Source organism: Anaeroglomus insulsum (assembly GCF_050689095.1).
Taxonomy (GTDB): Bacteria; Planctomycetota; Phycisphaerae; order Sedimentisphaerales; family Anaerohalosphaeraceae; genus Anaeroglomus; species Anaeroglomus insulsum.
This window is the reverse complement of the sequence record NZ_JBOGCL010000010.1, coordinates 115,343-169,568: the sequence shown is the minus strand read 5'-3', so window position 1 is coordinate 169,568 and position 54,226 is coordinate 115,343. Positions and strand designations below refer to the sequence as shown.

The 54,226-nt window shown below is 50.8% G+C and carries 48 protein-coding genes (1 of these 48 only partly in view); 29 read left to right on the top strand and 19 right to left on the bottom strand.

The genetic code is table 11. From position 1 onward, the window contains the following. Positions 1 to 94: 94 nt before the first annotated feature. The 3 genes from ACQ9LF_RS10320 (at position 95) to ACQ9LF_RS10310 (ending at position 8,980) form a co-directional block, all read left to right on the top strand. A complete protein-coding gene (locus ACQ9LF_RS10320; RefSeq protein WP_462489320.1) occupies positions 95 to 7,954 on the top strand; it encodes an RHS repeat-associated core domain-containing protein in 7,860 nt (2,619 codons plus the stop codon). Between the two features lie 15 nt (positions 7,955 to 7,969). Continuing rightward, positions 7,970 to 8,434, top strand: coding sequence for an ankyrin repeat domain-containing protein (locus ACQ9LF_RS10315; RefSeq protein ID WP_462489319.1), 465 nt, complete (start codon positions 7,970 to 7,972; stop codon positions 8,432 to 8,434). A 204-nt stretch (positions 8,435 to 8,638) separates the two neighbouring features. After that, positions 8,639 to 8,980 carry a hypothetical protein gene (locus ACQ9LF_RS10310; protein WP_462489318.1) on the top strand — a complete coding sequence of 114 codons (342 nt, stop codon included), beginning with the start codon at positions 8,639 to 8,641 and terminating at the stop codon, positions 8,978 to 8,980. A 6-nt stretch (positions 8,981 to 8,986) separates the two neighbouring features. On the opposite strand, the gene ACQ9LF_RS10305 is transcribed toward ACQ9LF_RS10310, so the two are convergent. From ACQ9LF_RS10305 to ACQ9LF_RS10270, 8 genes are all read right to left on the bottom strand, one after another. Further along, on the bottom strand, positions 8,987 to 9,244 hold the full coding sequence (locus ACQ9LF_RS10305) for a hypothetical protein (RefSeq protein WP_462489317.1): 258 nt from the start codon (positions 9,242 to 9,244) through the stop codon (positions 8,987 to 8,989). 3 nt (positions 9,245 to 9,247) lie between these two features. Next, entirely contained in the window at positions 9,248 to 9,664 is a 417-nt protein-coding gene (locus ACQ9LF_RS10300) for a hypothetical protein (RefSeq protein ID WP_462489316.1), read from the bottom strand. Further along, positions 9,645 to 10,055, bottom strand: a complete 411-nt coding sequence (locus tag ACQ9LF_RS10295; RefSeq protein WP_462489315.1) for a hypothetical protein — start codon at positions 10,053 to 10,055, stop codon at positions 9,645 to 9,647. The genes ACQ9LF_RS10300 and ACQ9LF_RS10295 overlap by 20 nt, the downstream gene beginning before the upstream one ends. After that, on the bottom strand, positions 10,012 to 10,341 hold the full coding sequence (locus ACQ9LF_RS10290) for a helix-turn-helix transcriptional regulator (RefSeq protein WP_462489314.1): 330 nt from the start codon (positions 10,339 to 10,341) through the stop codon (positions 10,012 to 10,014). The genes ACQ9LF_RS10295 and ACQ9LF_RS10290 overlap by 44 nt, the downstream gene beginning before the upstream one ends. A gap of 418 nt (positions 10,342 to 10,759) precedes the next feature. Further along, positions 10,760 to 11,248: a recombinase family protein gene (locus tag ACQ9LF_RS10285; RefSeq protein ID WP_462489313.1), complete on the bottom strand. Its 489-nt coding sequence runs from the start codon at positions 11,246 to 11,248 to the stop codon at positions 10,760 to 10,762. A 7-nt stretch (positions 11,249 to 11,255) separates the two neighbouring features. Next, complete coding sequence (locus ACQ9LF_RS10280) at positions 11,256 to 11,504, bottom strand: hypothetical protein (RefSeq protein ID WP_462489312.1); 249 nt, start codon at positions 11,502 to 11,504, stop codon at positions 11,256 to 11,258. Then, positions 11,489 to 11,680 (bottom strand): hypothetical protein, encoded by a 192-nt coding sequence (locus ACQ9LF_RS10275; protein ID WP_462489311.1) that lies wholly within the window; start codon positions 11,678 to 11,680, stop codon positions 11,489 to 11,491. Before ACQ9LF_RS10275 ends, ACQ9LF_RS10280 begins: the two co-directional genes overlap by 16 nt. 106 nt (positions 11,681 to 11,786) lie before the next feature. Beyond that, positions 11,787 to 11,984 (bottom strand): hypothetical protein, encoded by a 198-nt coding sequence (locus ACQ9LF_RS10270; RefSeq protein WP_462489310.1) that lies wholly within the window; start codon positions 11,982 to 11,984, stop codon positions 11,787 to 11,789. A gap of 450 nt (positions 11,985 to 12,434) precedes the next feature. Here ACQ9LF_RS10270 and ACQ9LF_RS10265 point away from each other — a divergent pair, with 450 nt between their 5' ends. From ACQ9LF_RS10265 to ACQ9LF_RS10160, 22 genes are all read left to right on the top strand, one after another. Beyond that, on the top strand, positions 12,435 to 12,983 hold the full coding sequence (locus ACQ9LF_RS10265; RefSeq protein ID WP_462489309.1) for a hypothetical protein: 549 nt from the start codon (positions 12,435 to 12,437) through the stop codon (positions 12,981 to 12,983). Next, positions 12,874 to 14,688, top strand: a complete 1,815-nt coding sequence (locus tag ACQ9LF_RS10260; protein ID WP_462489308.1) for a hypothetical protein — start codon at positions 12,874 to 12,876, stop codon at positions 14,686 to 14,688. The genes ACQ9LF_RS10265 and ACQ9LF_RS10260 overlap by 110 nt, the downstream gene beginning before the upstream one ends. A 19-nt stretch (positions 14,689 to 14,707) precedes the next feature. Continuing rightward, positions 14,708 to 15,202 (top strand): hypothetical protein, encoded by a 495-nt coding sequence (locus tag ACQ9LF_RS10255; RefSeq protein ID WP_462489307.1) that lies wholly within the window; start codon positions 14,708 to 14,710, stop codon positions 15,200 to 15,202. Between the two features lie 132 nt (positions 15,203 to 15,334). Continuing rightward, positions 15,335 to 17,107 carry a hypothetical protein gene (locus ACQ9LF_RS10250; protein WP_462489306.1) on the top strand — a complete coding sequence of 591 codons (1,773 nt, stop codon included), beginning with the start codon at positions 15,335 to 15,337 and terminating at the stop codon, positions 17,105 to 17,107. After that, positions 17,104 to 17,364 (top strand): hypothetical protein, encoded by a 261-nt coding sequence (locus ACQ9LF_RS10245; RefSeq protein ID WP_462489305.1) that lies wholly within the window; start codon positions 17,104 to 17,106, stop codon positions 17,362 to 17,364. Before ACQ9LF_RS10250 ends, ACQ9LF_RS10245 begins: the two co-directional genes overlap by 4 nt. Then, complete coding sequence (locus ACQ9LF_RS10240; RefSeq protein WP_462489304.1) at positions 17,364 to 17,711, top strand: hypothetical protein; 348 nt, start codon at positions 17,364 to 17,366, stop codon at positions 17,709 to 17,711. The genes ACQ9LF_RS10245 and ACQ9LF_RS10240 overlap by 1 nt, the downstream gene beginning before the upstream one ends. After that, positions 17,711 to 17,989 (top strand): hypothetical protein, encoded by a 279-nt coding sequence (locus ACQ9LF_RS10235; RefSeq protein WP_462489303.1) that lies wholly within the window; start codon positions 17,711 to 17,713, stop codon positions 17,987 to 17,989. Before ACQ9LF_RS10240 ends, ACQ9LF_RS10235 begins: the two co-directional genes overlap by 1 nt. After that, positions 17,986 to 19,002 (top strand): hypothetical protein, encoded by a 1,017-nt coding sequence (locus ACQ9LF_RS10230; RefSeq protein WP_462489302.1) that lies wholly within the window; start codon positions 17,986 to 17,988, stop codon positions 19,000 to 19,002. The genes ACQ9LF_RS10235 and ACQ9LF_RS10230 overlap by 4 nt, the downstream gene beginning before the upstream one ends. Positions 19,003 to 19,057: 55 nt before the next feature. Further along, positions 19,058 to 20,137 carry a phage major capsid protein gene (locus tag ACQ9LF_RS10225; protein WP_462489301.1) on the top strand — a complete coding sequence of 360 codons (1,080 nt, stop codon included), beginning with the start codon at positions 19,058 to 19,060 and terminating at the stop codon, positions 20,135 to 20,137. Between the two features lie 15 nt (positions 20,138 to 20,152). Further along, the gene (locus ACQ9LF_RS10220) at positions 20,153 to 20,632 is read left to right on the top strand and encodes a hypothetical protein (RefSeq protein ID WP_462489300.1); all 480 of its coding nucleotides are present in this window, start codon (positions 20,153 to 20,155) and stop codon (positions 20,630 to 20,632) included. A gap of 40 nt (positions 20,633 to 20,672) precedes the next feature. Beyond that, positions 20,673 to 20,855 (top strand): hypothetical protein, encoded by a 183-nt coding sequence (locus ACQ9LF_RS10215; protein ID WP_462489299.1) that lies wholly within the window; start codon positions 20,673 to 20,675, stop codon positions 20,853 to 20,855. A gap of 3 nt (positions 20,856 to 20,858) precedes the next feature. Further along, complete coding sequence (locus tag ACQ9LF_RS10210; protein ID WP_462489298.1) at positions 20,859 to 21,635, top strand: phage adaptor protein; 777 nt, start codon at positions 20,859 to 20,861, stop codon at positions 21,633 to 21,635. 14 nt (positions 21,636 to 21,649) lie between these two features. Next, a complete protein-coding gene (locus ACQ9LF_RS10205) occupies positions 21,650 to 21,904 on the top strand; it encodes a hypothetical protein (protein WP_462489297.1) in 255 nt (84 codons plus the stop codon). A 1-nt stretch (position 21,905) separates the two neighbouring features. Further along, the gene (locus ACQ9LF_RS10200) at positions 21,906 to 22,403 is read left to right on the top strand and encodes a hypothetical protein (RefSeq protein WP_462489296.1); all 498 of its coding nucleotides are present in this window, start codon (positions 21,906 to 21,908) and stop codon (positions 22,401 to 22,403) included. Next, positions 22,400 to 23,695 (top strand): hypothetical protein, encoded by a 1,296-nt coding sequence (locus ACQ9LF_RS10195; protein WP_462489295.1) that lies wholly within the window; start codon positions 22,400 to 22,402, stop codon positions 23,693 to 23,695. Before ACQ9LF_RS10200 ends, ACQ9LF_RS10195 begins: the two co-directional genes overlap by 4 nt. Further along, positions 23,692 to 24,093 carry a hypothetical protein gene (locus tag ACQ9LF_RS10190; protein WP_462489294.1) on the top strand — a complete coding sequence of 134 codons (402 nt, stop codon included), beginning with the start codon at positions 23,692 to 23,694 and terminating at the stop codon, positions 24,091 to 24,093. The genes ACQ9LF_RS10195 and ACQ9LF_RS10190 overlap by 4 nt, the downstream gene beginning before the upstream one ends. Before the next feature lies 1 nt (position 24,094). Beyond that, on the top strand, positions 24,095 to 24,325 hold the full coding sequence (locus tag ACQ9LF_RS10185) for a hypothetical protein (protein ID WP_462489293.1): 231 nt from the start codon (positions 24,095 to 24,097) through the stop codon (positions 24,323 to 24,325). After that, entirely contained in the window at positions 24,325 to 26,862 is a 2,538-nt protein-coding gene (locus ACQ9LF_RS10180) for a hypothetical protein (protein ID WP_462489292.1), read from the top strand. Before ACQ9LF_RS10185 ends, ACQ9LF_RS10180 begins: the two co-directional genes overlap by 1 nt. Beyond that, a complete protein-coding gene (locus ACQ9LF_RS10175) occupies positions 26,859 to 27,041 on the top strand; it encodes a hypothetical protein (RefSeq protein WP_462489291.1) in 183 nt (60 codons plus the stop codon). The genes ACQ9LF_RS10180 and ACQ9LF_RS10175 overlap by 4 nt, the downstream gene beginning before the upstream one ends. 2 nt (positions 27,042 to 27,043) lie before the next feature. Next, a complete protein-coding gene (locus ACQ9LF_RS10170; protein ID WP_462489290.1) occupies positions 27,044 to 27,634 on the top strand; it encodes a hypothetical protein in 591 nt (196 codons plus the stop codon). Between the two features lie 21 nt (positions 27,635 to 27,655). Continuing rightward, positions 27,656 to 29,107 carry a hypothetical protein gene (locus ACQ9LF_RS10165; protein WP_462489289.1) on the top strand — a complete coding sequence of 484 codons (1,452 nt, stop codon included), beginning with the start codon at positions 27,656 to 27,658 and terminating at the stop codon, positions 29,105 to 29,107. Beyond that, positions 29,104 to 40,584, top strand: a complete 11,481-nt coding sequence (locus ACQ9LF_RS10160) for a helicase-related protein (protein WP_462489288.1) — start codon at positions 29,104 to 29,106, stop codon at positions 40,582 to 40,584. The genes ACQ9LF_RS10165 and ACQ9LF_RS10160 overlap by 4 nt, the downstream gene beginning before the upstream one ends. Before the next feature lie 111 nt (positions 40,585 to 40,695). On the opposite strand, the gene ACQ9LF_RS10155 is transcribed toward ACQ9LF_RS10160, so the two are convergent. After that, positions 40,696 to 40,983, bottom strand: coding sequence for a hypothetical protein (locus tag ACQ9LF_RS10155; RefSeq protein ID WP_462489287.1), 288 nt, complete (start codon positions 40,981 to 40,983; stop codon positions 40,696 to 40,698). A gap of 710 nt (positions 40,984 to 41,693) precedes the next feature. Between ACQ9LF_RS10155 and ACQ9LF_RS10150 the strand changes: the two genes are divergently transcribed. Continuing rightward, positions 41,694 to 43,394, top strand: coding sequence for a sialate O-acetylesterase (locus ACQ9LF_RS10150; RefSeq protein ID WP_462489286.1), 1,701 nt, complete (start codon positions 41,694 to 41,696; stop codon positions 43,392 to 43,394). A gap of 108 nt (positions 43,395 to 43,502) precedes the next feature. On the opposite strand, the gene ACQ9LF_RS10145 is transcribed toward ACQ9LF_RS10150, so the two are convergent. From ACQ9LF_RS10145 to rpmF, 8 genes are all read right to left on the bottom strand, one after another. Further along, the gene (locus ACQ9LF_RS10145) at positions 43,503 to 44,153 is read right to left on the bottom strand and encodes a 3-keto-disaccharide hydrolase (RefSeq protein WP_462489285.1); all 651 of its coding nucleotides are present in this window, start codon (positions 44,151 to 44,153) and stop codon (positions 43,503 to 43,505) included. A gap of 620 nt (positions 44,154 to 44,773) precedes the next feature. Continuing rightward, positions 44,774 to 46,018 carry a beta-ketoacyl-ACP synthase II gene (gene fabF / locus ACQ9LF_RS10140; protein WP_462489284.1) on the bottom strand — a complete coding sequence of 415 codons (1,245 nt, stop codon included), beginning with the start codon at positions 46,016 to 46,018 and terminating at the stop codon, positions 44,774 to 44,776. A 14-nt stretch (positions 46,019 to 46,032) separates the two neighbouring features. After that, the gene (gene acpP, locus ACQ9LF_RS10135) at positions 46,033 to 46,284 is read right to left on the bottom strand and encodes an acyl carrier protein (protein WP_462489321.1); all 252 of its coding nucleotides are present in this window, start codon (positions 46,282 to 46,284) and stop codon (positions 46,033 to 46,035) included. 154 nt (positions 46,285 to 46,438) lie between these two features. Further along, positions 46,439 to 47,176, bottom strand: a complete 738-nt coding sequence (gene fabG, locus ACQ9LF_RS10130) for a 3-oxoacyl-[acyl-carrier-protein] reductase (RefSeq protein WP_462489283.1) — start codon at positions 47,174 to 47,176, stop codon at positions 46,439 to 46,441. A 54-nt stretch (positions 47,177 to 47,230) separates the two neighbouring features. Continuing rightward, complete coding sequence (gene fabD, locus ACQ9LF_RS10125; protein WP_462489282.1) at positions 47,231 to 48,157, bottom strand: ACP S-malonyltransferase; 927 nt, start codon at positions 48,155 to 48,157, stop codon at positions 47,231 to 47,233. Positions 48,158 to 48,185: 28 nt separating this feature from the next. Then, positions 48,186 to 49,205 (bottom strand): beta-ketoacyl-ACP synthase III, encoded by a 1,020-nt coding sequence (locus tag ACQ9LF_RS10120; protein ID WP_462489281.1) that lies wholly within the window; start codon positions 49,203 to 49,205, stop codon positions 48,186 to 48,188. Next, positions 49,195 to 50,208 carry a phosphate acyltransferase PlsX gene (plsX, locus tag ACQ9LF_RS10115; RefSeq protein ID WP_462489280.1) on the bottom strand — a complete coding sequence of 338 codons (1,014 nt, stop codon included), beginning with the start codon at positions 50,206 to 50,208 and terminating at the stop codon, positions 49,195 to 49,197. The genes ACQ9LF_RS10120 and plsX overlap by 11 nt, the downstream gene beginning before the upstream one ends. 3 nt (positions 50,209 to 50,211) lie before the next feature. Next, a complete protein-coding gene (gene rpmF / locus ACQ9LF_RS10110) occupies positions 50,212 to 50,400 on the bottom strand; it encodes a 50S ribosomal protein L32 (RefSeq protein ID WP_462489279.1) in 189 nt (62 codons plus the stop codon). A gap of 627 nt (positions 50,401 to 51,027) precedes the next feature. Here rpmF and ACQ9LF_RS10105 point away from each other — a divergent pair. The 3 genes from ACQ9LF_RS10105 (at position 51,028) to ACQ9LF_RS10095 (ending at position 53,337) form a co-directional block, all read left to right on the top strand. Continuing rightward, positions 51,028 to 51,735: a hypothetical protein gene (locus tag ACQ9LF_RS10105; protein WP_462489278.1), complete on the top strand. Its 708-nt coding sequence runs from the start codon at positions 51,028 to 51,030 to the stop codon at positions 51,733 to 51,735. 18 nt (positions 51,736 to 51,753) lie between these two features. Beyond that, positions 51,754 to 52,002: a small basic protein gene (locus ACQ9LF_RS10100; protein WP_462489277.1), complete on the top strand. Its 249-nt coding sequence runs from the start codon at positions 51,754 to 51,756 to the stop codon at positions 52,000 to 52,002. A 213-nt stretch (positions 52,003 to 52,215) separates the two neighbouring features. After that, positions 52,216 to 53,337 carry a pyridoxal phosphate-dependent aminotransferase gene (locus ACQ9LF_RS10095; RefSeq protein WP_462489276.1) on the top strand — a complete coding sequence of 374 codons (1,122 nt, stop codon included), beginning with the start codon at positions 52,216 to 52,218 and terminating at the stop codon, positions 53,335 to 53,337. 184 nt (positions 53,338 to 53,521) lie between these two features. Here ACQ9LF_RS10095 and ACQ9LF_RS10090 read toward each other — a convergent pair whose 3' ends face one another. Together ACQ9LF_RS10090 and ACQ9LF_RS10085 are read right to left on the bottom strand one after the other, a co-directional pair. Then, entirely contained in the window at positions 53,522 to 54,019 is a 498-nt protein-coding gene (locus ACQ9LF_RS10090) for a chemotaxis protein CheW (RefSeq protein WP_462489275.1), read from the bottom strand. A 63-nt stretch (positions 54,020 to 54,082) separates the two neighbouring features. Further along, positions 54,083 to 54,226 carry the end of a methyl-accepting chemotaxis protein gene (locus ACQ9LF_RS10085; protein ID WP_462489274.1) on the bottom strand. Its footprint extends 1,830 nt past the window's final position, so the window shows 144 of its 1,974 coding nt (coding positions 1,831-1,974); its start codon lies off the right edge, out of view; its stop codon occupies positions 54,083 to 54,085.

The window sequence follows — 54,226 nt, the reverse complement described above, 5'->3', positions numbered from 1 at the left end:
GTAAAGACGGAATTACCCTTGACGTAGTGTCCGTAAAACCAATATAATATTTTCTTATAGTCAAGATGAGAAGGATAACCATTGGAGGTCTTTTATGAATGGGTGGACAAGACTTTGTCTTTTTGTGTCCCTGATTGCGTTAACTCTTCAAGGCATTGCTGCCGACTGCCCGGACTGTTCGATCAGTTCCAGTGCCTGCCGTCCATGGGGTAAAAGCAGGGCCTATTTCTACTGGGCGGGTACGAATTCTCCGGATTCCTCCATCGTTATAACCGCAGGCCCCTGCGGTCAGGCGGGTGAAGGCGCGACAGGCTATATTCTGTCGGTAGCTGATAGACATCGTTCCGAATGCGATAGTAACGAGAATACCAATCCCTGCAATGGTGATACGACTGACGCTGGAACCTATGCAGTCATTCGTATTCGCGGCAGCCAGAAGGCCTTTGAGCATATTTTCCCGGATGGAATCGTATTCCAGGGAGACTATTCTGTCAATGATTGGTGGCCTTCCGTCTCGGCCAAACAGACCGGCTGTAAATATACCCTGAGACTATCCAATCCCGCCACGTCGAGAATCATCGTCAGGGCCGCTCCCAATCAATGCCTTCCTCAGTACAGCGGCAGTTCGTTTACCATCGATGTCCGAATCTACCAGAAGCGGGACTACAATAATGAAACTTACAGTTTCATCTCCAATACCTCCGGCACGATCTCCGTCAGGAATAATCCCCGGACTTCATTTGACCCTCAGAACTTTATTCCCGATGTCCGCAGCGGCACGGCCAACGGCTATATCGAAAAAGTCCAGGAAACCTATCGCGTTGACGGAGATACTCCATGGATGTTGCCCTTGGCCCGCAATTACAATTGCCAGCAGGGTCAGGAATGGCTGGGAGGAGACATCGGGTATCCCTATGGAATGCTGTGCAATGAACAGGGGACCTGCAAAATCCCTGAAACCGCAACATTCTACCGGGTTAAATATCCCGCATTTCAGGAGGCCGTGTCGGGATGTCCGCCCTATATAGCCGCCGAAGGTTGGGATTATCATATCGGCACAACTCAAGGTGAGACGTATATCAGTTACACTATGGGATCGGATGGAACCCTTTTCTTTGTCTGCAATTCGCCTGCCGACAGCAGCGGTAGCCAAAAATACTACATCTCTAAGGTCATCTATTCTCCCACAGGCAGCTTTACCGGCAGCACCAATCAGGAGAAGTGGCACTGTAGCTATGAGTACAACAGCCCCGCCAAACTCCGTTATATTCATACCGGCAGTGATCCTAACGATCCCAATAATATGTCCACAACGGACAAATACTACCAGTATGACTGGAGTAATGAGAATAAAGATGTGACGGTCGCTTATCATGACAATTCTGATTCTTCCAGGACCCGCCAGTGGTCGGTTAAATTTGACGACCAGCAAAGGGTCATCCAGTACCAGAGCGGGACCTGCTCTTCTGGATGCGGGCTGTCGGAGTTTGAGCATGTGGAATATCACCCGGATTATGATGACCTGATTACCAAACGGTACAATGCCAATAACCAGGTGATCCTTGAAAACACCTATGACCCGATTATCTATGGGGAATGGGTCGATGCGGGATGGATTCCCGTCTATAACTGGAGTTTTGAGTTGCCGGATGTCTCCGGTTGTACTGACCAGACGGAGATTCCGTCCTGGACGATCACCAACACCAACTCCAACGATGTACCGGAGATTTGCGACATCAGCCAGGCCCCCCATGGCAGCCAGATTTTAAGACCCAATGGGGATATGTTGACGGAGATTCTGTCGGATGCAATCGATCTCCGGATGACCTATTCCTTTAAGGCGACGGTTCGTGCCACACCCGGTGACTCTCAAATTGGAGCAGCTCAAATTACCCTTTATTCAAACAATTCTGCTTATTCTGAGCCGCTGATTCCACTTCCTGCTTACTCGGAGCCTTCCGCTCAGGATGATACGGAATGGCATGTTCTTGAAGGGACCTGGGATGCGGATTCTTATCTGGGACCGGACGATACTGACCTATTTAAGATAGAGATCGCCGGCAATCATGTCGAGATTGATAACATCCAATTATCTGCCAAAGTCTATATTGAAAACCAGACCAAACCCATCCTGGTCGAACAGAAGGTCTATGATCCCAATACCAGTTCTATGCAGGTCAGTCTCCGCAGGGACATCTGCAAGACTGAGACCGCACAATCCACCACCTACTGGATTGCAGAAAAGACCTATACCCAACCCAATCAATACCGATTAGTTAAATACGTCTATGAGGATGATTCTTATACCAACATCCTCTCCAAAACAGAATATGACCAACTTAACACCGACCCCAATACCCCTTCCGGAGAAACCTATACCACCTCGTATTCTTACGATTCTGACCCGAACCGGATTATTGAGACTATCACCTATCCCAACGGCATACGACAGGATGTCAAGGTTTATGATCCCAATTCCCAGTTAACCTCTTCGTATCGGCATGATGTCGAAAATAATGCCAACAGTTTTCTGGAGCAGTATGAGTATCAAGCCTTTGCCATTCCGAACCGATATGAGGAATATGAGTATAAGGTTAAAAAGCACATCAATCCGCAGGGGGGAATTACTAATTATACCTATCAGACCAGCTTTCCGTACTTACTGGAAACCCGAACCGACCCTAATTCTGGCACAGACCGTCAGGTAAACCATTACTACTACGACGGCAGCAGACGCATTATTACCGAGACCAAAAAGGCCTCGGAGGGTCAAACTGTTTCCAGTACTTATACATATGATCCGACCACTGGCTTTTTGACATCCACCTGTCAGGGGAATCCCCAAAACTCCGCCACGACCACGTCTTGGTATAATGATTTCGGACAGGTTATCCGCCAGACCAATCCGGATGGAGTGAAAAGCGGTAAATCCTACGGAATCGGTGGAGAATTACTGTCGGACTTTGTGATTGCTGAAAATTGCGACCCCAACCTGCCTGACAGCCAACTTACCCTGCTGTCTCAGGCCAAATATGCCTATACCCAAGAGGGAAAGGTTGAGTTCATTTATAAGGCAAAAGATGATGGGGCATTTGCCTATGATGATCCCAATAGTTGGATTATCACCAAACAGGAGTATGATACCACAGGCCGGAAGAAAAAGACCATTGAAGATTACAACGGTCTGAATCTGACGACGGAGTATTTTTATAATCTTCAGGGGGAGATTGACAAGGTTCTATATCCTTCCGGAAAATGGACGAAGACCATCCGGGACGGACGGGGTCTGACCACCCATGAGATTACCGGCTATACTGACCAGGGACAGGATGCTGATGTCCTGACGACTTCGTATGACTATGATGATAACGGCAATCTGACAGAACAGACTGGGGCCGATGGAACTAAGACCCTTTATACCTATGACAATCTGGACCGGGTTAAACGAGTTTATCGGGACAGTCCGGATGGCCCCTATACTGAGAGTTTTTATAATGCAGCAGGCGATGTGGAACGCCAGATCGCTGTCGAGAATGGAACCCTTTTGAGCGATACCCGCAAGGGGTATGACTATCAGGGCAGGCTGCTCTGGCAGCGGGTCTGTGCTGAACCCAATATCATTGACAATGTCAATGACCTCATCAGCCATACTATTTATGATGTGGTGGGCAATGTCCGGTATTCGGTTAAAAAGGACATTGACCGAACCAACTTTGACCCTGATCCCAATGATATTGTGACAGAATATCGCTATGATATACTGGGCCGGAAATCCAATATGATTGAACCGGATGGGGTTGTCCACACCACCTATTATACACCAGCCGGTTTACCGGAAACAATTATTGATCCCAATGACCCAAGTGATCCCAATGCCTATATCACCCGCAATACCTTTGATGCGGCAGGCAGAACAGAAAAAACCGTCAATCCGGAAGGACATTATGTTGTTAATTGCTATAACAGCCTCAATCAGGTCGTAAAACAGACCGTCTATGACTGCAATGAGACGCCGGAGAATACCGCAGATGACTTTGCCGTTAAACAGATTCGCACAGGGTATGATAACCTGGGCAATGTCCAAAGAACGGTCGTTATGCGGCATCCGGACAGCACCGAAGACCCACTGGAAGGCTATGACCTGATTACGGACTATACCTACTATCCGCAGACAGGCCTGCTCTATCAGCAGACGATGTATTATGGGGATACCCCTTCGGAAGCGGTTACGACCTATTACTACGATTCCATTGGCAGGAAGATTCGCACGGTTGACCCATCCGGCAATGAAGAGATTATCGTCTATTCATCCGCCAATCCTGCCCAGGCGGAAAAGACCGAATTAATCCAGAGGGATGAGGAAGACCCGCAAAATATCTTCTTTGTCGTCACCACGTTCTTTGAGTACGATGATTTTGGCAGAGTGTTTAAGAAGATTCTGGATGTGGATGGAGACGGGGTCAAGGAAAGCACTGACATTACCACGACCTATCTCTATGATGGTCTGGATAGAATCTATCAGGAAATCGCCCCGGACGGGGTCATTACCCAAAGCCTCTATGATGGATTCGGCAATGCAAGACAGGTTATTGAGGATTATGGCAGCACCACCTTCAATAAGACTACCGAGTATGTTTATAATCGACTCAATCAGTTATATCAGGTCAATGCTTACGACCCCAATGACACCACCTCCAATATTGCCATTCAGACAACGGAATATCAGTACGATAAAGTCGGCAATGTTACTCAGATTACCTATCCGGATGATCAATTCGTCGGCTATGAATATACCCTGCTCAATCGGGTTGCCACAGAAACCAAACGGGATGGAACCATCCTTTATTCCTGGTATGACCAACTCGGCAATCTGACCTTAGTCAGCGATGATGAAAACGCCAATGTTGGCGGAGACCCCACCTTTAAAGAACTATTCCGCTATGATGGAGCGGGCAACCTGCTATCCGCGGAAAAACAGGAAGATGGCGACACGACCGCCTATTCTGAATTTACCTATAACGGGTTTGGTCTCCGGGAGTCGGAAACCGCGACATACTATAGCCTGAGTTCCATTACCACCACCTGGGAATATGACGGCAGCGGTAATCCGGTCAACCAGACGCATGGTGATACCACGCTATCCTATACTCACGATGGCCTGGGCAGGATTAAAGCCATTGACCGGGGCAATGACACCATCGTCAATTATACCTATTACGGCAATTCGCCCAAGGCAATTGATTATCCCGAACCGGTTATAACCGAACAGCGGGGTCTTGACGAACTGGGACGGATCGAAGAGATCAAGGCCGTGGATTCCCTGAATGCCTCAATCCTTGACTTTATCTATACCTATGACTCCGTCGGCAACCGGCGGCAGGAGAAATACAATCACCTGTCCGCGCCGGTCTGGGATCGGTATTATTATGATGCTCTTCGCAGGCTGGAGCAGGTGGATTATGCTGCCACATCCGGCTTTGCCCGGCGTATTGACGATTCTCGATTTTCGATTGACGAGTTGGTAATGTTTGCCTCGCAGTGGGTGGATAATGGAACCACAGATTTCACAGATGACACTGATTATTATTCTGCTGCTCCCGCCGAGGCGGCAATCCGGCCTTTACCCTCTAAGGCCTCTGTGTCCTCTGAGGCTAAATTATTAACCCTGTCGGAGTTCGGAACGGCCAACAGCAACCTCAAGGCTGAAACCCTTCGTAATGACGACGGCGTGATTATCGCCCAGATTGTCTATGATGCCTCCGACAGGATTACCCTGTTTACTCTCTATCCGGATTCCGGGGGCAAAGTGGTGGTGTTCAGTACCTATGATGAGGACGGAACATTAATTTCTCAGATATGCTCGACCTATAATGCCGACGGCAACCTGATGAGCCGTGAATCACTGCCGCTGGTCGCTGAAACAGATGTATTGTCAGATTCCCTTGCGGCAGTCAGTGCATTATCGCTGTCCTCAACTCTGGATACCGAAGAGTCCGGTACGATGACGCTGATGATGACTCCGACCTCCCAGAATTCTCGAACGGATGAATTTGACTATGATCATCTTGGAAACCGGTATCAGGTCCGGGAAAACTATGGATTACTGACCAATACCAAGACCTATTCTCACAACAGTCTTAACCAGTATTCCGGGATGAATGAAGGGCTTGCGGGAGCCACGTCGTCTTACACCTATAGCCATGATGAGAATGGGAATCTCTGGATAGATGGTTATGGATACACTTATCACTATGATGCCCACAACCGGCTGATCGACGTTCAGGATGGAACGACCACCCTTGCCGAATATGGGTACGATGCTCTCGGCAGGAGAATCAAAAAGACCGCCGGAGGCAAGACAACCTACTTCTATTACGATACTCATCATCAGGTCATTGCCGAATATGAAGGAGCGACCCCGCAGTTAGTGCGGGAATTCGTCTATGGCAACGGGACCGATGAAATTCTTGCCATGTTCCTGCCGGAATATGAAGGCAGTCAGGATGATTTAGACCAGTTCCTGGCCTTATGTGCGGTGTGGCTGAGTGACCCGAACGACTCCAATTACGATGACAGTCTGGACGTGGTCAATGATAACACGATTGACCTCAAAGACTTCGCTCACTTTGCCGCCGAATGGTCTATTCCTTCCAGCAAGGAATCCCACTACTACTATCTGCATGATGCCCTCGGCTCTGTCCGGGGACTCATCGGCGGCAGATTCAACCGCGAGGAAGACCGGGAGTTCTATAACTACGATGTCTATGGAAAACCCTCTGATTCCTCTGTGCCCTCTGTGGCAGGAAATCCGTTCTTGTTTGCAGGGTATCGGTATGATGCTGAAACATCGCTCTATCATCTGAGATTCAGGGCGTATGATCCGGCCAGCGGGCGGTTTATCCAGATAGACCCCATCGGCTATGCGGATTCGATGAATCTATATGAGTATGTGACCAATAATCCGACCAATTACACTGATCCATACGGCTTATTTGAACGGAATACTGATAGCTGGTGGAAAGAAGGCTTTAGCTGGTCCAATCCTCTGGGATATTTTTCAGAGGAAAATATTGCCAAACGTCAACAGCTTCGTCAATTACAGCAATATTACGAAGCCAAATATCAGGCAGTCAGACAGGAACGAAAACTTCGCGGCATAGACGATAATTGGAAGGAAGAATGCTGCTGTGTAGCCAAAGATACCTGTGTGGGAATTATTGTGGGTATTGGGCAGGGAACGGCAAATACGGCCAATGGCTTGCAGGACGCCGTGATTGGCGTTGTCAATCTTCCTGCCTCTACATGTAATTTATTTGGAGCAGATATATACGAAATCCCCTCTCCTGATTGGTCGAAAGGTCTTCTGATGGATGAAGACCCATTCCAGCATCAGGTCAGTAAATTTGTTGGAGGTGAATCAGCCTATTTTCTCATTACCGTGGGCGCTGGAAATGTTGCCAAAGTGGTGAAAAATTGTAAAAAGCCAGCCAATGCCTTATGCGATGATGCGACTGGATTAGTGGATGATCTTCTTAAGCCCGCAGATGAAGTGGTGGATTTGAGTAAGGGTGCGAAGACCTCCGAAAAAGCAGCAGACGAAGCAGTTAGTGCGGCAAAGAAAGCTGAACAAGCATCGGACAACGCAAAAATGCCGTATTCCAAAAGTCGCCCAAATTATGGGAAAGACCAAGTAGATAATGTGTGGGAGAATGCAAAAAGTTCTGATGGAAATGTTTACGATCCATATACAGGCGAACAGTTATTTTGGGATAAGACTAAACCTCGGAATGGACAATGGGATATGGGACACAAATATGGTGAATCATATAAAAAGTTGCATGACGATTATATGAGTGGAAAAATATCAAAAGATGAATTTTTAAAAAGATATAGAGATCCCCAGAATTATCATCCACAATCTATAAGCGGAAATAGAAGCCAGAAATATGACTAAAGAAAGGAAGTTCTAATGGATATTTTTCAAATTATAAGGTGTGATAGCCCGGCGGATATATTAAGATCGCTTAGCTCGGTCGATGTTAACATTCTCAATGACGATAAAGAGAATTTGTTGCATGAAGCGATAGCACATAATCCCCAAGTGGCACATGAACTCATTGATAGAAACATTAACTTAAATCAACAAACAAGAAAAGGGAGCACCCCTTTGCATTATGCAGCGACACACCAGCAATATGAAATAGCTAAAAAGATTATTGAAAAAGGATGTCAAATCAATTTAGTGGATATACATGGCAATAATCCATTGTGGTATGCTGTCTTTTTTGCAAAGGGTTATTATGATTTAGTTCAGCTTTTAATGAAGCATGGGGCCGATCCACATCATAAAAATAAAGCGGGCAGATCGGCATTGGATTTCGCAACACAGATAAAAGATTCAGAGTTAATACAGATATTAAATCGAGCGGATTAATGAATATTTTTGAACTTAACCCGGATTTTAATCTGAAGCGTTGCGCTTCAAATTAAAATGCGCCACTGCTTATTGTTTCAAGTGTTCCATACAGACCTGTCGGGTTTTTCTCCTAACTCCGACCCCGCCCGGCAGGTCTTTTTTATTGTTCAGACTTTACCCGTGTCTGGTTAATCAATAACAATCTGGTGATAGGGATAATCAATGGATAATGCTCAAAAACCTTTTAAGCTCGTTGTCAAACAGGATGTTATTTATTTGGTGGTGGGGGACCAGATGGTCAAGTTGGACGACTGGAATCAGGAGATTGAAGAAAAAGCCTTCCAATTGATAAGAGACAATGCGGTTATGCAGGCGTTCCTTAATGAATACGCCCATCTATCAAATCAGATCGCCTCAACAGATGAAATGAAAAAAGAGGTAAAATCTGTAGCCAAATTGCTTGGAAAATTCATTCATAAATATAATCATTTATATAAAACCAAAGAATACAAGCAAGCCATTTCCAAATTGAGGAATGAACTTGACAGGGCCTTTGACGTGTAGTTAATGTCATGCCCCTTGTTTTTTTATCTTAAATCGTGACAGCAGGACGACGGCTTTGGGGCCAACACCGTTGCGGAATTCGCTAATTTTGATTTTTCTGGCCCTGGCCCGGTACATAATTTTGCCGGGGGTAAGGCCGGTTTCGCGTTCAATACAGCTAATGGAAAATCCCCAGGCCAGCAGGTCCAGGCATTTTTTGTTGCAGGTGTTTCTCCAGTCCACTCGTCCGTGTTTGTTCAATCCGTATCTGTTTCTCTCTGTCATTGGTTACTCCTGTTCATCCTGAATGATTTGGGGGATTCCTAAGTTGAAGGGTATTCGCAGTGTGATTGGCAATAGAATAAAGCCGTTGTCAACCGTCGGCTGGCCAAACTGCGTTTCAATGCGTTTTTCTGAGTTGGGGCGGTGTTTATAGGGGCGTGTGGGCCGGAAGTATTGGCCCGGCTTTTGTTTGACCCATTGGCCGTCAATCAGCCGGAATTTCCGGGAGCCGTCGTCGTATTTCTGCCAGGCCCGCCAGTTATGCTCAGACTGCTGGGGGGTGGGTTCGGATAGTTTATAGTGTTCCGACTCGACGGCGGGGTGAATCCCATGTGCCCGTCTCAGGTGGGTTTTGATGCCCACGGAGGATTTATTTTTCTTGTTGCAGCCATTGATCAGACATTCATACGCTGGTTTCTTCATCAGCGATCCTTTCAGTTAATGATTCTTTGCGTTTTCGATTCGACGGATTTGCCTCTTTTGCCGTGCGGATATAATCGTTCGGTTCCAGTGGTTTTTTGTGCGCAGAGCGGACGTGGGCGGCAATCGATGCCGCAGACCCGGACACCTTGCCGCAATGGACACACTCGAAATTCGGGGTATTACAGCGAATCTGGGCTTCCTGAATACGCGCATCCCGGCTGCGGGATTTGCCGTACCGGAGAGGCTGGGCCTCTTCGGTGGTCAGCTCAAAATCTCTGTGCCTGAATTTCTTGTTATGGATTTGGTTTACGTGGGAACTGATGCCCCGCAACGTACTATAGACTTTCTTACACCGCACGCACCTGTAATTTAGTTTTGTCTCGACATCCATGTCGTTTCCTTTTCTTGGTCGATTTTCTATCTCGACTGAGGCGCAGATAGTCTTTGCACCCCGAATAGTCGGCTTTTCTGGCTTCAAAATAGGCTTGGCTGGGGCATCCCCATTCAATCCACATCAGAATATCCGACTTTCTCCACCGTACCATGCGACAGCCAATAGAGACTTCTCTGGGGAGCATATTTCTCCTGCGTAGAATCCATATCGAGCGAATGGATATCTTTGCCATTTCCGACACCTGCTGCGCAGTCAGTAACCCTTCAGTCTGTTCGTGTTTCAAAGTTGTCAATCCTACAAGTAATAAAACGGTTTCATACAGTAATGTTTAGAAAATATTTGGAGTATAGTCAATTTTAATATTTTTCTAAGTAATTGTGTTTTAAACAGATAGAGCGTTTTTGTGTGATGCAGTAGAAGGCAGTAGAGCGCACGATTGCGCATGTTAGTGCAGCCGGAAAATGGCATATCGGCTAAAAAATATTTTCTGTTAACCTAAAATTTTATGTTACTGTTCAATTCGAGCAAGGATTTTAGTGATGGTGGCATGATGCCAGCTTTGTCCGCGAGCGGGGATGTGATGGGATTGCAGCAGTCGGCAGATGGCACGGCAACTGAGGTCTCTGTGTTTTAAACGCTGGATGAGGCGGATGGTTTTCTGTTCATGGACATGTAGGATGAGTCTGTCCGGCTGACAGGGGTCAATGGTGAAGCCATAGGGGGGCGATAGAACTGATTTTACGGCAATTGGCCTGGTGACGCTGCATGGCGGCCTTGGTGCGGGCGGCAATGACCTTGCGTTCATATTCGGCCAGGGCCTGAAGGATACGGCGGACTAATTCATCTTCGGGATTATCCTGAAAGGTTCCTTCGCCGCAGATGGAGACGATTTTGGCGTGGCGTTTTTTAACGGCTTGTTCGATGAGGTAGGACAGATACACGCTTCGGGCCAGTCGATCAAGACGATAGACGACCAGCAAATAATCGCGTTTGAGGGATTCAATGGCATTCCAGAGACCGGGCCTGTCCTCTTCGCCGCCGGACAGGGCACGGTCGCTGTGTTCTGCTATGATGTCATAGTTGCGTTTACGGCAATAATCCCGGCACAGGTCGAACTGAATCTCGATGGATTCGCATTGTTCGGCATTACGGCGGGGACTGAAACGGGCGTAGAGAACAACCTTTTCCATCACATCATCACCTGCGGGTTGTCCGTGTTTGTTTTTTTGCCTGCATCTTCTCACGTCTGGCAGCCGCTATTTCCGCCTTGACTGCCAGAGAATAACAGGCATCGGATGTCAGATGATAGACCTTGCGGCAGCCTTTGGCTCGAAACCCAATCAGATTCGGCGGCTGAAGGATAATAATGACCTGTCGGGTCTTGCCTGCCTCTCTGACAAAACCATGACTTTCACGGCTGACGGTTTTGTTTAGCGGGTAAGGCATAAGGCCTCCTGTTGTTGTGTGGCCTTCAGATAAGTTATCACCGCATCATATTCGCCTTGATAGGGATTGGTATCACTGAATACCACAAAGGGGCTGTCCGGTGCGACACCATCCCATTTGCACATCTTGATCCATAATTCAATCGCTCGTTCTTTGGCACGCTGTGTTTCACTCATGGTTTTATCCTTTCATTTTTTGTATTGACCCTTACTTTTTTAATAATATCATTGTGCATGGGAAATATCAAGAATAAAGTTTTCATATTTACTTCTTTTTTTCAAATTAGCCCTTCTCATGCTCGACGCTGCCGTTATAATTTTCATATCCCAACACCCAACAACTCCCATTCAAAGCCCACGATTGATACCCATTGATGCCTTCCACTGCGTTTGTGCGTGTGATTCCACGTGCAATATGCTCGGTGTGTGATTCAGCCCTGCGATGGAATGTCCCGCCGCTCCATTGATTCACAAACGACATCAAAACCCCCGTGACCTAACTCAGAAAAGCCGCTCTCCCGCGCACGCGCGCGAGGCTTACCATGCAAAATCAAACGTCCAACGTTCAATGTCCTGCATCCAACATGGTATGTCAGGGGCAAATCTGGACGTTTTGGCGTCAAGGGTGCGGTTCAATCCGCCTGTTGATGTCCACAATCGCCCCATTTCAAGGTCATATAGGGCTGTTGGACTTGATTTTTGCAGGCTTGACAGACAGGTCAACGCCTCCAGTGAGCAGGAAAAAAACAAAAGCATTCTTTCGTTCCGTCAGGATTGAACCAGACCCCCCAGCCGGTCGTCGATAACATCCCTACTTAGCCCGTCAGCCGCGACAGTGATTTTTGAACGATGTTTTTAGTATCTGAAAAAAAGTAAAGAAAAAATAAAAAAGGGCTTTGTGTGCTCGACGTTTTCATTTTAATGCGAGGATATGGTTGAAACACGAGACGAATTTAAAACCAGATTAAAACGGGAAGGCAAATGGAATGAGTTCCTTGAATTGCGGGAAAAATACAAGCAGGACGGCCACGAAGCCAAGGTCGCGTATGCGATGGCAATGGAGCCGTTTGCCGGTGCGGGGGATAGTCCTGCTGACGATCAGCCTGATGATGCTGACGGCGGCGGGTCTGTTCTGCTGGAGCAATTCGCAGGCAAGGACAAGGCCAGCAGCCTGGTGGTGGTCGAATGGGTCTTCGATAACATCGACATGCTCGATGTTACGCCCGACATGGCTCCCAGTGCCGGAGCATGGAGTTTATTGCTCCGTGTCCGGCGGCATCCTGACCTGCTCAAAGAGTTCTACCGTTCCATCTGGGTACGAATCCTGCCAAGTAAGACAGGCATTGAACAACTACAGAGGTTTGCAGACGATGGCAGAGAGCAACTCGGCCTTATCAGCCGAATCGAGCGGGCGCATGCTGACGCCGTATTATCATCTGGTTCCCAAGGACTTTGCGGCGAATCTGAGGTTTCGCCGTGAGATGATCCGCATGGGGGCTTCCGATGTCAAGGCGGCCCAGGAATTATGGATCATGTGCAAACGTGACCCGCTGTTTTATGTCAATACGTTTGTCTTTACTTATGATCCGCGAAAAGTGCCCTCGGCACTGCCGTTTATCACCTACGATTATCAGGATGATGCAATCCTCCAGATCAATCAGGCGATAGGCAATTACGACCTGTTTATCGAGAAAAGCCGTGATATGGGGGCAAGCTGGCTGTGCCTGCTGGTCCCGCAGTACCGGTTTCAGTTTTTCGATTTGCAGTCGTTTTTGATGGTGTCCCGTGTGGAAAACCTGGTCGATAAGACCGAAGACCCGGACAGCCTGTTCTGGAAGATTGACTTTATCCACAAGAATCAACCGGCGTGGCTGAGGCCTTCCATTAACCGCAACAAGCTGCACATATACAATCAGGACAATGGATCGACTATCGACGGGGCATCAACGACCGGCGATGTCGGGCGTGGCGGACGCAGGACGGCGGTTTTGCTGGATGAGTTTGCCTCGGTGGATGACGGCCATGCGGTGCTTGCCGCAACCCGTGATACCACGCCTTGCCGCCTGTTTAACTCGACACCCAAGGGTGTCGGCAATGCGTTTTACGATATGCGGATGACGGATATCCGAAAGCTGCGAATGCACTGGAGTCAGCATCCGATTAAATCCAAGGGATTATATACCACTGAGAACGGAGCTATTGTCGTTCTGGATGATCGTCATAAGACTATACCTGGCGGGTATGAGTTCATCGCAGACGGCAAACTCCGTTCTCCCTGGTATGATCAGCAGTGCAAGCGTGCTGCCCACCCGATGGAGATTGCCCAGGAACTGGATATTGACTACCTGGGCAGTAATTACCAGTTTTTTGACCCTGCGATTCTGACGAAATTGCAAGCCGACGATGTACGGCCCGCCTATAAGGTGGGCGATTTGGATTATGACCTTCAGACGGCTCAGCCGCTGGAGTTTCTTGCCGCCGACAAAGGCAAGCTGCATCTGTGGGTGAATCTCGATATGCACGGGAAAATCCCAGATACCATGCAGTGTGTGATGGGAATTGACATTGCCGCCGGAACCGGCGCAAGCAATTCCTGCATCAGCATTGCCAACCAGCAGACCCGCGAAAAGATTGCTGAGTTGTCATCGTCGGGGATTGCCCCACACACGCTGGCTAAATATGCCGTTGCCCTGGCTCGCTGGTGTAACGGGGCCTATATGATCTGGGAAGCCAACGGGCCGGGGGCGATATTCGGCCCCTGTGTGCTGGAGTTGGGATACCGCAATATCTATTACCGACGTAACGATAAGGCTCTGGGTGCCCGTATCTCAGATACCCCCGGCTGGTATTCGACCAAGGAAAGCAAGCTGGTTTTGCTGGGAGAGTACCGCAAGGCACTGGCGGCGGGGCATTTTGTCAACCGGTCGTATCATGCCCTGCGGGAATGCAGGGAATATGTATTTCAGTCCAATGGTTCCGTCGAGCATTCGCGGAGTATCAACACCGTCGATCCGACCGGGGCCAGGGATAACCACGGAGACCGGGTAATCGCCGATGCCCTCTGCTGGAAGGGCATGAAGGACTATAAACCGATTGTCAGCCAGACAGCGGATATTCCCCGCAACTGCCTGTGGGCACGTCGCCAGCAGGCCAATGAACGCAAACAAGCAAAAGTATATTGGTAATTTTGAAAGGAACGCAGCGATGACGGACTATTTTCACAAAATCACAAACTGGATTGATCACAACCGGGGGCAGTTCTTCGGGGTGCTTATTCCTATTCTGGCGGTTCTGGTGTTTTTATTGATTGGTTGCAGTACGACTCAATCCATCCATGACCCGAAGGTCAAGGTGGATCGGCAGGCCTTTGTGATTGAGGCCCTGGAAGCTGAACAGCAGTTGAAACAGGAAACCATCGATATTGAAGCGATGCTGGAAAAACACAATGCCAAAATTGCCGCCCATAACGACCGCAAAGAAGCCGGTCTGGAAGACCTTAATCATCAGGACGAACGCAAAAGCCAAATCCTTGAGATCGCCTCCGGGGCCGTTGGAAACTATGCCTCCGGCGGGACGGTCAGCGGTATGGCGGTGCTGATGTCACTGTTGAATCTGGCGGGCATTGGCTGGGGTATCGGCAATAAAGTGGACAATGTACGAAAGGATCAGGTTATCGCTGAGCAGAAACAAGTCGCGTAACCTTGAAAGACAACTAAATACCGGGTTTGTGTGTCGGGTCGGCCAACCTGACAGACAACGCAAGAACAAATAAGGAGAGCAGTACAGTGCTGTACCACTGTGCTGCTCTCTTTTTTGTTGCCCGCAAAAACGATGATGAATTTACCAGAAACCAAATTAAAACGATTGCGAGAGGCGATTTGCTATAGCCGCCGCAAGCTGATGCCGTTCCGACAGCAGCGGTATGATGCGATTCGCCAGTATGTGGGATTCCATTATTCCGATGATGGAACCTCCGACCGCGTACCGGTCAATCTCCTGGAACTGGCGGTCAATATCTACACCCAGCAAATGGCCGCACGAGCGCCGAAGGCGTTGGTGCAGACCCGGTTTGGGGTGTTAAAGCCAATGGCGGCGGATTTTGAGCTGGCGCTCAATCACCTGATTCGGGAAATCCGCCTGGGGCAGACCTTTCGTCTGGCGGTTATTGACGCTTTGTTCAGTATGGGCATTGTCAAGACCGGTCTGGAACGCCGGGCTTCGGTGGAAATCGCGGGCTTTCTCCACGATGTCGGCCAGCCGTTTGCGGAAGTGGTTTCGCTGGACAATTGGGTCCATGATACCACCGCCACCCGGCTGGAACAGTGTCAGTTTATGGGGGATCGATACCGCCTGCCGCTGGAACTGGTCAAGGAATCCAAGGCTTTTAAGAATACCGGCAATTTGCAGGCGACGGTCAAGACCGCTTATAACGAAAGCGGGGATACCAAGGCGGAAAGTCTTTCGCATGGGATGGAGACCGACCCGGACGAATTCAAGGACCATGTGGAACTGTGGGATATATGGCTTCCCTTTGAGAATCTGCTGGTGACAATCCCCGCCGAAGGCGAGGGCAAACCCCTGCGGATAATTGAGTGGGATGGGCCTGAAACCGGGCCGTACAAGATACTGTCGTTTTCCGAAGTGCCGGGCAATATCATGCCGCTGGCCCCCAGTGCGTTATGGATGGATTTGCATGATCTGGCCAACCGTCTGTTCCGAAAACTCGGCAGGCAGGCCGAACGGCAAAAGACCGTGCTTGGCGTACAGACCGGTTCCGAAGACGATGGCGACCGGATTGTCAGGGCCAATGACGGCGAGGCCCTCAAGATGGACAACCCCGACCGGGCCAGAGAATATCGCTTTGGCGGTATTGACCAGCCATCGCTGGCGTTTCTCCTGCAGGTCAAGGATTTGTTTGTCTATCTGGGGGGCAATCTCGATTCACTGGGGGGACTGTCCCCGATGGCCGACACGCTGGGGCAGGATCAACTGCTGGCCCAGAACGCCTCCAAACGGGTGGCGGATATGCAGGACCGGGTCATCGAGTTTTCCAAAGAGGTGATCTGTGACCTGGGATTTTACCTGTGGAACGACCCTCTGATTGAACTGCCGTTGACCAAGACCGTGCCGGGGTTTGACCATCTGTCTGTGCCGGTAACCTTTGATGCCGAATCCAGAGAGGGGGATTTCCTGGACTATAACGTCGAGATCGAACCGTTCTCGATGCAGCACCAGACCCCGCAGATGAAACTTCAGGCCCTGGTTCAGGTCTTTCAGCAGTTTTTAGCTCCCTACGCACCGATGATGGCCGAGCAGGGGATCGGGATTAACTTTGAAGCCCTGTTATCCATCATCGCCAAATATACCAACGTCAGTGAACTGGAAGATATTCTTGAATTTGCCGCGCCGCCTTCGACGTACAAGCCGGGCATGGTGGGCCAGCCGCCGCAGAAAATGCGGGCGCCGGTGACTCGCCACATCTCCGAGCGGGTCAATCGCCCCGGAGCGACCCGGCAGGGCAAGGATGCGGCTCTGATGCAGACATTGCTGGGCGGCAAGGCCCAGGGATCGGAGCTTGCGGCGTTACGGAGGCCGACAGGATGAAACCGGACAGTTTTTTGATGGACCCGATTTTACAGTACGGCTTTGCCGGGATGTGTGCGGTGCTTTTGATGATCCTGGTCTGGCTGATCCGCAACCTCATCAAGCTGCTGGAAACGACCAACCAGATTATCAGTGCCAATACACAGGCGATCTGCCAGGTCGATCAGCATTCGAGAGAGGTGCTGGAACTGCTCAAGGACACGCACAACAGGATTCTTGCCAGTCCCTGTATTGTCAAAAAGGGGAGGGACCGCTGATGCCGCAGTATTGTTTTACAGACGACCAGGACCATACCATCTGCCGATTTTACCCGCTGGGCAAGGCCCCTCGACAGGTCCGGCTCGGCAAGACGGTATTTAAGCGGAATCTCCGTGCCGAACATGCCGGAACCCGGCATACGCCCGGCAACTGGCCCATGAAAAGCGATGCGGCGGGAGTCCATCCCAGCCAGATCAAAGAGGCCTATGACCATTCGGTCCGGATCGGTATTCCCACACAGTTTGCCCCGGATGGGCGTGCCATCTTTACCGGCAGAGAGCATCGGAAAAATTACTGTCGTGCCATTGGTCTGCATGACAGAAACGGCGGATACGGAGACCCATAATGATCACAATTATCAATAAGGCGGATACGGATTTCGATGGCAACGGCGAGTTGTTTTACAAAGTACCGGACGATACCGCATCGATCATCATCCATCCCAAAGGGGGATGTCTGTATCTGATCCCGGCTTCCGGAAGTACGACAATCTGGACTATCGATGACAACGAGAAGTTTGAAATTCGGACACGGGACGCCTCGGCCAAGGGCCTTTATATGAAAAAAGAAACAGGAAAAACAGTGCGAGTGGAAATGCTCAGATTTTCAGGAGTTTTATCATGACAGAAAGTGCGATTGCGGAAGAACCGGATTTTGATCCGCAGGAGATACAGGATGATATCCAGCCCGACGGGGCGGATACCCCATACGATATTGAAGAACCGCAGGATGATGAGGAATATAAAGTTCCGATTATCGACAATCTGGAGTCTGACGATAATCCCGACGATAAGTCTGCTGACCCGGCCAAAGAGAAACGTCCGGCTAAATCCTCCGACAAGACCGACGACAAAACCGATAAACCGGCTGCCAAACAGGACAAAGAAGCGGCCTCGTTGTTATCTGAGGAACTGGTGGCCAAGGCCAAAAAGCTCGGCATCTCGGATGCGGATTTGGCGTTGTATAAAACGCCCCAGCAGCTTGAGCGGCTGTGCAGTCTGCTGGAACCCAAGGCCGCCAAAGAGCCTGCCAAAGAAGACAAACAGGAACCTCGGACACCTGCCGACCCTGCCGGGGAGTTTAAGGTCGAACTGGACCCGGACCTCTATGATCCCGACCTGTGCAAGGCGATCCAATCGACCGCCGACCAGATCAACAGTCTGAAAAATGCCCTCGGCAGTGTCATGCAGATGGTCCATCGGCAGTCGGAACATTCGTTTGAGCGGACCTTTGAGGGGCTGGTTTCCGAACTGGGCGATGGATTTTCTCAGACGCTCGGCAAGGGCGGTCTTGAGGAGATCGGCACGGATTCGGAATTCTTCAAAAACCGCTGCAAGGTGATTGAGGAAATGAATGCCATTGCCGCAGGCTATGACCATACGGGTAAACCCGTCCCGCCCGTCAAACAGCTTTTTCAGCGGGCCGTCAACAGCATCTTCGGCGACACGATTAAAAAGAATACACGAAAAGAGATTGCCGGCCAGCTTCAAAAACGTGCCGAGCAGATTATCTCCCGGCCCTCCAACAGGACGGGCAAAGATACCCTCTCTCCTTCCCAGCGGGCGACCAATGCCGTGCGGGATAAACTCCGTGAGTTTGGGGCCTATGACCAAAATGAAATGGAAGAGGACTTTTGACATACCCAAAGAACAATATCAAGTGGTTTCAATCTAACAACAAAGGAATAGACAAATGAATTTAACAGATGATCAAATCAGGGATTTAGCCCTATCGACGCAGAAAGAGCTTGGCAAGCTGAAATTCAATCAGATTGCCCAGGATCTTCAGCATTACGATGTCATGGGCAAGATCATGAAAAAGGACAAGGTGCAGTTTGATTCCGGCAACGGCATCCAGCGGAACATCATGGTGGATAATTCGCAGGCGGCCAAAAATACCGGCCTGTATGCCAAAGATGCGGTCAATGTTGCCGATGTGATGAAGCAGGTTGCTATCCCCTGGCGGCATACGACCACCAATTACGCCTTTGAGCGGCGTGAGATGGCCATGAACCAGGGAGCAAGCCGGATTGTCAACCTGATGAAGGTGCGGCGAACCGATGCGATGCTGGCTCTGATTGAGCTGATGGAAAAGAACTTCTGGGGTGCGCCGGTCGATTCGCAGGACAATTTAACGCCGTTTGGGGTTAAATACTGGATCAACAAGTTTGCCACCATTGGCGGCAGCGGGGTTGGGTTTGCCGGATTTAACAGTGACCGGCCTGCGTTTGAAGCCAATGGGGCTGGCGGATTGAGCCATCCCAAGTGGCATAATTGGACGGGGCAATATACCTCGGTAACGAAAAACAGCCTCATTGCCCTGATGCGGCGTGCCCATCGGATGATCATGTTTGAATCGCCGGTGGACATCCCCGACTATCGCAAGGGCAAAGGCCAGCAGTACCGTATCTATACCGATCTGGCGACGGTCGAGGCCATCGAAAAGATCGGTGAGGCCCAGAACGAAAACCTGGGACGTGATCTGGCCCCGTATGATGATGCGATGACCTTTCGCAGGCATCCCATTGTCTGGTGTCCGCAGCTTGACCCCGGCAATGAGAACGAAGGGACTCCGGCCAACGTTGAAGGCGATATCTACTTCATCAATTTTGCCTGGTTCTACCCGGTCTTCCTCAAGGGGGAATACCTTCGTGAGGCCGAGCCGGAAAAAGCCCCCAATCAGCATACGGTGTTTGTCAATCATATTGACCTGACCTGGAATATCCTCTGCACCGATCTTCGCAGACAGGCTGTTCTCTGGAAGGCCGCATAAGAAAGGATCATAACAATGGAAGTAACCTATATCGATCAGCAACTGAATCACCCCAAACGGGTCTGCCTGGATAATACCGCAGGCCCGACAGCCGTGACCATCAGCCGGGGCGAATCTCTGGGCTATGACATGACCAAGGACAACCTGGGGTATGTGACCAAAATGAACGCAACGGCGGCCTTAAACCGCCTGTTTGCCGGGATCAGCCGCAAAAGCATGGTGATTGCGGCAGGCCAGAAAGGGTTTTTGGAGATTGACGAACCCGGCAGCATCACCGAGGCCCTGGTGCTGGATGGTGCGGTGGATGGGGTGGCGGAATATTCCACCCTCAAGTGGAAATACCATGCCACCAAAGGCGGTGTCCTGTCGGAATCGGCGGGAGCCGTCGGATGTGGTGCGGCGGTACTACTGGAAGCGGTGGGAGCGGCCAACCCCGCCGTAGTTCAACTGAAACGGGTCTATCTGGATACAGGCAACCGGCAGATTTCGGCCTAACCAGCGGTGTTTTGATCAACCCCAAAAACAAGGATGAAGTATGAATCAGATTAATTTTGAAACGCAGTTTGACCAGCGGCTGGATGCCTTGCTGAACAGCAAGCTGGCCGCCCTGTTTGGAAATGGCTATGCGGCTTTGAAGGTGATACCGACCGTTGATGCCCATGATGGGCGGACGATTTTTTCCGACAATGGTGTCCTGAAACTGTCCAGTGCGACATAAGCCGTGAGTCTTTCGATTACCTACAATGAGTTGCAGCAGGCGATAGGCCGTTATCTGGGCTATGGACGTAATGTCTGTGGCCCGGATGACGGCAGCCAGGAATGGGCAGATATTGAAGACTGCATTAAATCAGGGCTTCGCCAATTCTATGTGCCGCCGCCGGTGCAGGGACAGGCCGGTTCGCACCAGTGGTCGTTTCTGCGTCCGGTGACGGTCTTGCCGCTGGTTGGTGGTCTGGGTGATTACGATCTGCCGGAGGATTTCGGAGGGATCGTCGGGGTATTGACCTATCCGGCAGGGACTGTAACCAGCCCGGTCTGTCTGGTTGGAGAGTCGGCAATCCGAACGCTCCGACAGGGCAGTTTGCAGGGGGGCAAGCCCACGCAGGCGGCAATACGGCCCAAGAGCAGTACCGGCACGGCGATTCAGCGGTTTGAGATTTTGTTCTGGCCGACACCGGATATCAGCCTGGACCTGTCATACCGTTATTACGTGCTGCCGAAGGCCCTGAGCAATGAAAATCCCTATCCCTACGGCGGTCAGCTTCACTGTGAGACAATTCTTGAAAGCTGCCTTTCGATTGCTGAACAGCGGCTTAACGATGAAAAGGCCATTCACTGGGATAAGTTTATGGAGCGGCTGACGGCCAGTATCCAGATCGACCGCAAGACCAGCGGGGCGGATTTTCTGGGATATAACGCCGACCGTTCCGACGGGGCAGGCAATACAGCCAATGACCGCCTGACGTATGTGACCGTGCATGGCCAGATAATTAGCTAAAGAGACCCTACAACATGATTGAAATTGTGAATTTAAGTCTGTCCGGACAGACCGAATATACCATTCCACACGATACGGCGGCGATTGCATTCCATGCGATGGGAGGCAATGTGCAACTGCGTCATCTGCCCGCAGGTTCCCCCTGGACCCTCATGGCAGGACAAAAAGAATCCATTGATACCCGTTCACTGGCAGGTCAAAAACTCTATTTGACCGGCGCGGATGGAACGGTTCTGGAAATTCGGATTCTCAAAGGATTGTTGGCTTGATATGGCACAGGACTTTTTAGAACCCGGATTTATTGATGCGGGGGTGGAATTAAAGCGTCTTCCCATCCCAGCCTCCATGACCACACGCAAAGAAGCCCTGTTTGGCTTTGATGTGCAGGACCGGCCCGTCCGAATTATCGATGGGTATGCAGTCGGGTCGGCGTCGGAATGCCTGTGTTTCAGTGCGGGATTAAAGCCCAAAGCAGCGACGATATTACGAATCAAGAGCCGCTGGCTGATGGTCGGCGGTCTTGCGGGCAACACTTTTTCCCTAAGTTATCAGCGGCAAATCGACGGCACCGAGACTCCCTGGGCGACTTTTGTCGCCGCAGGCCCTGTCTGGCAGGAGTTGGAGTTGACTATTCCCCTGGATGATATTGCCGCTGGTCAGGAAGTGATTTTCAATCTGGTGGTCACCGGGGCGGTGATTACCGGCAGTGATGATTTAATTTATATGGTATGCAGTTCCACTGGTTCAGTCAGGGGGTATTGGGGATGAATTATCTGCCGGAAATGGATTTATTTGAAAAAAGCCCTTCGCAACGCTGTATCCTCGATGTGGAAACAACGGGGGCATCGTCGATTCAAAACCTTTGTGGAGTCAATGGCTTTACCTCGGAAAATGTCCGGTTTAATCCGGGGCTGGGGGCCTTTGAGTTTGGAACTGTGCCTGCGGCCATGTGGTTTAACCAGGTCATCCCGATCCAGCGAACGGATAATTTCCGGATTCAGGCCCGAATCAAATTAAACGCTAATATTGTCAATGCCCCGATAGTGACCTGTCAGGACTGGACTCCCAAGGGGCGGGGCTGGAATTTACGGGTTGCCGACAAACTGTATTTTAATATTTCCGCCAGCGGAACCAGCCGTCTGATGACAAGCTGTCCGCTTCCTTCGATTGGGACAGAACACTTAATCGAGGTGATTGGTACCTATTCAACCGGTATGACCGTCCCGGTCATTCAGATTCTGTATGATGGTCAGGCCCAAACGGTGTCGATTGATGATTCTACATTAAACACCGTGGTTGTTTATACCTTTGCCTGTACCTTCATCGGACGTTTAAATACCGCGACGACCTGGACGGTCGATGAACGGGGCAGTCTGGATACGGTTCGGGATATTCGGGTGGAGCGTAACGGAATGGAAGTGCTTAACGTGCCGGGCAATGATTTCAGGCCGGGCAAGGTGTACAACCGTCTGACGGGGGAACAATCTATTCAGAGTCGCCCGGTCTCCCGCGATGCCTGCGGCTGGATGGACTTCTGGTTTGGTTCGACGTTTCTGCGATACAGCCTGCCGACGGCGTTTGATACCCGCAATTTCACCTTCGCCTGCTGGTGTCAATTTACCTTCAATGAAGAAAACAAGCCCTTGATCCTGTTTCAAATCCAGGATGCCGTCAATGGCTATGCAGGGGGTGATGTGGACCTCCATTTTTATCACGCGACGGGTTTTTTCAAAATGCGGGTGCGGGATACGGTGGGGGAAGATGCCCCTTATACGTATGACAGTCTTCTTTCTTCTGCGGCCATCAGACCGGTCTTTATTGGCTGTTCCCGGACACCGGACGGCAAATATCTGATGTGGGTCAATGACCGCGTGTCCAAGGTGGCTACGCAATCCAGGGCGATTGCCCCAGTTCCCAATATCGACAAAATTACCCTCTTTTATTTGGATACCTGGGGGCGACGTAAGCTGCACAATGCCTGGATGTGGAATTATGGCTTTACCGAGGCTGACTTTCTGAATCTTTATAAGATGACCAAAGGATACTACGGGGTGGCATGATGGCAATACTTGCAACGATTGATAATGGCCAGGTGGTTGCAATCCAGACCCATTGCAGCAGGACACAACTGAGCGATCCCACAAAGCGGATCGTGCCGCTGCATCTGGCCGACAAGCCGGTGTCCGACCTGACCGTGGTCGATGAGGCCATTGTCGAAAAAACACCAAAGGAAAAAGAACAAGCCCTGCTGATCCGTCGATGGGCGGTTGTTCGGGCCGTCCGTAACGACCGGTTATCGCAGACGGATTTTGAGGCCCAAAAGGCCTTTGAGGGGGTTGCCAGCACCGACTGGCCGCAGATCAAGGATCATCGGCAGATGCTGCGCAATATCCCCCAGGACTATGCCAATGACATTGCAGCGGCCGAGGCCCTGCTTGGGATCGGGGAGTGGTGGTGAGATGGTTGTGACGATTCCATTTCCCTTAAAAGGGGTCAATAAAAACTATGCCGAAAGCAATCAGCCCAATCTGACCAGCCCGGCCATGCAGAATGTCCGGCCTTTTGATGTGATGAAGACACGGGTTCGCGGCGGCCAGCGGCCCGGCCTCAAAAAACAGTATGCCGTCTGTATCGGTGCCGGTAAACCGGTGGTTGCCCTGGCGGAAGTGACTATTGTGGAGGTGAGCTGATGGCCTATTGGCATAATGAACCGACCAATGTCCAGCCGACCGGCAGCGGCAGACCGCTGACGGGTCTGGTGATTACCTGGGAGACGGTCTCGGTTCAGAATAACAATTATTATTACCCCTTTATTGAGTGGCAAATCTACTTAAATGGAACCCGGATTCATACCTCCAGTTCACAGGACTTGAGGTCGTTTACCTATACCGGGACACTGACCGCTTCGACCAACTACACGATCACGGTTGATATGTATTGCAATAAGCGGGATATTTACGGCGAGGCCTATCCGTATTACCAGACATTTACCGCGACGGCGACATTCAGGACGATTGAGTATCCGCAGTCCTTTAGTCTGACCGCCCCGGCCAGTGGTGCAACGGGGGTTGCCAGGAAACCCACCTTGAGCTGGGGAGCTTCCTCCTATGCACAAGGGTATCGTGTCTATATCAATGGTGCCCTGGAAGCGACCGTTGCGACGAACTCTTACACCCTGACCCGGAATCTGGACTGGAGTACGGCCTATACCTGGTATGTTCAGGCCTATCGCAACGATAATTCCGGTACCTATACCGCCGCAGCCCGCAGCTTTACGGTCATGGCCGAACCCAAGCCGCCCACCAAGCCGGTGATTGTCGCACCGGCCAACGACAGTGTGGATATTCCGCGAAGCCAGCAATTACAGTGGAAGGATGGGACCGGCGGTGATCCGGCAGCCAGTTATGATATTTACTTTGGGCTGAATGCCGCGACCGTGACCAATGCTGATACCGCAAGCAGTGAATTCAAAACCAACCAGTCGCATACCGGCAGCAGTACCTCGACGCAGGGGTACAATCCCGGTTCTCTGGGTAATAATGTCGATTACTACTGGCGTATTGATGCCAAAAACACGCAGGGGACGACCAAAGGGGATACCTGGCATTTTAAGACGATTCAGGTCCAGCTTGGGACACCCATTGAAAAGGTCTATCGCAAAAAGCTCATTGCCCTGGCGGATAATGCGTTCTGGTATGAAAACGCCTCGCATAACTTAGTCCGTCTTGGAAACCTGCAAATCGTATCCGGCGACGGCCTTGACCTGACCAAACCAGTATCCATGCTGGCGGCCTATCAGAAAGTATTTATTGTCAACGGCTCATCAAAAAAGGTGGTGGATTTTTCCAACACGCGACTGACGGTTTCGACACTGACCCATATTCCGCAGCGGGGCTGTATTTTAACCCAGGCCAATGGTGCGGCGATGGTCATTGATTATATCGACAGAACCAATAAGTACATTTACGGCTTTGTCACTAATGGGGCCTTTGTGACCGGCCAGACCGCCAGTGTGACCGAAGATGGTATTGGACACGACTATTCCGTCACCGCCGTTCGCAATATTTCTGCTGAACCACTCTATTATAACTGGCAGGTCTATCCTCATAACGACGATACCGCCACCGTCAAGGTCAACGGTACGATGCCGGAAGAGCCGACCATCCTTGCCCTGTACCGGGGCCGAATTGTGCAATCCGGCGATAAAAACTCTCCGCACATTGTCTATATGGCCCAGATCGCCAATCCGTTTAATTTTTCCTACGGCGGCGATGATGTAGTGGGGGCGGTGGCCCAATCCAGCGGGTATGCCGGAAATATCGGCGATATTGTCACGGCGATTATCCCATACCGGGATGACTATATGATCATCGGCTGCTCGCAAACCATGTGGCTGATGCGGGGTGATCCGGCCTCCGGCGGGTCGATTGACCAGATCAGTTTTACCGCAGGTCTGTTCGATAAGACCAGCTTTGCCTGGGATAGTGAAGACAACTTGTATTTTCTGGACTGTAACGGCATTTACCGGATACCGGCAGGTTTTGGGGCGGTTGAAAAACTGACACAAAACACCTTGCCTGATTTTAATACCGAGTTTGCCTTAACACCGGATGTCCACCGGGTCACGGTCGTTTATGACCGCAAGAAACACGGTATCCTGATCTGCAAGACCGATGTCGATACCGGGGATAATCAGAATTACTGGCTGGATTTGCGGACCAGCGGATTTTTCCCCGAACACTATCCGGCGGATTGCAGTGTCTATGCCGCCGGGTATTACTCGGCGGACGATCCGGCCTACCGGGAATTGTTGTTGGGGTGTCGGGACGGATATATCCGGATTTTTGACCCGCGATTGTACAAGGATCAGGCCAGCAGTTCCGAGGCGGCCATCCAAAGCTGGATGCTGATCGGCCCCGGCCACATTGCCGCCGAAAACAAGCAGGGGATATTGACCCACCTGTTGTTTGTGCTGTCGGAAGAATCCAGCCAGCTTGCCTATGAACTCTTTACCGACACAACCGCCCAGGCAGCCATTCGGGCTGCCCTGACCGAGTCCGCTGGTGCGGATTTCAAGGGCACGATCCGGGCGGGACTGTCGGCGATGATCCGGCCCCGGTGCAGAGGGGCCTATCTGGTAATGAAGCTGGGCAATCAGACCTTAGACCGAAGCTGGGCCTTTGAAAAGATTACCGCCGACATCCGGCAGGCTGGAGAGGTGCGATGAGTATTTCCCTGACACCGGGCGACTGGACCAAACTGCGGCAGATTTTGCAGCGGCTGTTTACAACACGGTTTGTGGCGACAGAGATGAAGCGGGGAACCAGTCAGCAGAATGCCGGGGCAGCCAAAGATGAATTATGGATTGACACAAGTGATAACAACCGAGTGAAAGCAGGAATTTAACAATGGGAAGCTATGGACATTACTGGTTTAACGGACCCAACGGGTGGTATCAGGCAAGGTCTGTTAAGGGTGCTGGAGGTGCATTTACCTGGGAACAGACGCCGATGGGTAAGGCCGAAACCAACATTACACAATTGAAGGCCGAATATGAAAAGGCCTATAATGAAGCCAAACAAGCCAACGAACAGCGATATAATCAAATCCTGGGCGGATACGATACCCTGTATAGCGATACAATGACCGGTCTGGAAGGGATGGGGGATGCCGCCAAAAAGGATGTCAACACCAGTTATGACAAGGCGTTTTCGCAGTCCATGCAGGGACTGGTCAATTCCGGGATGGCCAATTCGACGATTTTGCCGTCAGTATCGCTGAATAACTCCCGCCAGAGGAGCGATGCCCTCAACAGTCTCAATGAGATTCTCCGCAGGGAACGGCTTGGCTACATGAACAGCATTACCAACAACAAGCTGAATTTCATGGAACGCCGCGAAGATACCTATCCGGATTTAAATCTTTATACCAGCCTTATCAACAGCTATGGCAATTACCTGGGCAATATCGGCTATGCGCCGTTGCAGACTACCAAATAATCTTGTCAGGACAGATTACCAATGGGTATTAAAGTCGAACATCGAATATCGGGCGAGGCCCTTGCCAATACCGCCTATGCCGCAGGCGAGGCACAGGGGCAGGAACGCCGCCGTCAGCAGGATCGGGAGTACACTCTCCAGCAGGAAGCCAACGCGATTCGGGAGAAGGCACGTCAGGATGCCAACGCCCAGTTTTTCGCTCGCTTGCAGGCCCAAATCCAGCAGAACAGTGATGAAATGGCCTTCCGTCAGCAGCAGTATGAGGAATTGCCCGAACGTCAGTTACAGCTTGGCCAGAACGAAAACAATCTCCGAAAAGACCTGTCGGAATGGGAGTATTCCCACGCTCAAGAGCGGCAGGTCCAAAAGCTGGCCGAGGCCCGTGATTATGTCACCCGTAATTCCGATGGACGGTACACGCCCAAAGAACAGGAAAACCTGCTGCGTCAAATTGATGGGCTGGAATACGGCATCAGTCCCATCCAGCGGAAGGTCGAGTCTCCCTGGCCAGCCGAACAGGATACCGGGAGGGTCTGGGTCGATGAAAAAAGCGGTGCGACACTAACCCGCGATGACAAGGGTAATGTCAAGGTGTTGGTCAAGGCCGATGACAGCAGTTCGTTTGCCAATCGGCTCAAGCTCAAGGAAACCATCGCCAAATATGCCAAGGATATTTACGATTCACGTCAGATGTCGGAAAGTCCCGTCTCGCTGGAAGAGTCGTTAAAGGTTGCCGAGCAATTTTACAGCGACCTGATGCCGCAGCCGCAAAATACCTCGCTGTCTCAAAATACACCCACCGGGGATGCTGAGTCGATGGCCGATACCATCCTTCGCAATGTCATGAGTCCGGCAACCTATGCCGCAGCCAAGGCAACGGGGCTTCCGTCCAAAGACATTTATTACATGGCCCAGCAGCTTATGAGCCAGCCGAAAAGAACGGTGACTGTGGGAAAAGAAGTCAGCAAAAAAGACTGGCTGGCCAGGAAGGATAACCTCAACGAGTACCGTCAGCGGTTTGCCGCCGGTGTTCCGCAAAAGGAGATTGAGGAGGCCTATCGGAATGATCCCTATGTCAAAGAAAATAACAGTGCTTTGGCCGATCCGGATCATGAAGTAACGACTGAGTATGCGACCTGGGAAGAATTAACCGATGCCCAGCGCCAGCAGGCCTATGAACAGTATCTGGATCAGAATAAGCAACCTTTCGGGGATCGATTCGGTATGGCGGTAGCGAGGGTTATATCCTCCGACGATTATAAGCATTACCAGGAGAAGCAAAAGGCCCACGAGAACAGCCTCTTAACTGAAAAGCAGTTTTCAGAAAAATGCACCGACAACCCGGATTTCCTGTGGCAGTTTGTCAAAGTTCACAATCAGCCGCAGGAAGTCAAGATTGATTGGGGCAAGGTCAATCAGCATCGGGCGATTGATTCGCAACGCAAGGCCTCTTTATTCGGAGATGTGAAATGAGTACCTGGCAGGAGATGTTTGTCAACGATCTTGCACATCAGCAGAATGCCGCGACCGAACCTAAACCCATTGGTTTGGCAGAAAATATCCAGAAGGGCGGCTGGTCGGGCTTCTTTGACCGGGCAACCCTGGGCACAAAACCCATGATTGAGGCGGGACTGCTTTATAATTCCACCAAGCGATTTCAGTTTGATGATTATCCCCGTACCGAAGATGGCTGGAACCAGCGTCTTGAAGATAAACAGCGGATTGTGGATTATCTGGAAGAGCAATCCGAACTGGCCGAGCGGGGGCTGACGGTCCCAGCCAAGGTGGGGACGGTGGTATTTGACATGCTGCCGTTCATGGTAGAGTTTGTCACTACCGGCGGTCTTGCCTCGTTAGGAAAGGCCGGGGCCAAAAAGGCGATTTTGAGTCTGGCCCGAAAATATACCACCAATCAGACGGCCCGAACCCTGGCCAGTGTGGGATCGACGGCGGTCTCTGCGGGAATCAGGGCTTCTTTGACCCCGCAGCATATCGCGGAAAAATACTTTGAAAACCGCCTGCCGCAGTTTGGGCTTGATGAACAAAACCAGGTGGTTCTCGGAGAGGCCCAAAACACACCGGCCACGGCCATTTACATGGCTATCGGCGACCATTATATTGAGCTGTTGAGCGAGGAATCCGGGGCTGGGATTGCGGCGATGGCTAAGGGGCTAATCCCCAAAGGGGTGCATTCGTCGGCCTCAAAACTAATGAATTCTCTGCGTAAAAGCTGGATTAAAGCGGTTCCGGGCAGGGATAGTATTGCGTTTGCCAAGCGGATCGCCGAAAAGGGCGGATTTCATGGCATTCTCGAAGAAATGGGGGAAGAGCGGCTTGGCGATGTCCTTCGGGCAACCTTTGGAGTGGATGACTTTGGCAAAAAAGATGGCAATGTCTTTGAGCGCTTGATTGCCGCGATTCCTGATGGCCAGCAGTTATTAGTAGAGGCTCTGGCATTCAGTGTGCCGGGAGTGGCCAAAGCCGCCGTTGCCGCAGGGCATGAATTCATAGCGCCGCCACAAAACAGTGTTATGGCAGATACTCCGCAGCCGGTCATAGACCAGCCGATGGAAGAAACTGTCCCATTGCCCCAGGCCGAACCGCAGGTCACAGAGACCCCGCAGCAAACAGAACAGGCCCAGCAGGTGTCGGATGAACCGACACCCGCCGAAGAACTGGCCCCGCCGCAGGCGGAGGAAAGTCCTGCTGCCGGGGATCGATATTATTCGTATGATGGCGATTCGGGCAAATTCACCGAGGTTCCGGAGGCTGAAAAGGTTGAAATTCCTCATTTGGAGGGGCTGGATTTCTTTGTTGCCCAAAAAAATGGTATCTGGAATGTCTATGAAGGGATTACCGGTCTTCAGGTGGGCGGCAACCATAAGAGCAAGAAACGGGCCATTGGTGAGGCACAACGAAAATTAGCCGACCATAGTGTTGATAGTGTTCAAAAATATATTGATTCGGGCGTTGAAAAACACGGTTCCAGCCCTAAATATCCCGACTATAAATCCTCCCAGACAATCCCGCCCAGGACCGAACCGTCTGAATCGACTCAGCCGCAATCGACCTATTCCGATGAAGCACTGATGGAAGAGGTGATTCGCAGTGCCGGGGTCAATTCGATGATTGACAAGGGCATTGACAGTCAGGAAATTTTGGCCCGGTTGAAACAAGGCCAGCCCGGTGTGGGATCGGGTGGATTCCGTGCCAGTGTCGGCGGCTATGTCAGAAACCGTAAAGTCAGTACCGATTATATCGTTGTTGAAACGCCACATGGGGTCAGAAAATATAAACTGGCCGAGGCCCTGGATAAGTATCTGACCAAGCGTAAGCCCGCTGAACCGAAACCGTCTGTACAAGCCGAGGATACCGTCCCAACGCCTGCCTCTTCACAATTCAAGGAAGGTCAGGCTGTCACATACCCGGATAAAACCGGCAAGATGATTACGGGAACGGTAAGTCATACCGGTACAATCGGCAGCAAAGAGTATGTCAGTATTAAGGCCAACCCCGAACATGAGGCGGTGGTTGGCGGTGGTATTCCGATTGGCCGTCAGGAAACAGTCCCTGCCCACAAAGTTCAGGCGATGGAAGAGGGTGTACCCAAACCGAAATCCGAAGAACCTAAGAAATCCATCACTGAACACTTGTCGGACCAGAAGCAGCAGCGGCTTGCGGAACTGAAAAAACGCTTTCATGACAAATTGAACAGTCAGGTCAATATGGGCTTTGACCCGGAGATGTTGACGATTACGGCGGAGATGGCGGCTCTGTATATCGAGGCGGGGGCCAGAACCTTTGCCGAGTTTGCCCGCACTGTTGTTGGGGATGTGGGGCAGGCGTTTAAACCGTATCTGAAAAGCGCCTACCTTGCTGCCCGGAATATGCCGGGAATGGAGACATTCCGCAAAGAAATGGATAAGGCCGATTATGTAGATGACTTGAACGAGTCGGATATTGATGGTATTCTACATTCACAAGATCAGGAGATAAGCGATGGTAAACTGGAACGAAGTCAACTTTCAGGACTTTCAGGCGGCCCTGTGGCATCTACAGGAACAGTGGCCCAGGAAACTGGAACACCTGCTTACGACAAGCACACTGGAGAGCTATCTGACCCAGACCGTCCAGCAGGCGGCCAGGGCCAGGGGCCAGATGAAGCGGGACAATCCGGACACGCCGGACGACGTGATTCGGGAAATCATCCACAGTCAGATCATCGCTCCGGAAAATCCAGAGTACCCCGATTACGATCTAAACGATCTGAAACTGAGTCCGCAGGCCAGGAAACGTCTGAAGAAATTCCAGAAGGAAGTTCTGGACAGCGACTGAATCACCGCATCGGCCCCGATGATGTGATTGTGCCCGGCGGGGCGATGACCCAGGTCAAGGCCAATATCGAGGCGATTAAACTTCTCAAAAGCCTTGAAGCTGAAAAACTGTCGGCTACACCCCAGCAGCAGAAAATCCTTGCCCAATATACCGGCTGGGGAAATCTGTCACAGGTCTTCCACGAAGGTTATGGCCGTGCGATGATGGCCCATGAGAATGGGGAAAATTCCTGGCGGTACAGCCGGGATGAGAACTGGGAAAAGAAGTGGGGTAAATACTATAAGCAGCTTAAAGAGCTTCTGACTGAACAGGAATTTAACGCCGCCGCCGCTTCCACGCTTAATGCCCACTATACCGAACGGGGTATTATCGAGGCGATGTGGAAGATGGCCCAGAGGCTGGGCTTTCAGGGGGGGACGGTGCTGGAACCGGGTGCGGGGGTCGGGCATTTCTTCGGGTTAATGCCCCAGGCGATTGCGGACCAGTCAAAACTGATCGGTGTCGAACTGGATTCGGTCAGCGGACGCATCCTGTCGCAGCTTTATCCCGATGCTAAAATCCTGGTCAAGGGCCTTGAGGAAGTCAACCTGCCGCCCAATTCCATCGATCTGGTCATTACCAATGTCCCTTTTGCCCAGGAAGGCCCCGCCGATGCCAACAAACGGTATGGGCAAAGCCTTAATCTCCACAATTACTTTTTTGCACGGAGTATTGACAGTCTGCGTCCGGGCGGGCTGGTTGTGGCTATTACCACCCATCATACGATGGATTCGGCCCTTAGCCAGCGAAAACTCCTGGCGTCCAAGGCCGAACTGATCGCCGCCGTCCGGCTGCCCAACACCGCCTTCAAGGAAAATGCCGGGACGGAAGTGACGACCGACATTCTGATCCTGCGAAAGCCCGTAACGGGGATTGTCAGCGGGCAGGAGTGGACACGGGTCGGCGAAATCCAGACGGCGGATGACAAAACGGCCTCCATCAATGATTATTTTATCCGCAACCCGGACATGATGCTGGGACACCCCAGCATGGAAGGCTCTCTTTACGGCGGCTCAGAGGAGTTTACCCTCCAGCCGCTGGATCAACCGCTCCAGGAATCCCTTCAGGAAGTCATTGCCGGATTGCCTGAAAACATTGTCTCCGAAGGCAGTGCCGGGGTGGACTTTGAGCAGGTCGGATCGCTGGAAGGACTCAAGGAAAATTCCCTGGTCTTTCAAAACGGAAAACTCCTTGCCGTTCAAAACGGGGCCTTGGTTGCCGTCTCGGAAGTCACCGACAAACTGACTTCTGCGGCGATGAAAAAACAGGCCATCCAGTTTATCACGCTGCGGGATACCTATCAGCAGCATTTGCAGGCCATGCTGCGGGAGGATGCCACCGAAGAGCAGATTATTGTCTCGCAAAAGACTCTCAATGAGGCCTATGACCAGTATATTGCCAAGTATGGCTATGTGAACAGTAAAAGTTCCCAGAAATTCTCGTTTGATCCGGGTTATTATCTGGTTGCCTCGCTGGAAGATGGGGTCAGTACCATTGATCCCAAGACCGGCAAAGAGGTTACTCATTTTACCAAGGCGGCGGTGTTTACCAAACGCACGATTGAACCGGTTCGTCCGCCGACCCGTGCTGAAACCCTGACCGATGCCCTGCGAATTGCCTTGTGTTACCGGGGCAAGGTCGATATGGCCTACCTGTCCCAACTGACCGGAAAAACCGCTGAACAGATTCAAACACAGTTTCTGGACGATGGGATTGCCTTTGATAATCCGGCAACCGGGCTGTGGGAGACGGCGGAACGGTATTTAAGCGGCAATGTCCGCGAGAAACTCCGTTTGGCACAGGCTGCCGTTGAGACCGACAAACGCTTTGAAAAGCACATCAGTGCATTGAAGGCGATTCAGCCGCAGACGGTCGGTATCAAGGAGATTCACTTCCGGCTGGGGGCAACCTGGATACCCCAGGACATCATCCAGGAGTTTGCCCGTGATATTTTGCAGTGTCCGCGAGGACAGGTCAAATACGTGGCGGCCCTTGACGAATGGACGGTAGTTGCCGGGACGTTTTATCAGAATGCCCGCAATACCGAGACTTTCGGCACTAAGCGATTTTACGGCCATGAACTGCTTGAAAAAGCCCTCAATATGCGGCAGATCAGGGTTACCGACAAAATCAAGGACGGCGACACCGAACGGACGGTCTTTAATCAGAAGGAAACTCTGGCCGCCCAGATGGTTGTGGAAAAACTCCAGCAGGAGTTTACCGCCTGGATTAACCGGCATGATGATTATGCCGTCCAATTGCAGAATGAATACAACGAGCATTTTAATTTTTATGTGACCCCGCAATACAACGGTCAGCACCTGGAATTACCGGGGTCAAGCAACGTCTTTCAACTGCGCACGTATCAGAAAAATGTCATCTGGCGGATGCTTCAGGACCGCTGCGGCATGATAGCCCATTGTGTCGGGGCGGGCAAAACCCTCTCGATGGCGGCAACCGCAATGGAAATGCGGCGGCTGGGGCTGGCCAAAAAGCCCCTGATTGTTGTTCAGAATGCGACGCTGGGGCAGTTCCCGGCACAGTTTCGTGCCATGTACCCAACGGCCAATATCCTGGTGGCAACGCCGGAAGACCTGGAAGCCAAAAAACGCAAGGTCTTCATGGCTCGGATTGCTTCGGGGGATTATGATGCCATTATCATGGCTCAAAGCAGCCTCGATCTGGTTCCTGACGATCCCGAACGGGAACGGCAGTACATGGAAGATCAGATGGCCGAACTTAAAGACAGCCTTTATCAGGTTGCCGAAACCGAGGGTGATAAAGGGCCATCGGTCAAGGCCATTCAGCGACGGCTAAAATCGCTGGAAAAACGACTCAAGGGACTGCGTGACAAGCTGGCCTCCAGGCAGGATGATGTCCTGACCTTTGAACAGCTTGGGATTGATGTGCTGTTTATCGATGAGGCCCACGCCTATAAAAAGCCGCCGTTTACGACTAAACTGACCAGTATTAAGGGTATTGACAATAGTCCCAGCCAGAAGGCGTCGGGCCTGTTCCTCAAAACCCGCCATATTCAGGAAAAGAGCGGCGGCAAGGGGGTGATTCTGGCCACCGGCACACCGGTCACCAATACCCTTGGTGAAGCCTGGCACATGCTGAATCTGGCCACACCGCAGTTGCTGGATGAATTTAATGTCACTACCTTCGACCAGTTTGTGGCGACGTTTGCCCAGGTCTTGCCGACGATTGAAATGAATGCCGGTCAGCGGTGGGTTCAGCGGCAGGTTTTGTCTAAATTTGCCAATGGTCCGGAACTATCCCGGCTGATTCAATCGGCCTGGGATGTACTGACCCGTGACCGTCTGGCGGAGGAACTGGAAAAACTCGGTAAGAAACTGCCCCAGCTCAAAGGTGGTAAGACCGAATCGGTCTCGGTTCCCTTATCTCCCTCGGTTAAATCCTTCAACCAGTTTTTAAAACAGGTTTATGACCGGTATGAGGGGTTATCCGGCAAGGAAAAGCAGGCCTATAGCTGGGTTCCGGTCGTCACTTATAATGCCGCCAAAGCCGCTGCACTGGATATTCGTCTGGTCTATCCGCAGGCTAAAGACGACCCCGGCAGTAAGGTCAATACCCTGATCAACAGGGCGGTTGCGATTTACCGCAAGACCAGCGATACTCAATCGGCACAGCTTGTCTTCTGCGACTCGTTTAATCATGTCAATATGTCCAAACTGACCAGTTTTGTGTCGGGGCAGGCGGTGCAGATTGACATCGAAGAAGATGCTGAATCCGCCGTCATTGAGGATATGTTCCTCTACAAGGACATCAAACGCAAATTAATGGAACAGGGAGTTCCTGAACACGAAATCGCCATCGTCAAGGACTACAAAACCACCGACCAGCGGGAGGCCTTGTTTGAGCGAGTCAATCGCGGCGAGGTCCGAATCCTCATCGGCAGTACCGCCGCAATGGGTGTTGGCGTCAATGTTCAGAAGAAACTCTACGCCATTCATCACTTGGATACCCCCTGGCTTCCGGCAGACCTCGAACAGCGGCAGGGCAGGCTTTTGCGTTATGGCAACGAAAACGAATACGTCGAAGAGCTTGCCTACGGGATGGAAAGCACGCTCGATGCGGCTATTTACGCCAAGATCGTCCGCAAGGCCAAATTTATCTGGCAGGTTCTCAGCGGTCGGGTCTCGTCGAGGGAGTTTGAAGACCCGGCTGGGGCCTTGATTATCTCCGCCGAAGAACAGATGGCGTCACTGTCGGGCGATCCGAGAATCTTTGAGAAGATTGAACTGGAAAACTCCCTGCGTCAGATGCGGATGGAAAAAGATACCCACGCCGATGCGATTGCCCGAAGCCGGGATAGCAAGTTTAAAAGCCAGAAGGAAATTACCGACCTGGTCGATAAGACCATCCCTGCCCGCAAAGAACGGCTGGAGCAGATTGAAAAGCTCATTGACGGTCAGACATGGATCCGTGATGGGAAGGCCATCGATAAAAAAGACCTGACTGCGGCCTTGCAGGAGATCATCGACAAATGCACGGATAAGATTCTTCAGGATACCAAAAAGAGTATCATTGAACCCTTTCACCTGCGTGGGCTTGCCCCATTGACCGACAACAATGTGGTTTTGAAAGAGACGATTAACGGTCTGGATGTGTCGATGGTGATGGGCGTCTATAAGGTTGCCGCACAAGGGGCTGGCGGGGGACTATCCTTTGACTGGAAGACAGAAATCAGCACGCAAATCAGTCTTGACGGGGTGGTTTTATATCACAGCGACGCCCATACCGGCAGCGGAATTGTCATGGCATTGGCCAATATTCCAAAAACGATTGCCAGAGACCTGGAGACTTCGCACAATCGGGTTAAATATCTCAGGGATAATATCAAAGAACTCGAAGCCATTATCGAAAAATCTTTCGATAAAGACGACCTGCTGGTAAAAGCCGAGGCCCGTCTCTCTGAAATCAACCGTGATCTGGTTGGCGAAGGTGACAATAAGCGGCATTCGGTCAAGAAACCCAAACCGCAGCCCGCACCGGCTCAAAAAGTCAAGGCCGATGAATCGGCACAGACACAAGCAGGCCGCAAGCTGATTGAGCAACTCCGTACCGATACCACCAAAGGCCCGCGAACGATAGTGGAGTTTGTCAATAAGCTGGTCCAAACCAAGATGCTGGTCGGAAAAAGCCAGACTTCCGGTCGAAACCCCGCCCATTACTCGGCATTCGGCCATATCATCCGCAGCCGAAGCGGGTTGTGGCAGCTCAATTTCCATGAGGCCGGACATGCCCTGTCGGAATTGCTGTCGGACCAGAAGAAGGGCTGGCAGGACGATATTAAAGATGACCTGGTTGCCTTTGCCAAAAGAGATGGCTCGATGGCCTCGGCCAAGACCGCCGAGGAAGGATTTGCCGAACTGATTCGATGCTATGTCGCTAATCCCGATGAAATCCCCAACAAACTGGCCGGCGGTTTTGAAAAAGCGGTATCTGAAATGGCCCCGGATATTCTCGACGGTCTCAAGGATGCCCGCAAGGCCTATCGTCTCCACCGTTCCAGGCCGATTCTGGACCAGTTAAAGGCCATCCAGCAGGATAAACCCGCCGAAAAATCCCTGTTGGATTCGATTACCGATCTTGCCTATCATGGTCTGTACTCGTTGCTGGGCGGCTCTGCGGTCATTCACCGCCTGATGCGAAGCACGTTTGCCAAAATGGCAGGTGATGGGGCATTATCTGCGATGGATGTAACCGGTATTGTCGGAGTCATTAAATCGAAATTAAATCGTGCGTATCAATCCCGCCTGAAACTGGCACGCCAGTTCCGGCAGGAAGTCGCCAATACCAAGGCTGATATTGTGTCGGCCTATCAGACGATGATCCACCTGCGTCAGGAAATCCAGCGGGCCATCTATGGCATCCGCAAAGGCAGGGAGGGGATTCGGGTTTATGCCACCGGCAGGGGATTTGAGGAATTGACCGAAAAAGATGTGGAACTCCTCAAAAATGCCGGTTTTGAAATCCCGCAGCAGAAGGCCGAACACGGTCACTGGCTCTATCTATCCGACCAGTCCATCAGCCGGATTAAACACACAGTCGGGCTTGCCGACTGGCAGGCGTTCTGCCTGTGGGGGCAATACCGGGCGGCCCTGGAACGCTATCATAAAAAAGGACACGAATATCCCGGTATGTTCGATGGTCTGGATGCTGAAACTCTTGATACATGGATCAAACAACAGGCCAAGGATCACCCCCAGTGGGATAGTCATTTCAAACAGATTCAACAATACATGGATCAGTTGCTGCTGGTATCGGTGTTGTCTGGGGAACATACCGCCGCTGATGCCGTCAAAATCAGGCTGGCATGGGAAGATTACTGGCCCTTGCCCCGCCAGATTGAAGACCGGCACACCAAACACAGCGGGGCGGGAGTTGACCCCGACAGCGGTATCCGGGCGGCCTTTGGGTCGTCATTGCCCTTCAGGACGCTCGATGAAGCCATTGAAACCCGTACCCGTATGGCTCTGGAGGCCTACTATACCAATAGACTCATGGGATCGATGATCGAATTCGGCAAGTCCATCAATACCATGAAAGACCTGCCCTTTGACATCCGCAAAAATGCCTCGCGGATCATGCTGCCTTTGCGTCTGGATACCAAACTGGCCGCCACCATGAAGGATTCCGAGCAGGCCCAGATCATTGCCGACTATCTGAATAAGCAGAAGGCCCAGGAATTGAATATGAGTGTCGAGACACTCACGATGACCGGTCAGGGTATTGACGCCGACGATGTTGAAATCACCCATCCCGGACGCAAACTCTGGCGGACGGCAAGGCCCAAAGCAGTTCGTGTTGCCAGTGTTTTTCGCAACGGGAAACGCCGGTATTATCAGGTTACCGATTCATTGCTGTTTGAAATGCTGTCGCGGGGCAATAATCCGTCCAAATATTTTGGGTGGATTTCCAAGGCAATGACCGGGATGGTTGCCCCGTGGCGAAGGGCCTTGACCCAGAATATCGGGTTTGCTCTGGCCAATGCCATCAGCCGTGACCCCGCCAATGCGGGCTTTATGGGTAAAGACGGCTGGAAATCTCTGATTCCTTATTATTATGCCGGATGCGGCCTGATTAACCGGCTCAAAGGCAATAATATCAATGCCGATGCCGTCAGCCAGTCGGAATTATTGAGCAAGGCCCTGGATCATACCACCAGGGATGCCCACCAGGGCATTGTCGGGTCGTTTAAGGAGATGCTCAAAGAGGGGATTTTCCTGACCGACTATCACGACCTTACCCTTAGCGAAAGGGCCGCCGCCTTACCCGGCCAGATGATGAGTGTGCTGATGAAGCCGATTGACATTTTTAACTGGACCAGCGGCGGACGCTGGCTCAGCCAGATCGGCGAAGAACTACCCCGTGAAGGGGCGTATATCTCCGCAATCAAGAGAGGCCAAAGTCCAGAATCCGCACAGGTCGATTATGACTATATCACCGGCGACTTCGGCGGCAAACCCGGCTCTGCCAATATCGCATCTCTGATTAAGGCGGCTGGATTCCTCAATCCTGCCCTGCGGATCATGTGGGGGCAACTCCAGCGGGTCACAGACCCCGACCCTGCGGCAAGGGCGTTTAATATCGCCGCTAAAATGCCTGCCCTGATGATGTGGGGAGCAATCGGAGCAGCCATTAACTACCTGATTATCCGGGCCATTAACCCCGATGATGACGACCGGGAAGCCGTATTGGAACAGATGCGGGAACGTCCGGATGACAGCCGTCTGGCATATATGGCCATTGCAGGTAAAATCCGCCTGCCATTTGATTATGGTTTAATCGGGGCAGCCTGTTCCTTCGGCTGGAACTCAGTCGAACAGTGGCTTCTGGATGATCCAATTGCCGCTGAAAAAAAGGCCAAAATCCTTCTGGCACGAGCCAGGGAACTGCCGGGAATTACCGACATCCTCAATCCCTACCTGAAAACAGGGGCCGAATTATGGCTGAATCACAGTTTCTTCTATGATGAGGATATTGTACCGGTCTGGATGGAAAATGCCTATCCCTACAATCCGGAACTGAAAACATGGCCCAATATGCCGGAAATTTACAATAAAATCGGCAGGGGATTGAAGGTTAGCCCCATTAAGATACGCTATGCGGTGCAGAATATCTTTACCCGCCAGATGGATGATGTTGTCAAAGTTGCAGAAAAGATCAGGGGTAAAGAGCCGTTCACCGAAGCGTCGGATTTACCGGTTGTCGGGCGGCTGATCCATCGGCAGTCCACAGGCTGGCAGTCCGAGTCCGTCCAGAGCCTGTCGGACCTGGATAGGCAGTATGGGGCACTGAAGGCCCAATTAAAAGACATGGAAAAACGCAAGGCCTTCGGCAAAGACTATCAGCAGCTTCAGCGGGAAATCGCCAAGCTCAAGCCCATCCACGAGGCCATGCTGCATATTGAGAAGCTCTGGAAGGAGGTTAAAACGGAGTCCGCTAAACCCTATCCGAACAGGGATAAAATAGATAGGCTAAAGCAGGAGATGACAAAGCGGGCTAAAATTATTCTCAAAAGGCAGCAGCCATTAAAAGTAGCCTGATTAAATAAGGGATGACAGGTGTACTGGAGTAACGGATATGATGCCATATTTGTTGCTTAATCAAGCCCTGTTGTATAAGAGGAAAGACCCATTCTCTGGTTAGCTTTCTGCTTAGGAAGTCTTGGCAATCAAATCATGCGGGTCAACAAAGCCAATTCTTTCCGTATCATGCCACTTTACCCTGGCACGTTCTGTGGTATGTTTTCCACAGGAAGAGTTCCAATCCCGAAAACCTAAAACGGTGCAAATTCTACCTCGATTTTTCCGGTTTTTATTTTTGTTCAGCGGCTGAACTTCATAAATTGCACCAACTTCAATAACGACTTTTCGTCCCTTTGAACAATAACCAAATTGAAATGTTCTCTGGGTGTCATCCATGCCATCCGTTCTTATCGACATACCCCTTTTCCCTTTTATAAAAGTAGTTAATTGAAAGCATAACATTGCATAACATATCTACAAGGAAATAAAAATCCTGTAAAGTCCTAAATGTAATAAACCATGTAATAAATGGTTGTTTTAGATTGACAGATTTGCACTACCTGTGTATAAATTTGCAAAGTTAAATCCTTGTGATTAAAGGCTTAACATTTATTATTACTTGAAAACAAAGAACTTACAAAAACAGCCGTTTAAGTTTTCTAATCCGTCGGTCGGGAGTTCGAATCTCTCCGGGCGCGTTATTAAGTTGTTTTTCGGCAAAGACTTAAGAAGGAATATGTGCCGGCTGCTTCCGAGATTTAAGGATTCTGCTTGAAATGTCCCCAATTTCTTCGCGGCGAAATAGCTTCCAGCTGCCAGCGTCCAGCAACAGCACCAATCCTGTGGCGAAAAGGCAAACAAAAAGCGTTGCCGGGCGCACTGTATCAGCAGGATGGGGGTATGGCGCTCAAGTGGCAAGTTTCGGGGGGGGTAGGGGGCAAATCCCTATTGGACATCGGGTGTTTTGGCCCCGCTGGTGCTGTTCAAAAAAGGATATTGGTGAAAAACAAACTTGTTCTTAGGCCAATTCCGTTTACCCTATAAGATGCTAATCCTCCGCAAAAAACAGCGATGTTTTGCGGTTCAGGATGGATAACTAACATCATTTATGACAGGAGGTTGCCGTTATGAGACTCAGATTCATTATTGGATTCGCTTTTCTTGTACTGACTGCGTGCAGTGTTGCGGACTCCGATCCAAACTTTTTCATCTTCCTATGCTTTGGGCAGTCCAATATGGAAGGTTTCCCGGGCATAGAATCACAGGATAAAACTGGAGTGGATAGCCGTTTCCAGGTCCTGGCGGCTGTCGATTTTCCCTCGTTAAACAGGACCAAGGGGACCTGGTACGATGCGGTGCCGCCATTATGCCGGCCTAATTCAGGGCTTTGCCCTGCTGATTATTTTGGCAGGACTCTCGTTGCAGGCCTTCCCAAAGAAATTCGTGTCGGTGTAGTGAATGTATCCGTAGCCGGCTGCAAAATTGAGCTATTCGACAAAAACACGTATGCGGATTACGCGTCAACGGCTCCGTCGTGGATGGCCAATATTATCAAAGCATACAACAGTAATCCTTATCAGTACCTTGTGGATATGGCCAAATTGGCTCAGAAAGACGGCGTGATTAAGGGAATTCTTCTGCATCAGGGAGAATCCAACACCAATGATGTGCAATGGCCTTCGAAGGTCAAAGGTGTTTATGATAACCTGATCAAGGACTTAAACCTCAAGGCCGAACAAGTCCCGTTGCTGGCCGGCGAAGTTGTGCATGCGGATCAGGGAGGGGCGTGTGCAAGTATGAATTCGATTCTGGCCAAGCTGCCTGAAACGATTCCGAATGCACATGTCATTTCTTCAAAAGGGTGCCCCTGTCATCCGGATCACTTGCATTTTACGCCGGCCGGATATCGCCTGCTGGGCAAGCGATACGCCTGGAAAATGCTGTCCTTGCTTGGTTATCCAGCCTCTGAAACCCAGGAGTCTGATGAGCCGCTTGTCGTCTCAACGGAAACTGCCTCCAGAACCGTCGAAGATGGTGGAACCGGTCCCTGGCCTGCGGTGATGGTGACCGACAGCACGCTGGAAACACATACGATTTTCCGCCCCAAAGACCTCAGCGCCTTCGGCGAAACAAACAAGCTGCCGATTATTGCCTGGGGCAACGGAGCTTGTGCCAATTCGCCGTGGGAACATGTGAACTTTTTGTCTGAGGTGGCCTCGCACGGCTTCCTGGTGATAGCAATCGGGCCAATGCCGCAGGAAGGACAGCGGGGCGGCGGACGGTCAACCTCATCACAGTTGATCGATGCCATTGACTGGGCGATTGCTCAAAACAGCAAAAAGACAAGCCCTTATTATGGCAAGATCGATACCACCAAAATCTCAGTCAGCGGGATGTCCTGCGGCGGGCTGCAGACCCTGGAAGTGGCTCCCGACCCGCGCATCACGACTGCGGTTATCTGCAACAGCGGCATTTTGGGCACGCCGGGAAGCGGCATGCCGGGTATGCCCAGTCTGAACAAAGAGCATCTTGAAAAACTGCATTCACCGACATTATACATTCTGGGCGGAGAGTCAGATATTGCTTATAATAATGGGATGGATGATTTTCGCCGGATTAATCATGTGCCGGTTTTTGCGGCCAATCTGAATGTGGGGCACGGCGGAACCTATCGCCAACCCCATGGCGGTGAATTTGCTGTAGTTGCCACGGCCTGGTATCAATGGCAGCTGAAGGGGGATCAGGAGGCCGCAAAAATGTTCACTGGCGATCCTTGTGGATTGGCAAAGAGGGCCGGCTGGAAAGTCGAGAAAAAGAATATACCCTGATCGTTGCCCAAACAGGCTTACAGACCAGAAATCAACAAATTCAGCTAAAACAAAAACAGGCCCTGTCTTATCGACAGGGCCTGTTTCAAACGTTTGTTTTGTAATTAATCAGGGCAGGGGTTTGACCAGGATGTTCTTGAAGTACACGGTGCTTCCGGGATCATGTCCCTGAAGGGCGAATGTGCCGCTGGACAGCTTTCGGCCGGGCATCCCGGGATAGCCGGTCTGGCTGATGCCTTCCGGTTCTGTGTAGTCGACGGTAACCACACCGTTTACCTTGACGGTGATGTGCTTGTCCTTGACAATGATATGCTGGGTGAACCATACATTGTCTTTGGCGGGAGCTTCTTTGACATCTACCACGGCATACAGCCCGCCGGTACGACGCCAGTCTCCGTGGCTGTTGTTGACCTGGACTTCATAGCCCTTATCAGGCCACCCGGAGTCTTGATACTGGGTATGGAAATACATGCCGGAGTTGGAATTGGGCAGGGTCATCACGTCGGCTTTCCACTCGAAATTCCTAAAATTTGCATTCATAACCGGACCGGTATAAAACAGGTGACTGCGTTCGCCGTTGACGACGATTTTGCCATCCTGAACTTTGAAGGTGTTTTTATTTTCGTTGGCAGTCCAGCCATTGAGCGTCTTTCCGTCAAAAAGACTGATCCATCCATCGGATTGAGCGGTTTTTGCGGATTGACAACCGCCCAGCAGAATGCAGGCACAGAGGAGGGGGGCAACAATAAGTCGTGTCACATTTGTCTCCTTACATAAAAGTGATTAATTTGGTTTTTAGCGGTACTACCTGTTTATAACCCGCTTAAGTACAATATTCCATTGTGTCCATGGTTCTTGTAGGATGTTGTGATTCCCCAATTGGCTACAGAATATTTTTAGATATTGATCATATCTGAAATTTCCTGTTCAGTGACAATGCCAAAAAGCCGTATTTTACACGCAGGCGACGAGTCTGTAAAAAAACGTATAACTCCTTGTGAATACTCTGGATACAGTAATCCGTTGTGGCGAATTGATATCCGGATTAATACGGATTTTTAAAAATAAGGTAAACGCGATAGGCAAATGTGGAGTATATGTACATAATATCAAAAAAAGAGAAGGGCTGCCCGAGGGCAGGCCCTTCCGGAGGGGAGAAAACTCTTTATTAGTCTATACGTCCTGGGGGGGCGTATGTGCTATTCTTTTTAAGTTGATGTGGCTGGATTTTAAGGGGATTTTTTCAGTTGGCAATAAAAATCTCCTCAAAACATAGGATATTTTCAAAAAAATTGATTGGATGAAGGTTTCGGGGGTGGGAAACAAAAAAAACCCGACTATAAAAGCCGGGTTTTTTGTTGGTTTATAACAGATTATTGTTAAATCTTACCGATAATCAGCGCACAGTTATGACCGCCAAATCCCAGGGAATTACTTAAGGCATACCGCACATTGGTCTTTCTCGCTGAGCCAGGAACGTAATCCATCTTTGGGTCGCATTCGACATCCACGGATTCAAGATTGGCTGTGGGGTGGATGATTCCAGTTTCGATGGTCTTGGCCGTGACAAGCAGTTCAATGGCACCGCTGGCTCCGAGGGTATGCCCCAGGCAGCTCTTGGTGGAACTGACAGCCAGTTTGTAGGCATGAGAACCAAAAACCGACTTGATCGCAATGCTTTCAGCGGCATCATTGAGCTGAGTGCTTGTGCCGTGAGCATTAATATAATCAATCTGGTCGGGATTCAATTTTGCCTGTTTGAGTGCCAGCCGCATAGCTTCAGCGCCGCCGGAACCGTCGGCCAGCGGGGCGGTGATATGATGTCCGTCCCCGGTACCGCCATAACCCAGCATTTCAGCGTAAATTCGGGCGCCGCGTTTTTTGGCATGTTCATATTCTTCCAGCACCAGGATGGCAGCCCCTTCAGACAGGACAAAGCCATCGCGATCCTTGTCAAACGGGCGACTGGCCTTCTGGGGGGCGTCATTTCGTGTGCTCAACGATTTCAGAGCACAGAATGAAGCCAGTCCAATTGGCGTCAAAGCCGCTTCCGAACCGCCGGTAATGGCAATATCGCTGCGGTCGTTCAAAATATTGTAAAACGCTTCACCAATGGCATGGCTGGCCGAAGCACAGGCTGTAACCACGCAGAAATTAGGTCCGCGTAATCCCCATTGAATGGAAATACAGCCGCTTGCGGCATTCCCCATCAGTTTGGGCACACAAAATGGCGATACCCGGCGGGGGCCTTTGTCCAGAAGACGAATGTGCTGGTCTTCGATTTCCTTGATGCCGCCAATGCCTGTTCCGACAATGACTGCAACCCGGGTTTTATCCTCTTTTTCGAAGTCCAAACCACTGTCCTTGACCGCTACGATAGATGACGCAAAAGCCATCTGCGTAAACCGATCCATGCGGTTGGCTTCATGAATATCGATATATTTGCCCGGATCGAACTGTTTGATTTCGCCGCCGAACTTAACCGGATACAGAGACGTATCGAAATGTTCGATAGTCGATACCCCACTTTGGGCCTGACATACGGCGTCAAATAAGGATTCAGCGGTTTCTCCCAGTGCAGTGATGCAGCCCAGGCCCGTAATGACAACTCGACGATTTGACATTCCTGACCCTGTAGTTATTCGCTGCCTTTTTTCTTCATCACATCGACAATATAATCGATCGCGGCGCCGACCGTCTGAATCTTTTCGGCTTCTTCATCCGGGATGCTCATATCAAAAGCATCCTCAAACTCCATAACCAACTCAACGGTATCCAGGGAATCGGCATTGAGGTCGTTAATGAACGATGTTTCGCGGCTGATTTCGGCTTTATCCACGCCCATCTGCTCGCTGACGATTTCAATCACTTTGGCCTCGACAGTCTTGATATCAACATTTTCGCTCACGTGCTGTTCTCCTTTATCGAAAGTAAACTTTTTCAATCCATTTTGTTTTTGACTGCGAACAGTCGGCGGTAATATACCGGCCTGATAACCTGTTTTCAACGTTTTTTTTAAAAATCTTCTGTCAATTGGATACTTACTACATCGCCATTCCGCCGTCCACACACAGGACCTGACCGGTAATGTAACCAGCCTCATCGCTGGCCAGGAAGGCGACCGCCCGCGCGACATCTTCGGGGGTGCCGAATTTACGCATCGGAATGACGTTCATCGCTGCTTCTTTGACCTGTTCGTGCAAAACAGCCGTCATATCCGTCATAATAAAGCCTGGGGCGATACAGTTGGAAGTGACGTTTTTCTTGCCGACTTCACGAGCAATCGATTTACTCATGCCAATCAGACCGGCCTTGCTGGCAGCATAGTTGGTGGAGCCGGCCTGCCCCATTACTCCGGCAACCGAGGCAATATGAATCAGACGCCCAAATTTATTACGGACCATGGAACGGGCCGCAACGCGGGTTGCAACAAAGGCTGCTCGCAGATTGACATTCATCACCCGATCAAAATCCTCATCATCCATCTGAATCATCAGTTTATCACGGGTAATTCCGGCATTATTGACCAGGATGCCAATACCGCCGTTTTGCTCTGCAAGTTCTTCTAATACCTGAGTCAGTTTGTCGGTTTGCGTGATATCCACACAACGGGTTATGACCTCGAACCCGGCGGTTTTACATACGGATTCCAATTCAGCAAGCTGCTGGGCATTCAAATCCAGCCCCGCAACCTTGCGTCCCTGCTTAAGAAGCTCCAGAACAATCGCCCGGCCAATACCGCGGGCCGCTCCGGTGACTACTGCCAAACGTTTCTCTGTCATACAATTCTCCAACTCAAAATAAAGATATTGTTGGTCGTTAATTGGGTTTACGTATTATAGCGATTCAAGACTTTCAAGAGAGCTGATATTCACAATATCTGCTCTGCGATGAATACGCTTCATTAAGCCAGTTAATACACGATTAGGGCCAATTTCCACAAATTTGGTAACCCCGTCGGCAATCAGTTTTTCCATGCATTTCTGCCAGAGGATGGGTTCAACAAGCTGCCGGACAAGACCCTGACGAATCTGCTGGGCAGAGCCATAGTACTCCGCCGAAATGTTGGCAATAACCTGGATAGAGGATGGATCCTTCAGGGGACAACTGGCCAGTGCCTGTTCCAGTGCCTCTGCCGCAGGTCTCATCATAGTCGTATGAAATGCCCCCGCTACCGCCAGCGGAACAGCTTTCATGGCACCATATTTTTCCGCAAGTCCCGTAGCTCTGTGGCAGGCTTCGATGGCACCGCTGATGACGATTTGTCCCGGGCAGTTGAAATTCGCCGGAGTCAGCAGCTGGCCTTCGGAGGCCTCCTCGCACAGTTGGCGGACCGTCGGTTCATCCAGTCCGATCAGACTGACCATGCCGCCGCGAGAGCTATTGGCTGCTGCCTGCATGGCCTGGCCGCGTTTGAGAACCAGCTTTAAGGCATCTTCAAAGCTCATCAAGCCTGCCGCATACAGCGCCGTATATTCGCCCATCGAAAGACCGGCTGTAACCTGCGGGGTCAAAGCCGGGGCTTTTTCACGTACCAGCTCCAGCAGGGCGGCAGATACGGTGAAAATAGCAGGCTGCGAAATTTCAGTACTATTTAACTTTTCTTCGGGTCCTTGAAAACACAGGCTTTTCAGATCAAATCCGACGATGCCGCAGGCCTTATCAAACAGGGCAGCGGCGGCAGGGAATGCGGCCGCGATATCAGCGCCCATCCCCACAAGCTGGGCTCCTTGTCCCGGAAATATAAAAGCAATTTTACTCATCTGAATCCTTGACAATGCGTTTGGCCAATTATAGCTGAATAACGTTGGCACCCCAGGTTAATCCGCCGCCAAACGCAACCAGCAGCACAATATCGTTTTTCTTCAAACGCCCGGTCTGCCTTGCTTCATTTAACGCAATCGGAATTGACGCGGCGGATGTATTGCCGAATTTATCAATGTTGATGAAAATCTGGTCATCACTGAAATTCAGACGTTTACCGACGGATTCAATAATCCGGGCGTTCATCTGATGGGGGATGAATAAAGCGATGTCTTTGATATCCAGATCGCATTTTTCCAGACATTCATTTACCAGTTCTACGATCCGGCGAACCGCTGTATGATAGACTTCCTTGCCGTTAATGGTCATATAGACCATCTTGGGGTCAGGCAGGGGTTTGCCCACAGGATAGCGCGAGCCGTAGGCTTTGCAATGCAGCGATGTCCATCCGCTGCCGTCGGAGAATGCGGTGCTGTACATCACACCCATGGATGTGCCCTGATGATCCGCTTTCAGAATCACGGCCCCGGCGCCATCGCCAAACAGGATACAGCTTCCCCGGTCTGTATAGTCGGTAATACGGCTGAGTGTTTCGGCACCGATGACCATAGCGGTGCGGTAACGACCCGCGCCAATGAATTGCTGGGCAATCGAGAGTCCATACACAAATCCGCTGCAGGCTGCAGACAGATCAAAAGCCCAGGCGTTGACAGCGCCAATCGCGTTCTGCACAAAGCAGGCCGTTGACGGGAATACCATTTCCGGCGTAATGGTCGCTACGATGATCAGGTCCAGCTCTTCCGGCTTCATGCCGGCATCAGCCAACGCCCGGCGTGCCGCTTCAGAGGCTAACACAGCCGTCGTTTGTTCCTCGGAGGCGATCCGACGCTGTTTGATGCCTGTGCGGGTGGTGATCCATTCGTCATTGGTTTCCACCATCTTGGCAAAGTCGTCGTTAGTCAGCACTTTATCCGGCACACAAGAACCTGTTCCGGCAATGACAGCACAGGTGGGCTTTGTGGCTTGTATTGTTGGATTATTCACCATTTGATTTTATCGCTGATTTAGCCAGAGCCTGCACAATATGCTCGTTAATCTTTTTCTCTGAAAATCGTTTACAGGACAGGATGGCGTTTTTGATTGTACGGGCCTTGCTGGAGCCATGGCAGATAATGGAAGTACCGTTGACCCCCAGCAGCAAAGCTCCACCGTATTCATGATAATCGTATTTTTTATATATCTTTTTGACCACCGTTTTAAACCACAGGGCCAGCAGCTTGTTGCGCTGCATCAGTTCCTCGCGAATGACCTGAAAGAGCATACCGACAGCACCCTCGGTCAGCTTCAGAACCACATTGCCCACAAATCCTTCGCAAATGACCACATCACATTTGCCTTCAAACAAATCGCGGCCTTCGATATTCCCGACGAAGTTGACTGTCGGGTCGGATTTCAGCAGCGCCCGGGTCTTTTTGATTAAGTCCGTGCCCTTGGCCTCCTCTTCGCCAATATTCATAATACCGACACGGGGATTTTGAATACCCAGCATTAAATTGGAATAGGAACCAGCCATTACCGCATACTGGTATAAATGAATAGGCTTACAGGCAATGTTGGCTCCGACATCACAAATCGTAATCGGGCCGTTGTACGTGGGCAGCACAACGGCAATACCGGGACGAACAACCCCTTCCAGGGTTCGCATTCGCAGCTGGCAGGCAGCCACGCAGGCACCGGTATTGCCTGCCGACAGGACTGCATCGACCTGTTTATGCGAGGCGATACGTGCCATGATGGCGATTGAGCTTTTGGGTTTTTTACGCAGCGCATCGACAGGAGACTCATCCATGCCGATGACTTCCGGGGCGTGAAAAATACGGAACGTATCTTCTGGCGCTTTCAAGGTCTTCAGGTGGGAACGTATGGCTTCCTCGTCTCCCACTAAAACCAGTTCGTCATCGGAGCCGAGCAGATCCTTTGCTTCCAGCGCGCCGGCAATAATCTCGCCGGGGGCGTAATCCCCGCCCATCGCGTCGATGGCAATCCGCATAACTTACTCTTCAGCCTCCTGACCGAGTTTCAGTGTAATATCCGAGTTGACATACCCGCATTTTCCGCACGCGGCATGTGGCAGTTTGGCTGCACCGCATTTCTTGCACAGTGAGTAATTCACCGGCTTGAGGGCCTTATGCGCCCGACGGGAGCGGATCGTCGAATGACTTTTCTTTTTTGTTGGTAGCATTTTAACTCCTGAAACAACGTTTTAATACACACCGTTTTTCCTGTCCGAACTCGGTTGTGCGACCCTTCATGGGTCGTCAAACCGTATAAAAATCTATACCAGACTACAGGAACCGAGTAAAGTAAATTAATAAAGGGCTTTTAATTATCCGAAATTCCGCGAAAAGTCAAGAGACAATTTGTCATGAAAAATAAGGTAATGAGCCGTTTTTGGTGTTGAAATTTACATAAATTTAGGATATTATTCCTGGTTTGTATTGTTAATAAGCTGGCTGTTCGACTCTGGTGTGTGCATTTTATTGGAAAACAAAGGAGATGAACAGAACCGGAAGGTGGATTCTCGGAAGGCCTCCAAGACTGTATAAAATGGATTGTTAATGGCTAAAATTGAGATCCTATGGTTCGCGAAATGAATCGAATCCCATTGTATGAGGCAATACGGCGAAAAAAAGAGGCCGGTGGTCTTAATCAAACGCCGCAGGCTCAGCCTGTGCCTCAACAGCAGCCCAGGACCGAACCGCGAATCCAGTTAAAGCCGTCTCCGACCCAGGCCAAACAGGTTCCAGCTCAGCCAAAGCCTTTAACTAAACCTGTTGCCAGACCAGTAGTTACGTTAAAAGGAAGGGTTTTGAAACAACCCAAACAGGCTTCTCGGACTATGGAACTGGTCAGAGAAGTGCTTAACGATAAAGTATTGCTTAAATGGGTCGCAATAGCTGTCGGGATAGTGCTGGTTGTGGTGCTGTTGATAACGATGGCGGGTAAGATCAGCCGAAACAAACAAGATCAGGTGGTTGTTTCCGGCCAAACGCCCAAAGAACAAGAAGAGGTGTCAAATGAAGACCTGACAGATCTGGATACCCAGATGCTGTCAAACCCCATTGTCCCGGTTGTTCCAAAACCAGAGGTAAAACAGCAGGAGACTGCGGTGGTGCCTGTGCCGGCCAGGACGCAGGCGCCTGTCAAGCCGGAAATGCCCGCGGCGATTCAGAATGAGTTCCAAAAACCGCCGGCGGAAATAAAGACTGAGCCGGTAAAGGTGACCTCGACAGGTGACAATGCGATTGTCATTGTAGCCTATACAAAACAGAATGATTTGATTCCTGTTCAGGCTTATTTTAAACAAAATGGGATTGAAACTGAGGTGATTCAGCGTGGCAGCTATTTTCTGCTGGTCACCAAAAACCGTTTTGAAAACCCCGAAAAAACGGGCACTGACGGGTATCAGATGAAGCAGACAATAAAACGTATCGGGGCTAAATATAAGGCCCCCGAAGGGTATGAGCGGTTTGGCTCTACCCCGTTCCAAGATGCATATGGTATGAAAATGAAATAAGTATCAGGAGAATTCAGAATGTCAATTGATCGTTCTTTGAAAGTCAAAGGTGCGTTGTCCAGACATCGCAATGTTCTCAGCCGCGGTGAGCGAATTGAGGTGCTCAAGCAGGAAGATCGCTGGGATGAGGATAAATCGGTTATGGGGCTGCCCAAGGTTGCCCACCGCAAAGCCGGTACCGGTAAGAAGGCTGCCAAAGAAGAAGCTGCCGCTGCTGCTCCGGGGGCCGCTGCTGCTCCGGCTGCCGGTGCTGCCGCAAAGAAATAATGTCCGGAGTCCGATGAACAATAGATAATCAGACCATCCGGAACACAGCCTTGCTATGATTCCGGATGGTTTTTTATGCGCCCGCGTTACGCCGAATATACTGACCCTGAATGAAATTGTCCGCCCGAAGCGCGGCGATGTGCCTTTTCGGTGTATTCTGTGGCTATCTTCGCGGCAAAATGAAACTTGTTAAGTAGAGTAAAGGAATTTGCCATGCGTCCATTTCTTGCCGATCGTACTCAGCTGATAGATGCTAGCGGAATCCGCAAGGTTTTCGCTCTGGCTGCCCAGTTAAAAGACCCCGTGAATTTCTCTATCGGTCAGCCGGATTTTGATGTGCCCGAGCCGATTAAAAAAGCTGCCATCCGCGCAATTGAGGCGGGTTTTAACCGGTATTCGCAGACCGCCGGCGAACAGAAACTCATTGATGTTATCAAAGCCAAAGTGGCTGCCGACTACGGCTGGCAGAATCCCCAGTGTTTTGTCACCTGCGGCGTTAGCGGCGGCCTTCAGCTGGCTTTTATGGCCACTATTAATCCCGGCGATGAAGTGATTGTCCCTGATCCGTATTTTGTGATGTATAAACACCTGGTCAATATGCTGGGCGGCAAATGCGTATTTATCGATACCTATCCGGATTTCCGGCTGCCGGTCGAGCAGATTGAAAAAGCAATTACACCCAAAACCAAACTGCTGATACTGAACTCGCCGGCAAATCCCTCAGGCGTGGTCTATACCAGACAGGAAGTCCAGGCTGTGGCAGAAGTAGCACGCAAGCACGGTATTCTGGTGCTCAGCGATGAGATTTATGAGGATTTCTGCTATGACGGACCCTGTCACAGTATTGCCAGGTATTATGAAGGCACGCTGGTTTTGAAAGGCTACAGTAAAACGTATGCAATGACCGGCTGGCGTATGGGGTATGCCGCTGCCACTGAAGTCCTCAAACCGCTGATGGACAAGATGATCCAGATTCAGCAATACACCTTTGTCTGTGCACCCACGCCGTTCCAGATTGCCTCCATTGAGGCGATGAGCGTGGATATGACCGACTATGTCAATGCCTATCGCAGAAAACGGGATCGCATGCTCGAGGGCTTAAGCAGAGGATACGAGGTTGTCAGGTCTGGCGGGGCATTCTATCTGTTTGTCAAGGTGCCGCCAAAATATCCCAATGCGACTGTCTTTGTCCAGAAAGCGATTGAAAACAATGTCTTGGTTATCCCCGGCAATGTGTTCAGCGAGCGGGATACGCATTTCCGTATCAGCTATGCCACGACAGATGCCAAGATTGAGCAGGGGATTGATATCCTCAATCGGCTAAGCCTGGGATAGACTATCCCGGATTGATGTTATCCGAAGGCGAAAGAGTAAGGCGTATTCTTTCGCCTTTTTTGTTGGCTTAAGGGCTTGCAGTGCGAGCTTGATTCCGTTTGTTGACAGAACAAAGAAGCGGTCAGGGTGTCTGACCGCTTCTTAACGATGAAAGGGAAGGAAATTGGTTAGTTTGAACACGTATCTATGCGGGGGCTCCATTGTCCATGATTGTACCCAGTCCTTCCAGAACACGGTCGATATCCAGCAGAATCTTGATGGAGCTGCCGGCCTTGCCGATACCGAGAATAAAATCGGTATTGACATCCGTGCCGAATTGCGGGGCATCGTCAATGTTTTCCTGACCGATATCCAGGACTTCCTGAACCCGATCCACAATCAGACCCGCATTGAAGGATCGCCCTTCATGGCTGATATCCACCACAATAATACAGGTCTGGTCGGTAATGTCTTTGGTTTCCATATCAAACCGGCAGCGCAGATCAATGACCGGAATGACCTGTCCACGCAGATTGATCACGCCTTTGACAAAGACCGGCATCCGCGGTACGGCGGTAATTGACATATAGCCGATAATCTCGCGCACCTTGAGAATCTCGATGCCGTATTCTTCTTTGCCCAGAGCAAAAGTCAGGTATTTGCCTTCTTTGGCTCTTGGTTTTGTTGCGATTGAAGTTGCCATAAAATCTCCTGTAAATTATACTTACCCGGAAGGGAAGTCCTTCCGGGCAAGCACATGTGAAGATTATCCGTTAAAATCCTTGAATTCGTGATCGCCAAGCGGCAACTGACTGGCCGCGGCGGTCCTGGTGCTTTTAAATCCGGTTTCTTTTTTGGTTCCGCTGGAGGATGCAATGTCATGATAAGCCTGATCCAGCTGGGTTAAGTG

Bases quoted from the DNA above. Each gene is read 5' to 3' on its own strand.
- ACQ9LF_RS10320 (WP_462489320.1), top strand. From the start codon at position 95: ATGAATGGGTGGACAAGACTTTGTCTTTTTGTGTCCCTGATTGCGTTA.
- ACQ9LF_RS10315 (WP_462489319.1), top strand. From the start codon at position 7,970: ATGGATATTTTTCAAATTATAAGGTGTGATAGCCCGGCGGATATATTA.
- ACQ9LF_RS10310 (WP_462489318.1), top strand. From the start codon at position 8,639: ATGGATAATGCTCAAAAACCTTTTAAGCTCGTTGTCAAACAGGATGTT.
- ACQ9LF_RS10305 (WP_462489317.1), bottom strand. From the start codon at position 9,244: ATGACAGAGAGAAACAGATACGGATTGAACAAACACGGACGAGTGGAC.
- ACQ9LF_RS10300 (WP_462489316.1), bottom strand. From the start codon at position 9,664: ATGAAGAAACCAGCGTATGAATGTCTGATCAATGGCTGCAACAAGAAA.
- ACQ9LF_RS10295 (WP_462489315.1), bottom strand. From the start codon at position 10,055: ATGGATGTCGAGACAAAACTAAATTACAGGTGCGTGCGGTGTAAGAAA.
- ACQ9LF_RS10285 (WP_462489313.1), bottom strand. From the start codon at position 11,248: ATGGAAAAGGTTGTTCTCTACGCCCGTTTCAGTCCCCGCCGTAATGCC.
- ACQ9LF_RS10280 (WP_462489312.1), bottom strand. From the start codon at position 11,504: ATGCCTTACCCGCTAAACAAAACCGTCAGCCGTGAAAGTCATGGTTTT.
- ACQ9LF_RS10275 (WP_462489311.1), bottom strand. From the start codon at position 11,680: ATGAGTGAAACACAGCGTGCCAAAGAACGAGCGATTGAATTATGGATC.
- ACQ9LF_RS10270 (WP_462489310.1), bottom strand. From the start codon at position 11,984: ATGTCGTTTGTGAATCAATGGAGCGGCGGGACATTCCATCGCAGGGCT.
- ACQ9LF_RS10265 (WP_462489309.1), top strand. From the start codon at position 12,435: ATGGTTGAAACACGAGACGAATTTAAAACCAGATTAAAACGGGAAGGC.
- ACQ9LF_RS10260 (WP_462489308.1), top strand. From the start codon at position 12,874: ATGGCAGAGAGCAACTCGGCCTTATCAGCCGAATCGAGCGGGCGCATG.
- ACQ9LF_RS10255 (WP_462489307.1), top strand. From the start codon at position 14,708: ATGACGGACTATTTTCACAAAATCACAAACTGGATTGATCACAACCGG.
- ACQ9LF_RS10250 (WP_462489306.1), top strand. From the start codon at position 15,335: ATGATGAATTTACCAGAAACCAAATTAAAACGATTGCGAGAGGCGATT.
- ACQ9LF_RS10245 (WP_462489305.1), top strand. From the start codon at position 17,104: ATGAAACCGGACAGTTTTTTGATGGACCCGATTTTACAGTACGGCTTT.
- ACQ9LF_RS10240 (WP_462489304.1), top strand. From the start codon at position 17,364: ATGCCGCAGTATTGTTTTACAGACGACCAGGACCATACCATCTGCCGA.
- ACQ9LF_RS10235 (WP_462489303.1), top strand. From the start codon at position 17,711: ATGATCACAATTATCAATAAGGCGGATACGGATTTCGATGGCAACGGC.
- ACQ9LF_RS10230 (WP_462489302.1), top strand. From the start codon at position 17,986: ATGACAGAAAGTGCGATTGCGGAAGAACCGGATTTTGATCCGCAGGAG.
- ACQ9LF_RS10225 (WP_462489301.1), top strand. From the start codon at position 19,058: ATGAATTTAACAGATGATCAAATCAGGGATTTAGCCCTATCGACGCAG.
- ACQ9LF_RS10220 (WP_462489300.1), top strand. From the start codon at position 20,153: ATGGAAGTAACCTATATCGATCAGCAACTGAATCACCCCAAACGGGTC.
- ACQ9LF_RS10215 (WP_462489299.1), top strand. From the start codon at position 20,673: ATGAATCAGATTAATTTTGAAACGCAGTTTGACCAGCGGCTGGATGCC.
- ACQ9LF_RS10205 (WP_462489297.1), top strand. From the start codon at position 21,650: ATGATTGAAATTGTGAATTTAAGTCTGTCCGGACAGACCGAATATACC.
- ACQ9LF_RS10200 (WP_462489296.1), top strand. From the start codon at position 21,906: ATGGCACAGGACTTTTTAGAACCCGGATTTATTGATGCGGGGGTGGAA.
- ACQ9LF_RS10195 (WP_462489295.1), top strand. From the start codon at position 22,400: ATGAATTATCTGCCGGAAATGGATTTATTTGAAAAAAGCCCTTCGCAA.
- ACQ9LF_RS10190 (WP_462489294.1), top strand. From the start codon at position 23,692: ATGATGGCAATACTTGCAACGATTGATAATGGCCAGGTGGTTGCAATC.
- ACQ9LF_RS10185 (WP_462489293.1), top strand. From the start codon at position 24,095: ATGGTTGTGACGATTCCATTTCCCTTAAAAGGGGTCAATAAAAACTAT.
- ACQ9LF_RS10180 (WP_462489292.1), top strand. From the start codon at position 24,325: ATGGCCTATTGGCATAATGAACCGACCAATGTCCAGCCGACCGGCAGC.
- ACQ9LF_RS10175 (WP_462489291.1), top strand. From the start codon at position 26,859: ATGAGTATTTCCCTGACACCGGGCGACTGGACCAAACTGCGGCAGATT.
- ACQ9LF_RS10170 (WP_462489290.1), top strand. From the start codon at position 27,044: ATGGGAAGCTATGGACATTACTGGTTTAACGGACCCAACGGGTGGTAT.
- ACQ9LF_RS10165 (WP_462489289.1), top strand. From the start codon at position 27,656: ATGGGTATTAAAGTCGAACATCGAATATCGGGCGAGGCCCTTGCCAAT.
- ACQ9LF_RS10160 (WP_462489288.1), top strand. From the start codon at position 29,104: ATGAGTACCTGGCAGGAGATGTTTGTCAACGATCTTGCACATCAGCAG.
- ACQ9LF_RS10155 (WP_462489287.1), bottom strand. From the start codon at position 40,983: ATGTCGATAAGAACGGATGGCATGGATGACACCCAGAGAACATTTCAA.
- ACQ9LF_RS10150 (WP_462489286.1), top strand. From the start codon at position 41,694: ATGAGACTCAGATTCATTATTGGATTCGCTTTTCTTGTACTGACTGCG.
- fabF (WP_462489284.1), bottom strand. From the start codon at position 46,018: ATGTCAAATCGTCGAGTTGTCATTACGGGCCTGGGCTGCATCACTGCA.
- fabG (WP_462489283.1), bottom strand. From the start codon at position 47,176: ATGACAGAGAAACGTTTGGCAGTAGTCACCGGAGCGGCCCGCGGTATT.
- fabD (WP_462489282.1), bottom strand. From the start codon at position 48,157: ATGAGTAAAATTGCTTTTATATTTCCGGGACAAGGAGCCCAGCTTGTG.
- ACQ9LF_RS10120 (WP_462489281.1), bottom strand. From the start codon at position 49,205: ATGGTGAATAATCCAACAATACAAGCCACAAAGCCCACCTGTGCTGTC.
- plsX (WP_462489280.1), bottom strand. From the start codon at position 50,208: ATGCGGATTGCCATCGACGCGATGGGCGGGGATTACGCCCCCGGCGAG.
- rpmF (WP_462489279.1), bottom strand. From the start codon at position 50,400: ATGCTACCAACAAAAAAGAAAAGTCATTCGACGATCCGCTCCCGTCGG.
- ACQ9LF_RS10100 (WP_462489277.1), top strand. From the start codon at position 51,754: ATGTCAATTGATCGTTCTTTGAAAGTCAAAGGTGCGTTGTCCAGACAT.
- ACQ9LF_RS10095 (WP_462489276.1), top strand. From the start codon at position 52,216: ATGCGTCCATTTCTTGCCGATCGTACTCAGCTGATAGATGCTAGCGGA.
- ACQ9LF_RS10090 (WP_462489275.1), bottom strand. From the start codon at position 54,019: ATGGCAACTTCAATCGCAACAAAACCAAGAGCCAAAGAAGGCAAATAC.